Source organism: Chryseobacterium gregarium DSM 19109 (genome assembly GCF_000430845.1).
Classification (GTDB): domain Bacteria; phylum Bacteroidota; class Bacteroidia; order Flavobacteriales; family Weeksellaceae; genus Chryseobacterium; species Chryseobacterium gregarium.
Genome location: NZ_AUMU01000007.1, coordinates 57672 through 115342, shown reverse-complemented (window position 1 = coordinate 115342; position 57671 = coordinate 57672). Strand labels below are relative to the sequence as shown.

51 protein-coding genes, 3 tRNA genes and 1 pseudogene (1 of these 55 only partly in view) are annotated in these 57671 nt (G+C 38.5%); 35 read left to right on the top strand and 20 right to left on the bottom strand.

Features of this window, described 5'->3' with window-relative positions; all coding sequences use genetic code 11:
• The 3 genes from H561_RS0108870 to H561_RS0108860 form a co-directional block, all read left to right on the top strand.
• Positions 1–1034, top strand: the 3' portion of a protein-coding gene (locus H561_RS0108870; protein ID WP_027386675.1) for a serine hydrolase. 433 nt of this gene lie to the left of the window's left edge; the window shows 1034 of its 1467 coding nt (coding positions 434–1467); the start codon falls outside the window, past its left edge; the stop codon is at positions 1032–1034.
• A gap of 86 nt (positions 1035–1120) precedes the next feature.
• Entirely contained in the window at positions 1121–1531 is a 411-nt protein-coding gene (locus H561_RS0108865; RefSeq protein ID WP_027386674.1) for an Rrf2 family transcriptional regulator, read from the top strand.
• Positions 1532–1587: 56 nt separating this feature from the next.
• Positions 1588–2238 carry an NAD(P)-dependent oxidoreductase gene (locus H561_RS0108860; protein ID WP_027386673.1) on the top strand — a complete coding sequence of 217 codons (651 nt, stop codon included), beginning with the start codon at positions 1588–1590 and terminating at the stop codon, positions 2236–2238.
• Positions 2239–2326: 88 nt separating this feature from the next.
• Here the strand turns inward: H561_RS0108860 and H561_RS0108855 are convergent, their stop codons facing one another.
• Positions 2327–3334, bottom strand: a complete 1008-nt coding sequence (locus H561_RS0108855) for a M23 family metallopeptidase (protein ID WP_027386672.1) — start codon at positions 3332–3334, stop codon at positions 2327–2329.
• Positions 3335–3561: 227 nt separating this feature from the next.
• Between H561_RS0108855 and H561_RS0108850 the strand changes: the two genes are divergently transcribed.
• The 8 genes from H561_RS0108850 to H561_RS0108810 all read left to right on the top strand — a co-directional run bounded on the left by H561_RS0108850 (position 3562) and on the right by H561_RS0108810 (position 12279).
• A complete protein-coding gene (locus tag H561_RS0108850) occupies positions 3562–4599 on the top strand; it encodes an NAD(P)H-dependent glycerol-3-phosphate dehydrogenase (RefSeq protein ID WP_027386671.1) in 1038 nt (345 codons plus the stop codon).
• Between the two features lie 307 nt (positions 4600–4906).
• Positions 4907–6412: a malate dehydrogenase (quinone) gene (gene mqo, locus H561_RS0108840; RefSeq protein ID WP_027386670.1), complete on the top strand. Its 1506-nt coding sequence runs from the start codon at positions 4907–4909 to the stop codon at positions 6410–6412.
• An 86-nt stretch (positions 6413–6498) separates the two neighbouring features.
• Entirely contained in the window at positions 6499–6900 is a 402-nt protein-coding gene (locus H561_RS0108835) for a hypothetical protein (RefSeq protein ID WP_027386669.1), read from the top strand.
• 90 nt (positions 6901–6990) lie between these two features.
• Positions 6991–7419 (top strand): hypothetical protein, encoded by a 429-nt coding sequence (locus H561_RS0108830; RefSeq protein WP_027386668.1) that lies wholly within the window; start codon positions 6991–6993, stop codon positions 7417–7419.
• A gap of 70 nt (positions 7420–7489) precedes the next feature.
• A complete protein-coding gene (locus tag H561_RS0108825; protein ID WP_027386667.1) occupies positions 7490–8101 on the top strand; it encodes a DUF1684 domain-containing protein in 612 nt (203 codons plus the stop codon).
• Positions 8102–8104: 3 nt separating this feature from the next.
• On the top strand, positions 8105–8578 hold the full coding sequence (locus tag H561_RS0108820) for a GNAT family N-acetyltransferase (RefSeq protein WP_027386666.1): 474 nt from the start codon (positions 8105–8107) through the stop codon (positions 8576–8578).
• Between the two features lie 74 nt (positions 8579–8652).
• Positions 8653–9462: a glucose 1-dehydrogenase gene (locus H561_RS0108815; protein WP_027386665.1), complete on the top strand. Its 810-nt coding sequence runs from the start codon at positions 8653–8655 to the stop codon at positions 9460–9462.
• Between the two features lie 162 nt (positions 9463–9624).
• Positions 9625–12279, top strand: coding sequence for an MGH1-like glycoside hydrolase domain-containing protein (locus H561_RS0108810; protein WP_027386664.1), 2655 nt, complete (start codon positions 9625–9627; stop codon positions 12277–12279).
• 124 nt (positions 12280–12403) lie between these two features.
• Here H561_RS0108810 and recO read toward each other — a convergent pair whose 3' ends face one another.
• From recO to H561_RS0108790, 4 genes are read right to left on the bottom strand one after another with little or no spacing between them, the layout of a single operon-like run.
• Positions 12404–13090, bottom strand: a complete 687-nt coding sequence (gene recO, locus H561_RS0108805) for a DNA repair protein RecO (protein WP_027386663.1) — start codon at positions 13088–13090, stop codon at positions 12404–12406.
• The gene (porZ, locus tag H561_RS0108800) at positions 13090–15375 is read right to left on the bottom strand and encodes a type IX secretion system anionic LPS delivery protein PorZ (RefSeq protein ID WP_027386662.1); all 2286 of its coding nucleotides are present in this window, start codon (positions 15373–15375) and stop codon (positions 13090–13092) included. The genes recO and porZ overlap by 1 nt, the downstream gene beginning before the upstream one ends.
• A gap of 2 nt (positions 15376–15377) precedes the next feature.
• Positions 15378–16328, bottom strand: a complete 951-nt coding sequence (locus H561_RS0108795) for a bifunctional metallophosphatase/5'-nucleotidase (RefSeq protein ID WP_027386661.1) — start codon at positions 16326–16328, stop codon at positions 15378–15380.
• Positions 16328–17086 (bottom strand): 5'-nucleotidase C-terminal domain-containing protein, encoded by a 759-nt coding sequence (locus tag H561_RS0108790; protein WP_034761801.1) that lies wholly within the window; start codon positions 17084–17086, stop codon positions 16328–16330. Before H561_RS0108790 ends, H561_RS0108795 begins: the two co-directional genes overlap by 1 nt.
• A gap of 191 nt (positions 17087–17277) precedes the next feature.
• On the opposite strand from H561_RS0108790, the gene dapA reads away from it, so the two are divergent.
• The 4 genes from dapA (at position 17278) to H561_RS0108770 (ending at position 20191) form a co-directional block, all read left to right on the top strand.
• Complete coding sequence (dapA, locus tag H561_RS0108785; RefSeq protein WP_027386659.1) at positions 17278–18156, top strand: 4-hydroxy-tetrahydrodipicolinate synthase; 879 nt, start codon at positions 17278–17280, stop codon at positions 18154–18156.
• A 240-nt stretch (positions 18157–18396) separates the two neighbouring features.
• A complete protein-coding gene (locus tag H561_RS0108780) occupies positions 18397–18900 on the top strand; it encodes a GNAT family N-acetyltransferase (RefSeq protein WP_027386658.1) in 504 nt (167 codons plus the stop codon).
• 272 nt (positions 18901–19172) lie between these two features.
• Positions 19173–19748, top strand: a complete 576-nt coding sequence (locus tag H561_RS0108775) for a helix-turn-helix domain-containing protein (RefSeq protein ID WP_027386657.1) — start codon at positions 19173–19175, stop codon at positions 19746–19748.
• A gap of 53 nt (positions 19749–19801) precedes the next feature.
• Positions 19802–20191, top strand: coding sequence for a response regulator (locus H561_RS0108770; RefSeq protein ID WP_228372242.1), 390 nt, complete (start codon positions 19802–19804; stop codon positions 20189–20191).
• A gap of 522 nt (positions 20192–20713) precedes the next feature.
• Here H561_RS0108770 and recG read toward each other — a convergent pair.
• The 7 genes and pseudogenes from recG to H561_RS0108740 form a co-directional block, all read right to left on the bottom strand.
• Complete coding sequence (gene recG / locus H561_RS0108765; protein WP_027386655.1) at positions 20714–22798, bottom strand: ATP-dependent DNA helicase RecG; 2085 nt, start codon at positions 22796–22798, stop codon at positions 20714–20716.
• Between the two features lie 69 nt (positions 22799–22867).
• On the bottom strand, positions 22868–23401 hold the full coding sequence (locus H561_RS0108760; RefSeq protein ID WP_027386654.1) for a thioredoxin family protein: 534 nt from the start codon (positions 23399–23401) through the stop codon (positions 22868–22870).
• 40 nt (positions 23402–23441) lie between these two features.
• Positions 23442–24953: a peptide MFS transporter gene (locus H561_RS0108755; RefSeq protein ID WP_027386653.1), complete on the bottom strand. Its 1512-nt coding sequence runs from the start codon at positions 24951–24953 to the stop codon at positions 23442–23444.
• A gap of 16 nt (positions 24954–24969) precedes the next feature.
• A complete protein-coding gene (locus H561_RS22295) occupies positions 24970–25617 on the bottom strand; it encodes a PDDEXK nuclease domain-containing protein (protein WP_051349343.1) in 648 nt (215 codons plus the stop codon).
• A 6-nt stretch (positions 25618–25623) separates the two neighbouring features.
• Positions 25624–25964: pseudogene (locus H561_RS24170) on the bottom strand (DUF1016 N-terminal domain-containing protein).
• 64 nt (positions 25965–26028) lie between these two features.
• The gene (locus tag H561_RS0108745; RefSeq protein ID WP_027386652.1) at positions 26029–27780 is read right to left on the bottom strand and encodes a peptide MFS transporter; all 1752 of its coding nucleotides are present in this window, start codon (positions 27778–27780) and stop codon (positions 26029–26031) included.
• Positions 27781–27912: 132 nt separating this feature from the next.
• Entirely contained in the window at positions 27913–29568 is a 1656-nt protein-coding gene (locus H561_RS0108740; protein ID WP_027386651.1) for a peptide MFS transporter, read from the bottom strand.
• A gap of 81 nt (positions 29569–29649) precedes the next feature.
• On the opposite strand from H561_RS0108740, the gene H561_RS0108735 reads away from it, so the two are divergent.
• Positions 29650–29907, top strand: coding sequence for a hypothetical protein (locus H561_RS0108735; protein WP_027386650.1), 258 nt, complete (start codon positions 29650–29652; stop codon positions 29905–29907).
• A 335-nt stretch (positions 29908–30242) separates the two neighbouring features.
• Here H561_RS0108735 and H561_RS0108730 read toward each other — a convergent pair whose 3' ends face one another.
• A complete protein-coding gene (locus H561_RS0108730) occupies positions 30243–32372 on the bottom strand; it encodes a S9 family peptidase (RefSeq protein ID WP_027386649.1) in 2130 nt (709 codons plus the stop codon).
• Positions 32373–32488: 116 nt separating this feature from the next.
• Here H561_RS0108730 and H561_RS0108725 point away from each other — a divergent pair, with 116 nt between their 5' ends.
• Both H561_RS0108725 and H561_RS0108720 read left to right on the top strand, forming a co-directional pair.
• On the top strand, positions 32489–32962 hold the full coding sequence (locus H561_RS0108725; RefSeq protein ID WP_027386648.1) for a hypothetical protein: 474 nt from the start codon (positions 32489–32491) through the stop codon (positions 32960–32962).
• A 12-nt stretch (positions 32963–32974) separates the two neighbouring features.
• Positions 32975–33166, top strand: a complete 192-nt coding sequence (locus H561_RS0108720) for a DUF6496 domain-containing protein (RefSeq protein ID WP_027386647.1) — start codon at positions 32975–32977, stop codon at positions 33164–33166.
• 73 nt (positions 33167–33239) lie between these two features.
• Here the strand turns inward: H561_RS0108720 and glgP are convergent, their stop codons facing one another.
• On the bottom strand, positions 33240–34904 hold the full coding sequence (gene glgP / locus H561_RS0108715) for an alpha-glucan family phosphorylase (protein ID WP_027386646.1): 1665 nt from the start codon (positions 34902–34904) through the stop codon (positions 33240–33242).
• A gap of 193 nt (positions 34905–35097) precedes the next feature.
• Here glgP and H561_RS0108710 point away from each other — a divergent pair, with 193 nt between their 5' ends.
• Positions 35098–35895 carry a hypothetical protein gene (locus H561_RS0108710; protein ID WP_027386645.1) on the top strand — a complete coding sequence of 266 codons (798 nt, stop codon included), beginning with the start codon at positions 35098–35100 and terminating at the stop codon, positions 35893–35895.
• Positions 35896–36027: 132 nt separating this feature from the next.
• Positions 36028–38121: a T9SS type B sorting domain-containing protein gene (locus H561_RS0108705; RefSeq protein ID WP_027386644.1), complete on the top strand. Its 2094-nt coding sequence runs from the start codon at positions 36028–36030 to the stop codon at positions 38119–38121.
• Positions 38122–38165: 44 nt separating this feature from the next.
• On the opposite strand, the gene H561_RS0108700 is transcribed toward H561_RS0108705, so the two are convergent.
• The gene (locus H561_RS0108700; RefSeq protein WP_027386643.1) at positions 38166–38501 is read right to left on the bottom strand and encodes a nuclear transport factor 2 family protein; all 336 of its coding nucleotides are present in this window, start codon (positions 38499–38501) and stop codon (positions 38166–38168) included.
• Positions 38502–39039: 538 nt separating this feature from the next.
• Here H561_RS0108700 and mtaB point away from each other — a divergent pair.
• Both mtaB and H561_RS0108690 read left to right on the top strand, forming a co-directional pair.
• On the top strand, positions 39040–40386 hold the full coding sequence (mtaB, locus tag H561_RS0108695) for a tRNA (N(6)-L-threonylcarbamoyladenosine(37)-C(2))-methylthiotransferase MtaB (RefSeq protein ID WP_027386642.1): 1347 nt from the start codon (positions 39040–39042) through the stop codon (positions 40384–40386).
• 54 nt (positions 40387–40440) lie between these two features.
• Positions 40441–41958 (top strand): FMN-binding glutamate synthase family protein, encoded by a 1518-nt coding sequence (locus H561_RS0108690; RefSeq protein ID WP_027386641.1) that lies wholly within the window; start codon positions 40441–40443, stop codon positions 41956–41958.
• 45 nt (positions 41959–42003) lie between these two features.
• Here the strand turns inward: H561_RS0108690 and H561_RS0108685 are convergent, their stop codons facing one another.
• Positions 42004–42750, bottom strand: a complete 747-nt coding sequence (locus tag H561_RS0108685; RefSeq protein WP_027386640.1) for a type 2 periplasmic-binding domain-containing protein — start codon at positions 42748–42750, stop codon at positions 42004–42006.
• Between the two features lie 54 nt (positions 42751–42804).
• On the opposite strand from H561_RS0108685, the gene H561_RS0108680 reads away from it, so the two are divergent.
• Positions 42805–43245 (top strand): RNA-binding S4 domain-containing protein, encoded by a 441-nt coding sequence (locus tag H561_RS0108680; protein WP_027386639.1) that lies wholly within the window; start codon positions 42805–42807, stop codon positions 43243–43245.
• 8 nt (positions 43246–43253) lie between these two features.
• Here H561_RS0108680 and H561_RS0108675 read toward each other — a convergent pair whose 3' ends face one another.
• On the bottom strand, positions 43254–43769 hold the full coding sequence (locus tag H561_RS0108675) for a shikimate kinase (protein WP_027386638.1): 516 nt from the start codon (positions 43767–43769) through the stop codon (positions 43254–43256).
• A gap of 115 nt (positions 43770–43884) precedes the next feature.
• Here H561_RS0108675 and H561_RS0108670 point away from each other — a divergent pair.
• From H561_RS0108670 to H561_RS0108660, 3 genes are all read left to right on the top strand, one after another.
• Positions 43885–43957 (top strand) — tRNA-Lys (locus H561_RS0108670).
• 37 nt (positions 43958–43994) lie between these two features.
• Positions 43995–44077, top strand: a tRNA-Leu gene (locus H561_RS0108665).
• Positions 44078–44128: 51 nt separating this feature from the next.
• Positions 44129–44201, top strand: a tRNA-Lys gene (locus tag H561_RS0108660).
• Positions 44202–44476: 275 nt separating this feature from the next.
• Here the strand turns inward: H561_RS0108660 and panC are convergent.
• Positions 44477–45325, bottom strand: coding sequence for a pantoate--beta-alanine ligase (panC, locus tag H561_RS0108655; protein ID WP_027386637.1), 849 nt, complete (start codon positions 45323–45325; stop codon positions 44477–44479).
• A gap of 181 nt (positions 45326–45506) precedes the next feature.
• Between panC and H561_RS0108650 the strand changes: the two genes are divergently transcribed.
• The 9 genes from H561_RS0108650 to H561_RS0108605 all read left to right on the top strand — a co-directional run bounded on the left by H561_RS0108650 (position 45507) and on the right by H561_RS0108605 (position 56280).
• Positions 45507–46277, top strand: coding sequence for a glycogen/starch synthase (locus H561_RS0108650; protein ID WP_027386636.1), 771 nt, complete (start codon positions 45507–45509; stop codon positions 46275–46277).
• A gap of 16 nt (positions 46278–46293) precedes the next feature.
• Positions 46294–47862: a DUF4270 family protein gene (locus H561_RS0108645; protein ID WP_027386635.1), complete on the top strand. Its 1569-nt coding sequence runs from the start codon at positions 46294–46296 to the stop codon at positions 47860–47862.
• Positions 47863–47890: 28 nt separating this feature from the next.
• Positions 47891–49744 carry a glutamine--fructose-6-phosphate transaminase (isomerizing) gene (gene glmS, locus H561_RS0108640; protein ID WP_027386634.1) on the top strand — a complete coding sequence of 618 codons (1854 nt, stop codon included), beginning with the start codon at positions 47891–47893 and terminating at the stop codon, positions 49742–49744.
• Between the two features lie 108 nt (positions 49745–49852).
• Positions 49853–51271, top strand: coding sequence for a T9SS ring complex lipoprotein PorK/GldK (porK, locus tag H561_RS0108635; RefSeq protein WP_027386633.1), 1419 nt, complete (start codon positions 49853–49855; stop codon positions 51269–51271).
• 65 nt (positions 51272–51336) lie between these two features.
• A complete protein-coding gene (gene porL / locus H561_RS0108630) occupies positions 51337–52026 on the top strand; it encodes a type IX secretion system motor protein PorL/GldL (RefSeq protein ID WP_027386632.1) in 690 nt (229 codons plus the stop codon).
• Between the two features lie 62 nt (positions 52027–52088).
• Positions 52089–53678, top strand: coding sequence for a type IX secretion system motor protein PorM/GldM (gene porM / locus H561_RS0108625; RefSeq protein WP_027386631.1), 1590 nt, complete (start codon positions 52089–52091; stop codon positions 53676–53678).
• A 9-nt stretch (positions 53679–53687) separates the two neighbouring features.
• Positions 53688–54626: a type IX secretion system ring subunit PorN/GldN gene (gene porN / locus H561_RS0108620; protein WP_027386630.1), complete on the top strand. Its 939-nt coding sequence runs from the start codon at positions 53688–53690 to the stop codon at positions 54624–54626.
• Between the two features lie 55 nt (positions 54627–54681).
• Positions 54682–55716, top strand: a complete 1035-nt coding sequence (locus tag H561_RS0108615) for an NAD(P)/FAD-dependent oxidoreductase (protein ID WP_027386629.1) — start codon at positions 54682–54684, stop codon at positions 55714–55716.
• A 291-nt stretch (positions 55717–56007) separates the two neighbouring features.
• A complete protein-coding gene (locus tag H561_RS0108605; RefSeq protein ID WP_027386628.1) occupies positions 56008–56280 on the top strand; it encodes a SemiSWEET transporter in 273 nt (90 codons plus the stop codon).
• Between the two features lie 56 nt (positions 56281–56336).
• Here the strand turns inward: H561_RS0108605 and H561_RS0108600 are convergent, their stop codons facing one another.
• Complete coding sequence (locus tag H561_RS0108600) at positions 56337–56768, bottom strand: META domain-containing protein (protein ID WP_027386627.1); 432 nt, start codon at positions 56766–56768, stop codon at positions 56337–56339.
• A 32-nt stretch (positions 56769–56800) separates the two neighbouring features.
• A complete protein-coding gene (locus H561_RS0108595; protein WP_027386626.1) occupies positions 56801–57187 on the bottom strand; it encodes a hypothetical protein in 387 nt (128 codons plus the stop codon).
• Between the last annotated feature and the right edge of the window lie 484 nt (positions 57188–57671).

Genomic DNA, 57671 nt, shown 5'->3' with positions numbered 1-57671 from the left:
TAAAAAAAGAGGGAAACTGGATAATGAGTGAGGTTCTTAGTTATGATCATCATGAGCCCGGTAAAGCAAAAATAACGGATAATCTGGAGCAGCTGATGAAAGATAATAAGATCCCGACTTTAGGTTTAGGCGTTATTGAAGATGGAAAGCTGACCCAGATCAAAGTATACGGAACTCTTGACGGCAAAAAAACAGCGCCTTATAACAGCCTTTTTAATGTTGCGTCTTTGACCAAACCAATAACTGCAATGATTGCTTTACACCTGGTAAGCCTGGGAAAATGGAATCTTGATGAGCCGCTTTACCATTACTGGACCGATCCGGATATTGCAAAAGATCCAAGGCATAAAAAATTAATGACACGGTTGGTTTTAAGCCATCAGACCGGTTTCCCAAACTGGAGATGGCAGCGTAAAGATAACAAGTTAAGTTTTGAATCTGATCCGGGAACCCGATACCAATATTCAGGAGAGGGCTTTGAATACCTGCGGAAAGCAATCGAAAATAAATTTCATAAAAGTCTGGAACAGTTGGCCAAAGAACTTATTTTCCGGCCTCTGAATATGAATGACACCAGCTATGTCTGGAGTGAGAAAAAAGATTCGGAGAGAATAGTTACAGGTTATGATAAAAACAGGAAGCCTTACGAAACGGTAAAGAATAAAACAGCAAATGCAGCAGATGATCTTATCACCTCTGTAGAAGATTACGGTAATTTTTTAGCGGCTGTAATGAATAACGACCTGCTGTCACCAGCCGTTTTTGAAGCTGTAAAAACCAGGCAGGTTAAAATCAAACAGGATAAATATTTCGGGCTCGGCTTTGAAATATATGACCTTGGAAACAATGAGATTGCTCTTTCACACGGCGGTTCTGATAAAGGCGTCAACACCATTGCTTTTCTGTTGCCAAAGACGAAACAGGGACTGCTGATTTTCACTAATGTTGAAAATGGATATACCGTTTATGAAGCTGTCATCAATCAATACTTCGGAGAAACCGGGAGAAAGATTGTAGATATAGAAACTAAATAAAATTCGGAAAAATAGTGAAGTTAAATTTTAACTGTAATATTTTTTGTTACAATTTAAATTTATCTTACCTTTGTCAGGTAATCAGAATGAACAATACAAGATTTGCAACAGCAGTACATATCATGACTTTACTGGCAGACAGTTCGCAGGATTGGCTTACGTCCGAGTGGATGGCAGGAAGTATTAATATCAATCCTGCAATGGTCCGTAAAGAGCTGAGTGTTTTGAGGGAAGCCGGTTTAGTAACCAGCCGGCAGGGGAAAGAAGGAGGCAGCCGGCTGTCCAGAAATGCAGAAGCCATTACCATTGAGGAGATTTATGCTGCGGTGAAAAATACGGATGTTTTAGGGAAAAAGAACCTAAATCCCAATCCCCTCTGTCCGGTTGGAAAAGAGATCAATGATCATCTGAATAACCTGTTTACAGAAACAGATCAGCTGGTTACAAAATTTCTCGGGAATAAAACCCTTAGAGAATTTACGGATCATTTCAGTTAAATTTTTTTAGCTATAAATGTAACAAAATGTATTACAATTAATTTAAATAAAAAAGTATGAAAAAAGTAGCAGTAATCGGTGCCACAGGATTTGTTGGAACACAGGTGGTTAAAGAATTGTCAAACCGGGGATATGAAGTGGAAGCTATTGTAAGAGACGCTTCAAAAGTTGAGGAAAATGAAAAAGTGACGGCGAAAAGCGTTGATGTAAATCATGTGGAAGAATTGTCAGAAGCTTTAAAGGGAAATGATGCCATCATCAGTACATTCAATGCAGGCTGGACGAATCCAAACCTGTATGATGATTTCCTGAACGGTTCAGTGAATATTGAAAAAGCAGTAGAACAGTCAGGGGTAAAAAGGTTCATTACCGTTGGCGGGGCAGGAAGCCTGTTTATCGACGGGAAACAATTGGTTGACGGTCCGGATTTCCCTGCCGACATCAAGCCGGGAGCTACTGCCGCAAGAGATTATCTGGATAAAATTAAAGAAAATACGACATTAGACTGGACATTCTTCAGCCCGGCTATCGAAATGCATCCCGGAACAGCGGGCGTAAGAACGGGAAGCTACAGAACAGCCCTTGAAAACCCGGTATTTGATGAGAACGGACGAAGTGTACTGTCTGTTGAAGATGTTGCGGTGGCTTTAGTAGATGAGCTGGAGCAGAATAATCACATCCGTGAGCGTTTTACAGCGGCTTACTAAGACTTTTTATAGAATCGGCTTAAAAAATTACGGCGGCCTCGTTCTGAACGAGGCCGCCGTAATTCTGCAATATAATCATTTAATCTCTTTATAAATTCATAAACAATTTCGGATTCACAGGCGTGTTGTTTTTATGCACTTCATAATGAAGGTGCGGACCGGTGGAACGCCCGGAATTTCCTGATTTGGCAATTACCTGTCCTACTTTTATTTTATCATTCACTTTAGCTACCAGCTGGGATAAATGCCCGTAAAGCGTTGCCAGGCCGTTTCCGTGGGATACAATGACACAATTTCCGTAACCGCCTTTCTGCCCTGAGAAAATGACCGTTCCGGCCGCTGTTGCTACCACATCGGAACCGAAAGGGACCGCAATATCCAATCCTTTATGAAACTGCATCTGGTCAGCTTCTGCAGGGGCATTGTCTTTTTCTGCGGGCTTAGTAGCGGAAGCCACGGCTTTTGTAGGAGCATTCGTTACCGGAGCGGCAGCTACAGGAGCTGCTTTTGGCGTGACCATTACTTTCACCTGTCTTTTATCTCCGTAACTGTCGGTGACTTCAATAATTCTTTCCACAGGTTCAGCCTTTACTTCCGGGACAGCGGCAGGTTTTATTGTATTTCCCGTAACAGATTTCACAGAAGCAAAAACGGTTTTAAATGGAATCGGGTTTTTTCTGATCCCGAAATTCGATGAAATATATCCTTCGGTTGGCATTCCCAGAGGCACCTGCATCAGTTTCTTTTGAAGGTCCATCAGATACTGGCTGTAGCGGTTGGCCTGTTTAGCCAGGTAAATGGAATTTGAGATGCTGTCTTTGCTCAGGATCGTCAGCTTTTCATTAGGGACATCTTTAGATTTCAGGAAAGAATTAAGCTGGGTAACAGTCTGATCTACCAACGTAAGATCCGTTTTCATTTTTAAGTAATCGACACTGTCTTTTTCAGTGTTTATTTTAACAAGGTTCACTTCATAATTTTTGTCGTCCTTTTCAGAATACAACCTGGCAATGAACATGCCCTGTGCAAAAACTACCAGTAAAAGCCCTCCCAGAAGGATGTTTACGTTCCTTTTGCTGCTTAGAAAGTTTTTCATTTTTCTTCTCTTAGTATATTACAAAACGGTTTTAAGCCTGCAAATTTAATTAAAAATATATTTTACGGCATATTTTTAACAACACTTTAAGTATTTCTATAATTAACGGGGAATTAAATATTTAATTGTCTTTAAATATTAATTTTGTCTGAAAACAGATTTTATCATGGGCGGAAAGGCTTGCTTCAGTCTTTGTTTTAATATATTTGCAGTTCACATGTTTTATTATGGCTAAAAAGAAAACGAATACGGAATCTAATACGAAAAAAAGCAAAAATGATGTTGCGGTAGGCGTTGTCGGAAGCGGGAGTTTTGCAACGGCTATTGTAAAAATGCTTGTTGAAAACTGTAAAGTGGTGCATTGGTGCGTAAGAAGCGAATATGTAAAGGGAGCCATTGAGCAGAGAGGGCATAACCCCACCTATCTTACGGCAGTTAATTTCAATCTTAAAAATTTAAAGCTGACCACCGATATCAATGAGCTGGTTTCTGCCTGTGATACGATTGTGCTGGCGACACCTTCAATTTACCTTTCCGATATGCTGGAGAAGATGACCTGTGCGTACAAAGACAAGATTTTCGTTTCTGCCATCAAAGGGATTATCCCTAAAGTAAACGATGTGGTCGCCCATTACCTGAGAGATGAATTCAAGATCGGTTTCAGGAATCAGGCCGTGATTGCCGGGCCGTGCCATGCGGAAGAAGTCGCTATGGAGAGACTCTCATACCTTACGGTAGCAACCGTAGAAGAAGAGACCTCTCAGAAATTAGTGGATATATTCAATTCTGATTTTATTAAGATGCGTTCCAGCAAAGATATCCTGGGAAATGAATACAGCGCAATTCTTAAAAATATTTTTGCCATCGGGGCCGGGATTGCCAGCGGCCTGGGATACGGAGACAACTTTACAGCTGTTTTCGTTTCAAATGCAATTAGGGAAATGGAAACCTTTCTTGAAGCCATTTATGAAGCGCCAAGAGATGTTAATGAAAGTGCCTATCTGGGGGATTTACTGGTAACGGCCTATTCCCTGTTCTCAAGAAACAGGAACCTCGGAAACCTGATCGGAAAAGGCTATACCGTCAAATCGGCAATTCAGTCTATGAACATGGTGGCAGAAGGGTATTATGCGGCAGATTCTATTTATAAAACCTCGAAGGAAAAAGGATTGACCCTTCCGATTATCGATACCATCTACGGAATCCTGTATGAAGGAAAAAATGCGGAAAAGCAATTCAAAAAGCTCACAACAAAGCTTAATTAATTCAGGCAGACGACTTTTCCGGCTTGGTTTCTTATATTCTTAATGCTGTTTTTTCAATAGTATATTCTGTACTGTACTCCGGAGTCAGACAATCGGGTGCACTTTTGCTTATAAAGTTGAAAACGGAATTAAAATGAATCATGGTAATGACTTAGGCATTAGCATGTTTTTGAGGTCCAATTACTTTATCTATGCCGGATAAGGAATGTTTGTTTTCATATAAAATAACACTGTTAAAATTTTTAAACAAGTCTTTACTCTGAGAACTTTTCACGAAATTTGATATCATCAATTCAAATTTTAAATTATGTCACAATCGCTTACAAGCAGAACGCCAAAACCGAAATACGACATTGTTCTTATCGGTGGCGGAATTATGAGTGCCACTTTAGCTACTTTATTACATGAATTCAATCCGGATCTGGATATTGCCATATTTGAAAGACTGGGCAGGTTTGCCAAGGAAAGTACCGCAGCCTGGAATAATGCAGGGACCGGGCATTCCGCATTTTGTGAGCTTAACTATACGCCCGAAAAACCTGACGGAACCATTGATATTTCAAAAGCGGAAAGTATTGCGGAACAGTTTGAGATTTCAAAACAGTTCTGGTCTTATTTAATTACCAAAGGATATATCCAGGAGCCTAAAGACTTTATCAATTCATGTCCGCACATGAGCTTAGTATTCGGTGAAAAAGATGCTGAATATTTAAAAAAGCGTCATGAAAAAATGTCGGGCTCAACGCTGTTCAAAGAAATGCAGTTTTCTACGGACCATGAAAAGCTGAAAGAATGGATTCCTCTGGTGATGAGCAAAAGAAATCCTTCAGAGGTGATGGCGGCTACAAAAATGGACCTGGGGACAGATGTCAATTTCGGGACCCTGACCAGAAAAATGGGCAGGCATCTGCTGGAAGATTCCAATGTTGAGGTATTCCTATACCATGAAGTCAAAGATATCGATCCGAAAGAAGACGGAACCTGGGAAATGAAGGTGAAAGACAGGATCCACAACCATAAACAGGAAGTCGAGGCTGATTTCGTTTTCATCGGTGCAGGAGGGTATGCGCTGCCCTTGCTGGAAAGTTCCGATATCAAAGAAAGTGAAGGCTACGGGGGATTCCCGGTTTCCGGAGAATGGCTGGTTACTCATAACCAGGAGCTGGTGGAAAAGCATCAGGCAAAAGTATATACCCAGGCTACTGTTGATGCGCCGCCAATGTCTGTTCCTCATCTGGACCTTAGGATTATTGATGGCCAGAAAGCCCTGCTTTTCGGACCTTTTGCCGGATTTTCAACAAAATTCCTGAAAGAGGGCAGCTATCTGGATCTTCCTGAAAGCGTCAATACAAAAAACTTAAAATCGCTTTTCGGAGCATGGTGGCATAACATCCCGCTGACAAAATATCTGGTTCAGCAGGTGGCGATGACGAAAGCACAGAGAATACAGCATTTAAGAGAATTTATTAAAGATGCCAAAGCGGAGGACTGGGAATTGAAAGTAGCCGGACAAAGGGTCCAGATCATCAAAAAAGATGAAAAAACAGGCGGCAAGCTGGAGTTTGGTACTGAAGTGGTGGTCAACAAATCGGGAACCATTGCTTCCCTGTTAGGTGCCTCTCCCGGTGCCTCTACAGCAGTTTATGCCATGCTGAATGTCCTTGAAAGATGCTTCCCTGAAAAACTGAACGGAGAATGGAAAGAGAAATTATTGGAAATGGTTCCTTCCTATGGGCAAAAACTTTCCGGAAACCCTGAACTTACTGAAAAAGTAAGGAATTATACGAAGGAAAAATTAAAACTTGAATATTAAACATCAGTAATAAGCAATGGGCAATATGTAATAATCAATTATCTTTACTGATTACTTATTGTCCATTACTTATCATTATCATTGAAATGTCTGATACCCTTGTAAAACCGGTCATCGTAAAAGAACTTCTGGAATCCCTTAAGGCAAAAATAGAAGAGAAACAGCAGGTGATTGTCCATTGCTGTTTCCCGGCATCACCGTTTTTAGGAAACCTGATCAGGATCTGGAATACCACTTATCTTCTGGATAACCAGTCTGAGCACAAGAGCCGGCTGATTCATGCTGAAAATATTACCATTTATCCGAATTGGACCCCCGTACCTTTCATGAGGGACTTTTGGTTCACCCTGGTTTTTTCAGGACTTCCTAAGGGTTGTAAAAGTTTTGATTTACAGGAGGTTATTCCTGAAGAAGGCGGTTTTTTTGTAGAATCAATTAAAAGAAATTCATCCGATGTGTATCGTGTGAAAATCTCCGAATCTTATTAAATACTTCGTTAATTTAACGGTACAGCTGCAAAAGCAGTCTTGATTTAAAATTTTATCAATTCGGGAAAAGCTTAACCTAAAAACCAAAATATGAAAATTAAAATTCTGTCTTTTATAATGATGCTGTTTTTCTTTGGAAATATGTCTGCACAGGAAATGAAAAAGCATCTTTATAAAGGCAACATTGATAAATATCCGGTAACCTTATATCTTGTTGAAGAAATCTCAGGATGCCCGACCACTCATTACAGCGGCATGTATAAATATGACAACGCAAGCCAATGGCTGTATCTCGAAATTTCCGACGATGAAGAAAATAAACTGGTCATGGTGGAAGGGGGAATTACCGGAATCATCAGTGTAAAAAGAAACGGTGAACATTTTACGGGTTACTGGATTTCGCCGGACGGAAGTAAAAAACTAAATGTAAATCTCAAAAAAGTTCCGGCCAACAGCAAAACCATGCAGTCTTACGAAGAACAATATGATCAGGTAAGTTATGAAATGAATGATTGTTAATACAAACTTTCAATGCTGTCGGACATTAAAACTAAACTATTAAAAAATTAAACTTTAATAAGTTCAATCAATGAAAAATTACCTGTTCATCTTTTTACTGTTCCCGCTGATTATTTTTTCACAAAAGGCTTCTAAAGAAGACCTGGAAGTGAAAAAATTTCAGAAAGCACTGAACGAAAAATATCTGGATCCGAAAGAAACGCCTTTGCGTGGAGATCATTTTACGGATTTTAAAGCACATCCTTTCTTTCCTGTTGATTTAAAATACAGGTTTACTGCAAAATTTTTAAGAACGGAAAATGCAGAACCTTTTGATCTTCCCACTTCATCCGGCAAAACAAAACCTTACAGGGAATATGGTAAGGCCACCTTTACTTTAGACGGGAAATCATATACTTTAACCCTATACCAAAGCCTGGATTTAATAAAACAGGCAAAATACAGGGATCATCTTTTCCTTCCTTTCCGGGATATGACCAATGAAAAAGAAACCTATGGCGGCGGAAAATACCTGGACCTTACCATTCCGAAAGGCAATACCATCGTACTGGATTTTAATAAATCCTATCACCCCTATTGCGCGTATAATGCCTATGATTACAACTGTCCGATCGTGCCTGAAGAAAACAGGCTGCCGGTAGAAATTCGTGCCGGGGTTATGTATGAGGATAAATACCATTGATCTATGGTGAGCCTCAGGTTTTACAGTGAAAAAGATTTTCCGGATGTTAATTATATCCTCGATCAGGTTCAGACGGGATATACTTCCACGGCACCGCTTGCATTAAACAGAATCTCCGAAAGACACACCGGATTGGAATTTGCCGTTACGGTTTTCAGTAATAAAAAGCCTGCCGGATTTCTCACCCTGGATTTTGGAGACGATAAATTTGATTTAACGGTAAACCCGGATTCTGTATTGTTGAGGTCTTTATCCGTTAATCCGGAATTCCAGGGCAAAGGAATAGGGAAATCCCTTATGCTGCAGATCGATGATTTTATCCGGGAAAATTTTAAAAACTGCAATGAAATTGTCCTGGCTGTCAACCGGGACAATAGTTCAGCGTATGAATTGTACCGTAAAGCAGGATATCACGATGAAGGCAGGACCCGGATGGGCAGAAAAGGCCTGCAATATCTGATGTATAAGAAACTTTAAGAAATTTTTAATCCCTATTTTCATGTTTGGCGTGATCCTTTCTTCTAAATTTGGGTAATATCAAATTATAAAACATGGAAATCTCTCTTCAAAATCAGGTAGCGGTAGTCACAGGAAGCTCCAGTGGAATCGGCTCCGGAATCGCAAAATCACTGGCTTCAGCCGGCGCAACTGTGGTAGTTAACCATTCCTCTGAAAGGTCAGCCGGTGAGGCCGAAGCCGTTTTAAAAGAAATTACCGAAGCCGGCGGAAAAGGAATCGTCTACCAGTGCGATGTTTCCAAAGAAGATCAGGTGATAAAAATGTTTCAGGATACCGTTTCACAATTCGGGACCGTGGATATCCTGGTCAACAACGCAGGCGTGCAGAAAGATGCCAAATTTACTGAAATGACCCTCGATCAGTGGAACACGGTTATCGGGATCAACTTAACAGGTCAGTTTCTTTGTGCCAGAGAAGCCATCAAAGAATTTCTCCGCCGTGGTATCGATACTTCGCGTTCCGTAGCCTGCGGAAAAATTATTCATATCAGTTCAGTGCACGAAATTATCCCCTGGGCAGGCCATGCCAACTATGCTGCCAGCAAAGGAGCGATCAGGATGCTGATGCAGACACTGGCTCAGGAATATGGAGCGGATAAGATCCGTGTCAATTCCATTTGTCCCGGTGCCATTCAGACGCCGATCAATAAGAGTGCCTGGAGTACTCCCGATGCATTAAACTCATTGATGAACCTCATCCCTTACAACAGAATCGGGCAGCCCGGGGATATCGGGAACCTTGCTGTTTTCCTGGCAAGTGACCTGGCAGATTATATTACCGGAACCAGTGTTTTCGTTGATGGCGGGATGACCACGTTTGAGAGTTTTTCAACAGGAGGATAGATTCGGGCGCACATTTCCGGCTTTCACTACTCGCTTTTTTATGCCCGGCATTTCCGCAGCTTACAAAAAGAGCTCAGACATGCCGTTCAATCCGGGGCGCAGAGAGTAAATAAAAGAAAAGGAGGCATTTGATGCTTACGAAGCAATATTATTTAAAGATTTATGAAAGAAAAAGACCGGTTAGCAGATGTTTCATGGAAAAAATGGGGACCCTATGTAAGCAACAGGGAATGGGGGCTTGTACGTGAAGATTACAGTGAGAACGGTGATGCCTGGAACTATACCAACCATGATACGGCAGAAGCCAAGACCTACCGTTGGGGTGAAGAAGGGATCTGTGGGATCTGTGATGACCTGCAGAAGCTGGTTTTTTCCGTTGGATTCTGGAATAAAAAAGATAAAATGGTCAAAGAAAGGTTTTTCGGTCTTTCCAACGGGCAGGGCAACCACGGTGAAGATGTCAAGGAATATTTCTATTATCTTGATTCTTCCCCAACGCATTCTTATATGAAGATGTTATACAAATATCCTCAGAACGCTTTTCCTTATGAAGATCTGATCAATACCAATGCTGAAAGAACCAAGCAGGATCCTGAATACGAACTTATCGATACCGGAATTTTTGATCAGAATGAATATTTTGATATTTTCATAGAATATGCAAAAGAAAGTCAGAATGATATACTGGTTAAACTCACCATTGTCAATAAATCTGGAAAAGAAGCCCCGCTGACCATTTTGCCCACCGTCTGGTTCAGAAATACCTGGAACTGGGGATATGATTCGTACAGGCCGCAGATGAATTCCGAAAGTCCGGATAGGATTAGCGTCAGCCATAAAGATCTGGAGGTTAAAAATATCTATGCCCGTCAATCGGGAAGGGTTCTTTTTTGTGATAATGAAACGAATAATGAGTACCTGTACCAATGCCCCAATGCAACAACGTACAGCAAAGACGGCATCAATGACTGTATCATTAACGGGAATACCCAGGCAGTCAATCCGTATAATACAGGAACCAAAGCATCATTTTTATTAGAAGAGATATTTCAGCCGGAACAAACAAAAATTTTTGAATTCAGGATTTCGGACCAAGACCTGTTACAGCCTTTCAATGACTTTGAAAATATTTTTGAAGTCAGAAAACAGGAAACGGATGAGTTTTATGAGGAAATTCAGGACGGCATAGAAACGGATGATGAAAAAATGGTTCAGCGCCAGGCTTTTGCAGGGATGCTCTGGAACAAAATGTTTTACCATTATAATGTTGAAAAATGGCTGAAAGGCGATCCGGCACAGATGCCTCCGCCAAAGTCACGTGAGAAAATCCGGAATTCCGGATGGAAGCACCTTAACAATGAGCATATTATTTCAATGCCGGATAAATGGGAATATCCCTGGTATGCTACCTGGGATCTTGCTTTTCATGCGATCAGTTTCGCACTGATTGACCCTGATTTTGCAAAACATCAGCTGAAACTCTTTCTTTTCGAATGGTATATGCATCCGAACGGGCAGCTTCCAGCTTATGAGTGGGATCTGAGTGACGTAAATCCTCCGGTTCATGCCTGGTCAGTCTTCCGGGTTTTCAAAATTGATGAATATCTAAAAGATGAACCGGATATAGAATTCCTGGAAAGTGCATTCCAGAAACTGCTGATAAATTTCACATGGTGGGTCAATAAAAAAGACAGCAACGGGAATAATATTTTTGAAGGCGGCTTTCTCGGACTGGATAATATCGGTGCTTTTGACCGTAACGTGGAACTGCCTAACGGCGAACATCTTGAACAGTCTGACGGGACAAGCTGGATGGCGATGTTTGCCTTAAATATGATGAGAATCGCCCTTGAACTGGCCCTGTATAATAAGGTATATGAAGAGATGGCCATCAAGTTCTTCGAACATTTTCTTTCCATTGCAAACTCTCTGGACAATATGGGTGAAGAATGCTTTAGCTTGTGGGATGGGCAGGACGAGTTTTTCTATGATGCGATTTCTTCAAGAGACGGTAATCATATGTATCTGAAATTAAGGACGATTGTTGGTCTAATCCCGATGTTCGCGGTTGAGGTAATCGATGATGCCATGATTGAGAATCTCCCGAATTTTAAAAAAAGGATGCAGTGGGTACTGGAAAACAAGCCGGAACTCGCCGCTTTGGTTTCCCATTGGGAAGTAAAAGGACAGGATTCCAAGCATCTGCTTTCGCTTCTCAGAGGACACCGGTTGAAAAGGCTGCTGCACAGGATGCTGAATCCTGAAGAATTTTTAAGCGACTTTGGGGTTCGTGCCTTATCGAAGGAATATGAAAAGAATCCTTATACTTTGCAATTAAACGGAACCGATTATACTGTTAAGTATACTCCTGCAGAAAGCGACAGTTCGCTTTTCGGAGGGAACAGTAACTGGCGCGGCCCGGTCTGGTTTCCGATTAATTTTTTAATTATTGAAAGCCTGCAGCGTTTTTTCTTTTATTACAGTCCCGATTTTCTGGTAGAATATCCTACAGGAAGCGGAAAGTATCTGAACTTAGATGAGATTGCCGATGCTTTGAGTAAACGGCTTTCAAATTTATTTTTAAAAGATGAAAACGGAAACCGCCCTTTCAACGGACAATACCCGAGATTTCAGACCGATCCCGATTTTAAAGACTATATCCTGTTTTATGAATATTTTCACGGGGACAACGGCCGTGGAGTAGGGGCTTCCCACCAGACGGGATGGACCGGCCTGATCACTAAAATCCTGATGCCCCGGTTTTCAAAAAAGAAAATTGCAGAATCGGAAACGGAATTACCAAATGATGCGAAATGATCATAAGGTCAAAATATGGCTGAACATCAACCGGAGACTTTTAATTCTTTCTGATTTTTAAGTATGATTTTTAATTAAAGTTTAGACCTGTTTAAATTCAGCATTGAAACCTTAATAATTCGATTTAATCAAATATCTGCTGGATTACTTCCAGCGAGAGCGGTGTCTGGAAATCCGTGATATGATAATGATAATACACCAGAAGGCTGTCTAAAAAATCTTTTCTGTAAGCCGACGGGATTTTGATGCGATAAGGGTCTGTGCTGGAAAGAATCATTTTCCATACTGCAGAAATAGCTTCTCCGAACAACTGGTGCATAGGTTGAGCAGTAAACGTTCCGGTTTCAGGGTCAAGGAAATTCCCGGGATTCAGCAGAGGTGCAACCCCCTGGATTTTTAAAATCTTAATGAGAAAAATGTAATGCGACTGATAATTCCGGTTTTCCAGTTCATCAATAAACTCATTAATACTGAAGAAAATATTGTGATTTTTATTTTCATGCCTTAAATTCTGATTTAAAAAATCTGAAATAAAGAATACGACGGTGCTGCATCTTATATCTGTGTAAATATCATTGCTTTTTACCAGCTCAAATTTTGAGATGGTCTGTATGCCGTTTCCTTTTACCGGAAGCAGAGAAAAACTCAAATGGCCTAATGGCAGGAGCAGGGCTTTTTTCTTATTTTTTTTTGTATAGATTCCTTTTAAAAAGTAAGACTGGAAACCGTCTTCTTCTGTAAAACAATGCAGAACCGCGTCATTTTCACCATATTTTATGTAGGACAGTAAAAAACCGTTTTGTGAATTCATTAATTGACTACCGCAATCTTAGCCGTTGCTTTATCAGATCCGTCTTCATTAGTCATGAGTACAAAATACACTCCTGAAGCCACTCTCGAGCCTCTTTGATTATTAAGATCCCATTCATAGTAACCCCCTCTTGCCACTGCAGAGTGTATTACATTCCCGGCTGTATCAGCAATTCTGATATTGGTCACTTCTGCTAATCCTTTGATGGTTACTTTCCCTTTGAAATTATTGTATACTACAGGGTTCGGGTACACCAGAACATTACCGAAATCTGAAGTAACATCAGCAACATCCCCCTGATAGGTTACAATTCCGTCATAAGAAACGAAGTATACCTTTCCGGTTTTTCTGTCCACTTTGATATCCGTAATCGAATTGGTAGGAAGCGGGGAATTTTCTTTCGTAAAATGTTTAATAGTCTGTTGTCCGTCGGCAGATACATAGTACACGCCGCCGCCGTCTACAGAAACCCATTTATGATCTCCTGCATCTACTTCAATCTGAAGAATCTGGGAATCTCTGAAAAGTTCTTCGCCAAGGCCGTTTTGTTCGATAATGATAGGCTCAACAGTTGCGGTAGCTGGGCTCTTTACGGCTGAAACCGCATTGGGTAAAACCCTTAAACCGACATCTCCGCCGATCCATGCATCTCCTGATTTATCAATGGCTACCGAAATTGTTCCTCCGGAGTTTGAAGCAAAACCATTGGCCTGGGTTAGAATATATTCTTTATCATCAGAAGTATTTACGGTCTTGTTCGCATCATAGGCTATAAAGTTATTTACTCTCGGAGTAGGAATCCAAAGTAATCCTTCATAATAGAGTGCTTTTTGTGCCGCCCCTAAATTCTGGTTTGTATTTTTTATCAGAAAATCATCAGTAGCTCTGTCATAGGCACCGATAGCTGTAAACGGTCCGAATGCTGTTCCGTCATTCGAAAAAGCAATCGTCACAAATAAATTATTTGAATCATCAAATGTAAGACCTACAGCCCGCCTTGCGGTAATATCATTGGTACCAAGATTGTAATTTTTAGTAAATGTAAAATCTTTACTGCCAGAATTGTACTTCATTTTATAAACACCACGTCCGCCTGCAGTAGTATAGTTTGTAAAAAAAACATCATCGGCATTCACCGGATCAGAAACTACATCCAGTACATTAAATCTTGTGGTGTTTCCAATAAAATAGGAAGGATAAATCCATTCCATTCCGTTAAAATAATAGAATCCCGGATTTTTGGGATTTATAACGCCTGTATTGAACCTTCCCTCTCTTCTTCCGGTAGAAACCAGGATCTGATTTTCACCGTACAGACTGATCTTATACGCATAGTTTAAATAAGGGCCATCCGGCTTGAAAGAATTGCTGCTTTCATTTTTTATCCCTGACAGAACCGTTCCTCCGTACACACTGCTTCCGACCGTAGTAGCCGTATTGCAGTCTTCTCCGAAACTGACCGTATTGTTGAAGTTGCCGTTCGTATTGAATGTATACACCCTGTTCAGATCCGTTACAATAATATTATTGGTATTTACCACGATGTCACGGACATTGCTGAAGTTCTGTGAAAGAGCTGCCGGAGTTCCGCCGTTGTAAACATATCCTGTGGTCGCTGAAGAAAAGCTTAACACACCTTCCGAATCAATATGTTTGAAAGAGCCCGCCATGTCAGTCGTCCATGTTGTGAATACCGGGAAAGTAGTATTCATTTCATGGCTTTTCAATCCGGTATTGGTTACCGCATAGACTTTATTCCCGAAAATCGTTGCTTCATTGCTTGCTTCATAGACACCGCCGGATAAAAAGAATGCTGAATCTTTAAATTCTTTTTTCTTCAGATCAAATATTGAAACACCGTAGCCTGCGGAAATAACAGCCAGGTCTCCTGTAATGGAAATATGATTGATGCTTTTACTTCCGCTATATCCCGTTGCAATCGGAATATCAACTACATATTTTACTCCATCCGGAGAAACCACATCCAGAGATCCGTTTTGGTATCCGATTAAAGCAACTTTCGTCTGGGAATTGTAATCAAAAGCTGAAATTTTTACTTCATGCAGGCCGTTGGCCTTTGAAAGCTTGGTAATTTCGCCGGTTGAAATAGTATAATAGAAGATTCCGTTTTCTGCTGCTGCAACGAGTTTTCCATTATCCTCCTTCATGGCCAGAACGTTATTGTAAGAAAACAGGTCTGCCCATTTTTTTGAAGAAATAGTCTGTGCATTTGCCAACGGCAGAGATGCCAGAATACCAAGAGAAATTAAAGAGAGTTTTTTCATGCTTATGCTATTATGCTGCTGTCAATGACCTGATTATTCCAGGAAATGTGTTTTATATTTTTATCTGTATCAAAGAAGAAGTCTATTCTGCCTAGAAGAAGTCCGGCCCAGCCTACCTGGTTGACCAGTACATTTTTGCCCTGTCTGTTTGTGAAATTCTGAGGCTCCGGCAAGAACGTATGCGTATGGCCTCCCAGGATAAGATCAATATTTTCTGTTTGGGAAGCCAGGATTTTATCACAGATTTTATTCGGTTCGTCTGTGTAATCGTAGCCGATATGTGAGAGGCAGATCACAAGATCACATTTCTGATCATTTTTCAGAAAGCTTGAGTAATGTTGGGCAACCTCAACCGGATCTGAATAGACCGTTTCTCCATATTGCTTTTTACCAACCAATCCGTCTAACTGAATCCCCACTCCGAAAAGCCCTACTTTAATTCCGTTTTTATTGAAAATCTTGTATGGAGATGTTTTTCCGTCAAGAACGGTATTCTTAAAGTTGTAATTCGAACAGATAAAAGGGAATTTCGCATTGGGCAATACTTTTAAGAATCCATCCAGGCCATTGTCAAAGTCATGATTCCCCATGGTAGAAGCATCGTACTTCATCATAGACATTAATCTAAACTCCAGCTCGCCTCCGAAAAAATTAAAGTAAGGGGTTCCCTGGAAAATATCTCCTGAATCAAGAAGCAGGACATTGTTTTCCTGATTTCTGATTTGCTGAATCAGGCCTGCTCTCCTTGCGAAGCCTCCCTGATTAGGATTTTTGGTATAACTTGCATCAAAAGGCTCTATCCTGCTGTGCTGGTCATTGGTATGAAGAATAGTCAGCCGGTTTGCAGATTTTACACCAGGAATTTTCAATTCTTCCGCCATCATCAAATTCGGAGCCAGGGCCATGGCCAGAGTTCCGCCGCCTATTGCTTTTAAAAAACTTTTTCTATCCATCACTTCTTACCGGTAAAATTTAAACGAATATCTGTATTAGCTGTTACTTCAGGAGTTTTTTTGAAATATTCAATGAAAAGATCTCTTAATTTGATTCCTGTGGGAATAGCTTCTCCTTTGGCGAAAAACTTCATATTGTCGCCGCCCAAAGCTAAGTAATCAGATGTGGCAATATAGTAATCCTGGGCCGGATTTACCGCGTTGCCGTTAATTAAAGTTTTGGTCAACTGTCCGTTATCGGTTTCGATATACAAATGAGAAACCGGGTTATTCACCTGTGTTTTTGCATAATAATCAAAAAGCCCCTGCAGATCTGAACCTTTCATTTTCACAATAATCACCTCATTTTCAAAAGGCATCACTTCGAAGACACTTTTAAGTAAGATATCTCCTTTGCCGATGGTGGTACGGATCCCTCCGATATTGATCAGTGCGGCATCCACATTTTTATGAAGATTGGTTTTAGCCCATTGATCCGCTCCGTCAAAGGTGTAATCTGCCAAAAGGTTCCCAAGATTGCTGTTGTCCCCCTGCTTGGTAAGATCTGTATCCGTATGGGAAATCTTCTGATTCATCTCTTTATCCAGCTTTTGCTTATAAGGTTCGATCACTTTTACAAACTCCTCATCATTCTTCAGTTCATTATTAATAGAAATATTTTTCCGGGTCTGTACATCTGCTACCTGAAGCGAAGAAGCCGTCTTGCAGGCAGAGAGAACAGCCAGTGAAATTCCTAATAACAAGAATTTATTTTTCATATGTAACAAATTATTTTTTATAAAAGCTATATCATCACCAATTTTTCCTGTGTCTTGATAAGCAATTTCAGTAATAGCGATTTCTTAATATCTTTAGTATATGCAAATATAATTATATGTATAATAAAACATTATTATTTATAATAAATTCTTATCCTAAATTATTAAATTTGACAAAATAATTCTGACAGATGAGCATTTTAAAAGGAGTAGGTGTAGCCTTGGTAACACCCTTTAATGAAGATTTATCCGTAGATTTCGATAGTTTGACAAAACTTGTGGAATACAATATTGAAAACGGAACCAGTTATTTAGTTGTTTTAGGAACTACCGCAGAAGCGGCAACGCTTTCCGATGAAGAAAAGAAACAGATAGTGGATCATATCATTAAGGTGAATAATAAACGTCTGCCTCTTGTATTGGGGATTGGCGGAAATAATACCCTTGACGTTAAAAAACAGATTGAAGAAACAGATCTTACCGCTTTTGAAGCCGTGCTTTCCGTATCTCCCTATTACAATAAACCTAACCAGGAAGGGCTTTACCAGCATTATAAAGCATTGGCTTCTACAGGAAAAAACATTATTATTTACAATGTTCCGTCAAGAACGGGACAGAATGTTGAAGCCGAAACAACGTTGCGCCTGGCAAAAGAATTCCCGAATTTATTCCTGATCAAGGAAGCTTCCCCGAACATTCTTCAGTATTTCGATATTTTAAGAAAGAAGCCTGAAGGCTTTTCACTGGTTTCCGGTGATGATGAATTTACCCTTCCCGTGACTTTAGCCGGAGGCAACGGGGTTATTTCAGTGATTGGCCAGGGATATCCGAAAGAATTCTCCACCATGGTTCAGCTGGCTTTTGAAGGGAAAATAAAAGAGGCTTACGAGATTCACAATAAACTGGTTGAAATTACAAGATTGATATTTGCAGAAGGAAATCCTTGCGGCATCAAAGTGGTTCTGGCAGAAAAAGGAATTATTAAAAACTATTTAAGGCTTCCTTTAGTTCCCGCTTCAGAGGGATTATATGACAGGATTAAAACTGAAATGGCAAATATTGAAAAATAATTAAATCAAAATAATTAAAAAAATAATCATCCAATTGTGAATGCATACATTAGCTTTTGGAATTGATTATTCACTTCAAAATAGATTTTGCAATTACTAAATACATTAAGGTAAAAGACGTGAGTCTTTTACCTTTTTTATTTGGAATTTTTATTATTGTGGAAGCCTTTGCAGGCGTAAAACTATTTTATACTAGAGAAATCTTACCGACCTTTGTATTAAAATTAAACGATTTAAAGAATGCAATTAATAACAGCAACAGAAAAAGACATTCCCTTAATTCAGGATCTGGCAAAGAGATCTTGGGAAAATGCTTATGCAGATATTCTTTCCATAGAGCAAATGGAATTTATGCTGACCACCATGTACTCGGCAGAAGAAATTCTCACTCATTTACAGCATCCTGATTACTATTATTATCTGATCAAAGATGAAAACAATAACTCTTTCGAAGGATTTATCGGATATGAGCATGGATATGAAGAGAAAACAACAAAGCTTCACAGGATTTATCTGGTTCCTGAAAGTAAAGGCAAAGGTTTCGGAAAAAAAGCACTTGATTTTTTGAAAATGAAGGTGTCAGACAAGGGCGATACAAAAATTATCCTGAATGTCAATAAAATAAACAGCGCCAGGAAATTTTATGAATTACAGGGTTTCAAAGTGTATGGTGAAGTGATATTGGATATTGGAAATGGCTTTGTAATGGACGATTATCTAATGGAATTTTTAGTTGAATTGTAACAAATTAAAAATTTATAATATTTATTCAATTCTATACATTGTGATATATTTATTTTATGTATATTTGCAACAGAACCAAATCACTTATCACAATATTCATATGCTTGGTTACAGGCTTTGGCTTTTAATCAGTATATTTTTTTCATCCTTAGTGTTTAAATCCCTGTATTTATGATACAGGGATTTTTGTATGGCAATAACAGGAATCTTTCTATTTCACATTGCATTGAATAAAATTCATATATTTACTTAAATATTAAATACATTAACAAATGAAAATGTATGTCCGATTTGATTTCAATACCCTTTATAAGAAAATATTGAATGAAAAACTTAAAGAGCACGGGCTGAAATACCGCTTGCTGAACTTTGGGGAAGTAGAATTTTATGATTCCTTTACCAGCGAACAACAGACGGCAATTAAAAACAGCCTTGAAGAATACGGAATAGAAATTATAGAAGGACAAAAAACTGCATTAGTACAAAAGATTAAAGATGCGATCGCAGGACTTATTTTTTCTGATGAAATACTTTCGGTAAAAGCTTCAGTTTATATTTCAGAAAGACTGAACCACAGTTACGGTTATCTGTCTAACCTGTTTTCAGAAATTGAATTTACATCCATAGAAAATTTCATCATACTACAAAAGATCGAATATGCAAAGGAATTAATGATCAGCAAACAGCACAGTCTTACCGAAATTGCTGAAAAACTGCAATATTCCAGTGTAGCACATTTGAGTACTCAGTTTAAAAATACCACAGGAATAACCCCTTCTTATTTTCAGAAAATCATTGCAAAAAAAAGGACAAATAGTTTTAATCAGCAATATTCTGATGCGGTATGACCAGGGACTGTCTTAATGTTATTTTAATGGATCATGATGAAAGGAACCATATTTTGTTTAAAAATATCTTTAATGATCATAAGTTCAGAATAAAGGTTCAGGTATTTTTTACTGGAGAGGAACTGATGGGATATCTAAATAATGAAAAAGCTCTGATTCCAGAAGTTCTATTCTTAAATCACGACCATCCTGAAAAAAAAACTTTGGACTTGCTGGATAAAATCAAATCATATTACAGATTCAGTGATATGACTGTTGTCGTTTGTTCCGGAGATTTTTTACCGGAGGAAGAAGATGGGATTTTTGTAAAAGGAGCAAATGTTTTGATGAAAATACCTGAACACTATAAAGATCTTAAAAAATCACTTACCGAAATAATGACTGTGAACTGGCAATATCATACATCAGGATTTAGTAAAGATAATTTTATCATGAAAGTGTGAAAAATTAACGTCAGGATATTTTGACATTAAAATTAAATGTTTATATTTGCTGTATAATATTCACGGAATAGTGAAAACTTAGTGAGGTTTGTATTGCAGATTTTACAGAACGTTTTCATTATATTATGGATTTTAAACTAAATTATGTAATTACAATGTTAGTTAACAAAATGAATTATATCATTTCCAACCATAAGCGCAGCAGATCTTTAAGCAAAACGGTACAATCATGAGAACTCGGAAGGGTTAAAGGAACTACATTTGTTTCATTTCATTTTATTTCATTTGAAATCCTTTAGCAACAACAAGTTAGTTTTTATAAATAAGCAAGTTGGAAACATAATTCATTTTGTTTTTTTACTTTATTTCAGGCTTAACACCAAATAAAATCATATTATCATTTACACCAAATCACAAAATATTAAGCCGAAAAATAAGGATACTTATCAACGAAGTAAGTAATTTCTTCAAATAACAGTTCTATAAGGGGAGGCCGCGGGAGAATTATTTCCCGCGGTTTTTTTATGAGATTTTACTCCATTTATTTTTTCCTTTGTACAGTCTCAGGTAATAACTTTTAATAATCTGATGATCCGGCATGGCTAACAGAGGGTCTTTTTTAAGGATTTTTTCTACTGAACTTTTTGTTGTTTTGATAATTGCTGAATCATTGATCAAATCAAGTTTTTTGAAATCTACGACCCCGCTTTGCTGCGTACCCAGAATGTCGCCCGGTCCGCGAAGCTGCATATCCACTTCTGAAATTTTAAAACCGTCATTGGTTTCTACCATAGTTTTAATCCGGGTTCTGCTGTCGGATGACAGTTTGTCGGAAGTCATCAGGATACAATAGCTCTGTTCGGCGCCCCGGCCCACGCGCCCGCGAAGCTGGTGGAGCTGTGACAAACCGAATCTTTCCGAACTTTCAATAACCATGACCGAAGCATTCGGCACATTCACTCCCACTTCAATGACTGTTGTAGCAACCATGATTTCCGCTTTTCCGGAAGCAAAATAACTCATGGCCGCATCTTTTTCATCAGGCCGCATCTTTCCGTGAAGCATGGTGACATTATAATGCGGGAAATTGTCCATAACATTTTCCAGTCCTGTCATTAAGTTTTTATAATCTAACGTCTCAGATTCTTCAATTAACGGATAGACAAAATAAACCTGCCGGCCTTTCTGGATTTCTTCACGGCAGAAATTATACACGTAGGCCCTGTCTTTTTCCCTCCTGTGGGCCGTAATAATCGGTTTTCTTCCCACCGGCAGCTCATCAATCACCGAAACATCCAGATCAGAATAAAAGCTCATGGCTAGAGTTCTCGGAATAGGAGTGGCCGTCATAATCAGGATATGCGGCGGAATTTTATTCTTGGCCCAAAGCTTTGCCCGCTGGGCAACCCCGAATCTGTGCTGTTCATCGATAATCGCCAACCCGAGATTCTGAAACTTAACTTTATCTTCAAGAACGGCATGGGTCCCCACCAAGATCGAAAGCTCCCCATTTTCTAATTCCTGATGAATGATTTTCCGTTCGGAGGCTTTTACAGAACCGGTAAGAAGCCTGATTTTCACCTGGGTTTCTTTCAGAAGGTCTTTAATTCCGTTGTAATGCTGCTGTGCAAGAATCTCCGTCGGTGCCATGATGCAGCTCTGAAAACCGTTGTCCTTTGCAATAAGCATCGTCAATAAGGCAACCATTGTTTTTCCTGACCCTACATCACCCTGCAGAAGCCTGTTCATCTGGACCGGGCGCTTCATATCCAGCCGGATCTCTTTAAGCACTCTTTTCTGGGCACCGGTAAGGTCAAACGGAAGATGGTTATTGTAGAAATCATTGAAACAGTCACCCACTACCGGGAAAGGGTTTCCTGTCGTATGGCTTTTGTGATGGAGCTTTTTTAAAGCATACCCCAACTGGAAGAAAAAAGATTCTTCAAATTTCAGCCGGTAATTGGCCCGCTCAAAATATTCTGTATCTTTTGGGAAATGAATGTTCAGATAAGTATGCTGCCTTGACAGGAATGAAAAAGCTTTCATCAGGTAATCCGGAAAATTTTCTTCAATAAGGTTTGGAATTTCTTTGCAGATGTTTTTTAAGATCATCTGAAAGAATTTCTGATTCAGTCCTCTTTTGGTGAGCTTTTCCGAGCTTGGATAAATAGGCTTCAGCCGCATATCCGTATCTTTTTTTTCTTCAATTTCTATTTCCGGATGCGCCATAGAAAACTGGCTGTTGAAAATATTAATCTTTCCGTAGATATAAATTTCCTGATTAATCGTAAGCTGTTCTTTCAGCCATTTTGAATACTGAAACCAGACCAAGTCCATGGTACCTGTATCATCATTGAATTTTGCAGACAGGCGTTTTATTTTTCCGGTCTGTATTTCCTGGACACCGGTAATTCTTCCTTTAAGCTGAACATCAGTACTTACCTCGTGAAGCTGAGCGACTTTATGAACTTTACTTTTATCAAGGTAGCGGATAGGGAAGAAGTTCAGCAGGTCTTCAACGGTAGAAACCCCCAGTACATTTCTGATGAGTTTTGCTTTTTCAGGACCTATTCCCTTGACGTATTCTATGGAAGTTTCTAAATTCATTTAAAAGGTCCACGAATTTCGGGAAAAATTAGAAATTAAAAAAGGCCTTCATGGGTGAAAGCCTGTATTTTATTCTTTTATTTTAGATTTAAATTTTTTCTGGTAATCTTCCCACTGTTCCCTTGAACGTATTTTTTTAAAAAGGTCCTTGCAGATGAAATCCAGATAAGGTTCCAGCTCTTTGGCCGACAGCTCTCCCTGAAGAATGGTAATCGGACCTCCTTTTTCATCGAGGAAAACCGTACTCGGAACTGCGCCCACATTCATGTACTGGGTAAATTCGTGTAAAGAATTACGGCCTTTTTTATGTTCTGTATTCGGGTTTGAAAACGTTCTTCCGAAAATTTCAACTTTATTTTTTTCCTCTGCATTGAACTTAACCGCGTAATAATTTTCGTTTAAGATTTCAGCAATAACCGGGTGTCCATACGTTTTCTTATCCATTATCTTACACGGGCCACACCAGTCTGCATAAAAATCAACAAGTATTTTTTTAGGATTTTCTTTCTGGGCTTTTAAAGCTTCTTCAATGGTCATCCATCTGACCTGGGCAGAACTCAGGGTCAATATAAAAAGACAGATTATGCTTATGATTTTCTTCATGATTTGATATTTAAGTAAAAATAAGCATAATTGTGTATGACTATTTTACATCCTGCATTAATTTTTTTACAAACGGAGAGATCAAAATTAATACTACTCCGGCAATTACCGCATATAAACCTAATTGCTTGTATCCATCGGTATAAGTGATAAAAGCATCATAATTAGTAGAACCTTTTTTAGCAGTGGCAAGTCCCGCTCCGATTATACCGGCAACGTACTGTCCGTAAGCGGAGGCTAAAAACCACATTCCCATCATCATTCCCTGAAGGTTTTTGGTTGAAAGTTTGGTCATGATCGATAATCCGATCGGTGAAAGGCACAGCTCTCCCAAGGTGATAACCAGCAAGGCAATGGTAAAGAAATTAAGTGAGGTAATTCCTGCTGCATTCACAAATAAACGGGTCGCAAATAAAACATAATATCCCAATCCTAAAAAGATAAATCCTAGACCAAACTTAATAATGGTGTTGGGTTCAATTTTTCTTTTGTTCATCCAGATCCAGAGCAACCCAATCAATGGAGCCAGAAAGATAATAAAAAAGGCACCTCCGGAATTATTGACACCGTTCGGATCTAATCCCAAAAGATCCTGATTCAAGTTTTTTGCAGCAAAAATACTTAATGAGCCTCCGCTTTGCTCGTAAATCCCCCAGAATAAAATGGAGAACAGAATGAATACAAGGGCCGCCCACAGTTTTTTTCTTTCCGAAGCTGTTACTTTGGTCATTTCATAGAATAGATAGATCAGGGTTAATGGCCCTATGGTCCACATGAAATAATCGGTATATTCCGTTTTCGCAACCATTACCATGATGATGGGAACGAAAATTAAGGATAAGACATACACTCCGTATTCGATCCATTTCGGGATGGGTGCGGATTTTACGTCGTGATCAGGATGCCCGGGCTGAAGCCCGATGGTGCCCAGGCTTTTTTGTGTAAAGACGAAATTGATCAGACTGATAACCATTACAATAGCAGCAAGACCGAAAGCGACATTCCATCTCATGCTTTCAGAGATTATTTTTGTGAAAATTTCTCCTTTCCCGATGGCAATACATAAGTACCCGCCAAGCAGGGCACCAAGATTAATGCCTGCATAGAACAGGGAAAATCCGGCATCAGCCCTTGAATCATTAGGCTTATACAGCTGGCCGACCATTGAAGAAATATTAGGCTTAAAAAAACCGGTTCCCACAACAGTAAATGCAATACCGAGAAAGAAAAATTTATGCGGGTCTGCGGCCAGGATTAAACTTCCCACAATCATTAAAAGGCCACCCCAGAAAAGTGATTTCCTAAATCCCAGAATTTTATCGGCGAATAAACCTCCTACAAAGGTAAAAGCATACACAAAAGCCTGAGTGGCTCCATATTGGAGATTGGCTTCACGTTCATGAAAATTGAGTTGTGAAATCATAAAGAAGACCAGCATTCCTCTCATTCCGTAGAAACAGAAACGCTCCCACATTTCAGAAAAGAAGAGGCTCCAGATCTGTTTAGGGTATTTCCCTTTGAAATTTTGTATTTCTTCCAGCGTTAAGCTCATCATTGCTTATAATTATTTAGTTTGGGTTGTTATTATTTTCCTGATCGAGTTCGAAACGTATCCTGTCCTGATCAATAATGTGTTTTAATTCTTCTTCTTTCGGAAGGTACAATAAATATTTGCTTGCCAAAAGATTGTTTTTGTCGTTTAAAACAGAATATTTTACAATGGTTTCATCTTTCTCCGAGCAAAGTAAAATTCCTATTGTAGGATTGTCGCCTTCGCCCCCTTTCAGATCATCATACATTCTTACATCCATATCGATCTGTCCGATATCCTGATGGGAAAGTTCGCCTGTTTTTAAATCAATAATCACAAAGCACTTTAAAATATAATTGTAAAAAACCAGGTCAATGTAGAAATCAGAAGTGTCTGTAGAGATGTGCTGCTGCCTGGCCATGAAAGCGAAGCCTTTTCCGAACTCCAGCAAAAATTTTTGGATGTGATCTATAATGACGGTTTCAATATCTTTTTCAGAGATCTTTTCATTAGGCTTCAGTCCTAGAAATTCAAAAATATAAGAATCCTTTAAAATATTGTGAATGGTTTCATCAGGAGGTTTTTTATGTTCTAAAACCCGTTCATAAGCAAGGGAATTGATCTGTCTTTTCAGATCCCTGTAGTTCCAGTTGTCTTGAATAGATTCGTTAATGTAATAATTCATTTTGTCTTAATTATTCAATCTTATCAGCAGTCTGTAGTGCGTCCAGCTCAATTGTTGACGCATTGCGTAAACAATTGGGAAAGGCATATAAAACTTGCGCATATTAGAAAGGTTGGTATAATCAAACCCTTTTCCGAATTCCAAAGTCAGCTTCCAAGAGAGGTTTTTAAGGTATGTTTCCCATATTCTGCACGTTCCTTTCCTTTCTGTTCATCTTCCACAATAAGTTTTCCGATCTGCCAATAGGTGAGCAGAAGGGTAGAGTTCGCGATGCGGAATACCTTTTCGCGCGATTGGGTAATAATCTCTTTTACCAACTGAAATAAAGAATCTTCGGAAACTTCCATCGTACGAAAATAAAAAAAACCTCTGACTTGGCAGAGGTTTTTGAGTATATTTTATTGATACAAATTAGTTGACACCATGCATCATTTTCTTTAATCTAGGTGATAAAATTGCTAAAATTACAGCAGCAATACCACACAATACAACAAATACCATAAAGAATTCAAATAAATTATGAATTTCCACTCCTGCAAATGTTGTGTTGGCAACAGGTAACTGTTCCTTTTCAAATAAAGCTACCTGCTCTGGTGTAAGTGTCACTTTTTTATCTAAAACGTCCTGAAGGTTGATCCCTAATTTTTCTGCTTTTACGAATTTATCCCCGGTTGCCGGAATAATTGCTCCTAAAGAACCTGCCAAAGCATAACCTGCAGCATTTGAAATGAAGAAAACGCCATACAATAAAGAAGCGAATCTTTTCGGGGCCAGTTTACCCACCAATGATAATCCGATCGGAGACAAGCAAAGTTCACCCATGGTCTGGATAAGATATAGTAACATTAACCATTTAATGGCTAATAATCCGGTGTTTCCGAGATCTTTTACATTGTATGCAATAATGAAATAGGATAAAGCAATCAATGCAAGACCCATTGCCTGTTTCATCGGAGAAACCGGCTCTTTTCCTTTTGCTCTCAATTTATCCCAAAGGATACTGAAAGGTAAAGCCAGGGCCACAACAAATAATCCGTTGAAAATCTGTACCATTGACGGCGGCATATTCCATCCGAAGATATTTCTGTCGGTCTGATTATCTGCAATGAAGGTTAATGAAGACCCGGCCTGCTCAAATGCAGCCCAAAAGAAAATAATAAAAAATGAAACGATGTAAATTACCCAGATTCTATGTCTTTCCACCTTGTTTTCGGCCGAGCTCATAATTAAAAATGCCAGTGAAATACCCGCAGCATAGATGAAAGGATAAATAATTCCTTTTATCAATTGTCCCATCCCTACAGAACTGAATCCGAATTCTCCTACCAAAATGTATCTGAATACAAAGAAAAGGGCAACAAATAACAGGGCAGCAATTCCCATATTTTTACTTGAAAATTTTGCAGTCTGGGTTTCTCCTTCTTCAAAATCCTCGCTTGTATTATTCTTCGGTAATCCGCCGATTGGCCTTCCTTCCGGTGTTACCACATACTTGTTTTTAAGAATAAAGAATGTTACTGTACCCACAAGCATTGCGATAGAAGCCGCTAAGAATCCCCATTTAAATGCGAAGATATCTCTTACTCCTGCAGAATCTTTAACATCCCCTAAATACGGACAGATAAACTGCCCTAAGAATGCCCCGATATTGATACCCATGTAGAAAATGGTAAATGCAGAATCCAATTTAGATTTTTCCTGTTTCGGATAGAGACTTCCCACCATTGAGGAAATATTCGGTTTAAAGAAACCGTTTCCGAAAATAATAATGAACAGAGCCAGCCACATTAAGGTCTTTGCACTAACAAGGTCAGACGAAAACGTTGAAGCACTGAAGAATAAAAGCAGCTGTCCGATGGCCATCAAACTTCCTCCTACCAAAATTGCATTTCTGTTACCGATGTATTTATCGGCAATGAAGCCTCCTAAAAGAGGCGTAAGATAACATAAAGCTAAGAATCCTCCATAGATGATTGCTGCATCCGCTTCTTTTATCAATAATGAATTTACCATAAAGAGCGTCAAAAGTGCCCTCATCCCATAAAAGTTGAAACGCTCCCACATTTCTGTTCCGAACAGCACCCATAACCCTTTCGGATGTCTGGAACCCTTATTCTCTACAAATTCATCCTGCTTCGGACTTAATGCTTCAATATTATCCATTTTTTATTGTTAATTTTTGTTAAGACTGACAAATATAGTTTTTTTTGTGTTTTCAGCAAGGTTTAATTTTATATTTAAATAAAAAAGCTGCAGAATATTTCTGCAGCCTGATTTTGTCTATTAATGATCGTTTTAATGCCCTTTCTCTTTCATGATTTTATTGAGCCTTTTCAGCATGGATACCCCTAACAGTGTAGCAAATATCAGCAGAGCAAAATTCACCAGAAAATAATTCATCTTGTTATCATAGCTGTACCAGGTACTGGCCAGAATGCCTGAAAGCTTATTTCCTACAGAGTTGGCCAGGAAGAAACCGCCCATCATTAAAGCGGTAATCCTTGCCGGCGAAAGTTTTGAAACAAATGACAGGCCCATCGGGGAAAGACATAATTCCCCGACGGTAATAACCCCGTAACCGGCAATCAGCCACCACGGCGATACTTTTACGGCACCATTGTCTCCGGCCCAGACCGCCAGAACCATCACCAGGCAGGAAAGGGCTGAAATAAATAATCCCAATACGATTTTCGTAGGCGTCAGAGGTTCTTTCCCTTTCCTTCTTAATAAAGCCCAGACTCCTACTACTAAAGGTGTCAGAGCAATCACCCAAAACGGATTAATAGACTGAAACAGCTCGGTATTATACAGATAGACTTTGCTTTCCGGATCCTTTTCCAGTTCAGCTTTTTGTCCGGGAGAAATATTCCTGAAATAAATATCTTTTCCGGTTGTTTTTACAGCTTTTCCATCCTTGTCTTTCTGAGACTGATACTGTTCGTCGTAAACAGGGGCTTCTTTATCTGCATAGCTTTTCCCGTCCACCATATAGATTCCTTCCAAAGGCTTTTCCATAGAAGCGGGAACGCTTCTGTCCGTATAATAATTGGCCCATCGGGTCAGGGCGGTGCCATTCTGTTTGAAGACTGCCCAGAAGAACATACTAATCAAAAATACGGATAATAAAGCACCTATGGACGCTTTTTCAGCAGGTTTAGCCTTAAAGTACAGCGAAGCATAAAAATAAATAACCGGCACACAGGCGAAAATGAAGGCATCTGTACTGTCGCTTCCGAAAATATTTCCGGGAATGATCCAGCCGATGACCCCGGCAATAATGGCAGGGACAAAAACCTTAAGCATGATTTCAGAAAGCTTCGTATCGCCTTCCTGTACAGGCTTCATCTGAGCGGCATGGAGGTAATGTTTCCGGCCGATCGTGAAGATAACGAGGCCTACCAGCATCCCGACTCCTGCCGTGATAAAAGCCTCGCCCCAACCGAATTTATTCCGCATGAAAGCAGCAATAATATTACAGATGAAGGCTCCAATATTGATTCCCATATAAAAAATATTATATCCCGAATCTTTGTTGGCTTTATAAGGTTCTTCTGAATATAAGTTTCCTAAGAGGGTGGAAATGGTCGGTTTAAAGAAACCGTTTCCGATGATAATTAAGGCCAATGAAGAATAAAACAGGGGAAGGTCTTTGAAAATGCCCATTCCGATATATCCGGCAGCCATCAGGATGCCTCCAAGATAAATGGATTTGATGTATCCTAAAACCCGGTCGGCTAAAAATCCTCCGATGAACGGAGTAAGGTAAGTCAGTGCGATATAAGTCCCAAAAATATCATCTGCCGTTTTATCAGGCAGTCCTAAGCCACCTTTCATACCGGTCGGTTCAATAACGTACAATACGAAAATTCCGAGAATCAGGTAATACCCGAAACGCTCCCACATTTCAGTAAAGAATAGAAAAGGCAACCCTTTAGGATGTTTGGTCTTCATAGTTTCGAATTTCAAATTTCACAAATATAAAATTTTAAAAACAATAATTGAATTTTATTAACTTTGGATAAAACTTATGAAATGGAGATTACCATTAAAGAAATTGAAAAAAGTCTGAAATCGCTTCCCAAAGAACTTTTTGGGCAGGTAAATGATTATATTGAGTTTTTGAAATCAAAATATACAGAAGCGAAAACCAAAGATTGGGCAGAGAATTTAACCAATTCTCAAAAAATATCAATTGAAAAAAGGATTGAGAATATTAAAAATGAGAAAACTTATTCTCATGAAGAAGCGAAACAGAAAATCAGGCAGTACCTTTCAGAAAAGTCGAAATAATGGAGATTGTTTGGTCTGAAGAAATTTTACGAAACTATTTGGGTGTCTTGGATTATTTATTCGAACATTGTTCTGTGAAGGAGATCGAAAGTTTTGAAAGTACATTTGATGATTTAATTGCAAGACTAAAATAACATAAAGAAATCTGTCCTAAATCTCTGCTTCTGAATTATAGAAAGTGTTTGATAGATAAAAATAACTCATTAATTTATCAGGAAGTTAATGATGTAATTTTCCTGATAGCTTTCATCAATAATAAAAGTTTACACCAGTATTAAAAGTGAAAATCACCCAAATTTTTGAGTGATTTTTTAGTTTTTACATTAATTTTAGATTTACAGATTTTCCAAGATAAAGTCTGTCATTTTCTGATACAGCTGAGGCCTGGTCTGCCCGCCATAGATTCCGTGGTTTTTATCAGGATAGGCCATAAATTCAAACTGCTTTTTATTCTGAATCAAGGCTTCCGAAAATTCCATGGAATTCTGGAAATGTACATTGTCATCAGCCGTTCCATGAATCAGTAAAAATTTTCCTTTCAGTAAATTGGCGTATTCAGTAGGAGAGTTCTTGTCATACCCGTCAGGGTTTTCCTGTGGGGTTCTTAAAAATCTTTCAGTGTATACCGAGTCATAATACCTCCAGTTGGTCACCGGTGCCACGGCAATTCCCGCTTTGAAAACATCAGCACCTTTGGTCATAGCAAGACTCGTCATATATCCGCCGAAACTCCATCCGAACATCCCGATTCTTGATTTATCGATGTATGACTGATTTCCAAGCCATTTGGCTGCAGAAATCTGGTCTTCAATTTCATATTTTCCTAAATTCATGTAGGTGACTTTCTTGAATTGAGTTCCTTTATAGCCGGTTCCTCGCCCGTCTACACAGGCTACGATATAGCCTTTCTGTACCAGGTGGTTGAACCACAATGCATTTCCGTTATCCCATGAATTCGAAACCTGCTGGGAACCCGGGCCTGAATACTGGTACATAAACAGCGGATATTTTTTATTTTTGTCAAAGTTTTTAGGCTTCATGATCCAGGCATTCATCTGGTCTCCGGCTTCATTCGGAATGGTGATGAATTCTTTGTCAATGAAATTGTCAGCCTTTAATTTCTGAAGCTGGTCATTATTGTTTTGAAGCTCTTTCACCATTTTTCCGTTGCCGTCTTTTAAAATAAAAGTATAAGGTTTTGAAGCGGTGGAAGATGTCTCAATGAAATAATTATAATTTTTGCTGAAGTTTGCCGAGTTGTTTCCGTCCCCGTTTGAAATCAGCTGTGCTTTTCCGTTTTCGATATTGATTTTGGAAATTACTTTATTGATGCTTCCTTTCTCTGTAGTCTGTACATAAATTTCCTTTGATTTCGGATTGAATCCATAATAATCGGTTACTTCCCAATTGCCTTTCGTTACCTGCTTTTTTAGCTTTCCATCCTGGTTGTACCAGTATAAATGACGGTTTCCATCTCTTTCAGAACTCCATAGGAAACTGTTGTCGTTCATGAATTCCAAAATCACATTGTCGGTATCTACCCATTTGTCATCCGTTTCAGTAAACAGTTTTTTTACTTCACCGGTTTTTGTATTCACTTTCAAAACGTCAGAAGCATTTTGTATCCTTTCAGAAGTGATCAAGACAATTTCATCGGCTTTTGCGGTCTGAATAACGTTCGGAATATAATATTTTTTAAAGCTATCCAGGTTTATCTTTGTTTTATTGTTACTATCCAAAAGATAAATGTGCGCGGAAACTACCGAGTTCTTTTCTCCTGCTTTAGGGTATTTGTAGCGCATCTCACCTGGATACAGTGTTTTTCCGTAGATGGGAATGTAGATTTCAGGGACTTCGCTTTCTTCTGATCTCACAAACACAAGGGCATTGGAATTCTTCGTCCATTCATACAATCTTGCATGCCCGAATTCTTCTTCATACACCCAGTCGGCCAAACCGTTGATCACCGCGTTTTTCTTTCCGTCGTTCGTAATCTGGGTGATTTTCCCGGAATCAAGGCTTTGGTAGAATAAGTTATTATCTGAAATAAAAGCCACTTTGGTTCCGTCAGGTGAAAACCTCGGCTCCTGAACGAATTTTCCTTCATTTAAAGAAATAATCTTGCCTGATTTCAGATCTTTAACCTCAAATTTCCCTAAAAAAGAATGCCTGTAAATCGGCTGGCTCTCTTTTAGCAGAAGGATCTTGGATTCATCATCGGAAAACTCATAACTCTCGAATTTCCCGTCAACAATATTTCCCTCTTTCTGTGAGGTTTTATAAGCATACTTTGCAATTCCGCCCTGTTCGATCACCAGATAATTTTCACCGTTTTTCATAGAAGTGATTCCGGCAATGCCTTTTCCGCGGTAGTATCCTGAATATATTTTATCTAATGTGATTTCCTGGGCAGATATACCCTGAAATACAACAGCCACTGCAAGTGTTAATAAGAATTTTTTCATTTCTAATTTTAAAGATTTCAAATATAACAATTTTATTATATGCATAAAAAAGCATTTGAATGAGATATTGGCAAAAAAATTGAATAGTTAAAGAATAATCAAATTCAATAATAATTATGGAAACGAATGCACATGACCAGAAGCTGAACCGGTATGAATTAGAAGATCAAATTCTATACACCGGATTTTCCAGTTACGAGGATGCTCAGAAAACAGCTGAGGAAAAAGGCGGAAAACTGGTAGAAGCAGCTTTCAGGGATGGAAACGATAATCCGGCCATTACAAGTGAAGCGGGCCTTTTGGATAAAAAGCTGCATTACTTTGTAGATGCAGGTGAGGAATATAAATTTATCCATTCTTCAGACCCCGCTTTTAAAGACTATGCGGATGAACTTCAGAAAATAAAGGCCAAATTACGTGAAGATGCTCCCGATGAGCGTTATATTACCAATTTTGAAATAGAAAATGCAGAAGATCCGATTGTGGTAATCAAGAACGGGCATTTTGAATCCGTAACTTCACGTGAGCGTTCAAAATACCTGAAGAACGCTAAAGTATATGAGATCGCTGTATCAGTACCTAAATCTTAAAATATAGCAATAATGAGCAAGACAAAGTATTCAAAAAAAGCTCAGGAGAAGGTAGAAGAGGTCATGAAGGAATTCAAGGAAGGAAAACTGGAGTCTTCTTCCGGCGATAAAGTGACTGACAGGAAACAGGCCGTAGCTATCGGTATTTCCGAAGCACGGGAAGAGGAATTGAAAGTCCCGAAACAGAAAAAGAAAAATGATTAATCATATAAAACCGGCCTGAACTTAGTTCAGGCCGGTTTTATATTCTATTGAAATAAGCTGGCTTGTAATCAGATTAACCTTTATGATGGTAAAGAACTTCATAATATTCATCCGCCATCCTGTCACTGTTGAACTGGTCTTTCACATCATTCATGGAATTGTATTGGATCTGCCTCCACTGATCCGGATGATCATAATAAGCCGGAAGGATTTCGTTTTCGAGAATTTCATACAACGCGTTCAGGTCATAATTATCCTGTTCATAGATGCTCATGTTTTCATAATCGCATTTAGGGACCACAAAAGAATTTTCTCCGTGTTTTGCAAATTCGGGAATCCATCCGTCGTCCGTAGAAAGATTGATAGAACCGTTCATCGCTGCGGTCATCCCTGAAGTTCCTGAAGCTTCTCTCGGAACCCTTGGGTTGTTAAGCCAAAGGTCAGAGCCCTGCTTCAAAGATTTGCTTAATGCCAGCTCATATCCTGTAAGAACTGCCATGCTCTTATAATTTTTACTTTCTTCCACCAGGGAATTGAACGTGGAAATCGCAGAATAATCCATCGGGTAAGGCTTTCCTGCCCAGATGATCTGGACCGGATATTTCGGATGGTTGAGCAGTTTAGAAAATCTTTTTTTATCATGCAGAAGCAGATCAGCACGCTTGTAGCCGGCAAATCTCCTTGCCCAGACAATCGTGAAAATATCGGGATCGAATAAATTTCCGGTCTGGTCCGCTACCGTTTCAAACAGTTTTTCCTTCAGATGCTTTTTACGGGTATCAAAACCAGCTTCATCATTTCCGTCTTTAGCTTCATATAAAGGCTGGTCTGCCCAGTATTTAAATTCCTGAGCGTTTGTGATGGTGGTAATTTCACAGATTCCTTCATACTTGCCCCAGATGGTCTTTGAAACGGTCCCGTGAAGCTTAGAAACCCCATTGGCTATTTTTGCCATTTTCAGTGCGCAGAGTGAATGGTTGAAGCTGTCATCATCAGAACCTTCAATGCGCTTCACTTCTTCCATGCTTAATCCTGAGAAATAAGACATGTCATGACAAAGTTTCAGGCTGTGTTTTTCATTTCCGGCTTCTTCAGGCGTGTGGGTGGTGAAAACCAGTTTTTCTTTTACTTTGCTCAGGTCTCCGTTATATTTTTTCAGTAAATGAAATGCAGCAGGAAGTCCGTGGGCCTCGTTTAAATGATAAATCTCCCTTTCCATGTTCAATTCATCCAGCAATTGGGCTCCGCCTTTTCCTAGAAGGATATACTGGGCCACTTTGGTCGCTTCATTGGCATCGTATAACCGGTGACAAATCGTTTTGGAGACATGATCATTTTCCGGGACATCTGTTGAAAGGAAAAACATAGGAGCCGTATGGAAGATCTCAGGATCAAGGTACCATACTTTTACCCATACCGGAGCACTGTGGATTTCAATCTGAAACTTAATTCCCGTATCTTCAAGGAAACTGTACATTTTTTTTGTCCAGACAGGCTGCAGGGTCTGATCGTGATTCCTTGCCTGATCATAGTATCCGAATTTCCAGAGAATTCCTATCCCGATAAGGTCCTGTTTAAGGTTGTAAGCACTTCTCATATGGGATCCTGCCAAAAACCCGAGGCCGCCCGAGTATATTTTCAGAACCTGTTCAATGGCAAATTCCATTGAGAAATAGGCTGCTTTTTTAGAATATTTTGGATTAATGGTAAAAGGTATTTTAAAGTTATTAAAATCCATACATACTGTTTTATATTTATATAAAGATATTAAATATGAAAACAAACTCTATGTTAATTATTCAATAAATTACTTTTAAAAACCCCTGCCTGCTGTTTTTTTAAGTACCTTTAAATGTAAAATTTTGATAATCAAAAACTTCATGATTTAAAGTGAAGCTCATATGTGTTCCGCAATCATAAAAATGAAGCACATGAAAAAAACATTTTCTGATGAAGATTTAATCAAGAACCTGAGTTTATATTATTTGAACCGGCATCTGAAAAAGAAGCCGATCGAAAAGTACCACCGTACCATAGACGAGTCCCATCTTCACGACCGGGAAAAATACAGAAAGAAAGCAGAGATCCTATTGCTTAATTCTTTCATGCACCATTTTCCTGAAGTTAAGTTTCACGATTTGACGTGTGAGAGCCCTGACTTCATTGCACAATTCAATGGTAAAAAAATCGGAATAGAACTGACCGAAGTTATCAACCACATGGAAATGAAAAAGGCAGAAAGCAGCCTGAATAAAATGTTTCGCCAGGCTGAAATCATATTGGAACAGGAAGACACCACGAAGTATCGTGGTGTTTATTTTTTAGAATTTCATCCGGATATAGAGTGGAGTGCTTTAGAAAATCAGCAGGAAATCATTTTAACAATCTGCAGGAGCATTAAAAAGGGAAAACCTGCCGGCTGCGTGAAGAAGATCAGGAAGTCCTTTCACCGGAGGAATGTTTTCATTGCCAATGAATATAATATGAACCTGTTTGATGAACTGTGTTCGGATAAGATTGTGGAACTGATTAATAAAAAGAATGAGAAATTCCCGTATTATGACACTACTGTTGATGAGTGCTGGCTGGTGATCGTTTCAGATATGAATTCTATTGCGTCACGGTACACTTTCATCCGGGATAAAGAACATCTGCAGCAGGTAGAGAGCCCTTTTCATAAAATTTTTCATCTTGAGAACCTTTGCGGAAATATAACGAGTATAAAGTGATTTGTTGCCGATATACTAAAAATTTATATTTTTTTATGAATTATTTTCCTGGATGATGTGATTATTGATGTGAAATGTTTATATTTGATAAACACGGTGTTATATCAGTTTATTGCAACCAAATTGAAAAATATGAAGAAATATTTATTACTTTTCTTTCTGCTGATTTCAAGGATTCTTTTTTCTCAGGCAGATTGTTCTACGGCCCTTGCCGTATGTGGAAATTCCAGTATAACCTATTCCCCGTCGGGAATTGGAGCCGTCAATGAAAGCCTGGGCGGGTGTCTGATTACCGGGGAACATAATTCGATCTGGTATAAAATTACCATTGCTACAAGCGGGACACTTACCTTTGATCTGGTTCCCGGAGATCCGGATGCCGATTATGACTGGGCTATTTACGGACCCAGCGTTTCCTGTGCAAACCTAGGAGCTGCTATACGCTGTAATGCAGCCACCGTCATCGGAGTAGGGGCATCCACAGGACTGAATATGACCAGCACGGTTATCAGTGCTGCGGGAGGCTCACCTACCCCTTATTGTAAATATCTGGATGTTTTGCCCGGTCAGACTTATTATTTATATATAGACAACTGGGTTGATGTATTTAATCCCACCCTGGCTCCTTTTTCCTTGACCTGGGGCGGAACAGCTACTCTGGCTTCACCGTTTACCAATCCGGCCATTCAGACCCAGCCATTCACTCCGCCGGGAGTCCCAGCCGCAAATCCTGCGGATCCCAGGGAAATAATTATCTGCCAGAATCCTGCAGTTTTTGATTTCAGCACCTTATCTTCCGGAATCCTGAACGGGAATACTAATTTTCAGATCAGTTATCATATTTCTCAGAATGATGCCCTTTCGGGAGCCAACCCAATTATGACGCCGCAAACTGTGAGCACCACTGCCGTTTATTATTACAGTATTCATTATCAGGATCCGGCAAACCCGAATAACCCGCTGAATTTGTGCAGACAAGTGGGCACTTTCAGGTTTAAACAGGGAAATATTACAGGAACGAATGTAACCCTTTTCAGTTGTAACAATAACAACGCCGGTCTGGGCACGTTTGATCTTACTTCCGCCGCTGTATTCGGTGATCCGGCAGCTATTAAAAAATATTATCCTACACTGACTGACCTCAATGCGGGAACTAATGAAATTACCAATACGACCGCTTTTGTGTCTGCAGAAGGAACCGTTTATGTAAAAATAATCTCACAATTCGGATGTACGGCAACAGCAGTCATTTCTCTTAAATTTTATCCGGTGGTGGTGGTAACTGAAGCCAGCTTAAGATCATGTTTCATAGAATCAAACCCTTCAACAGCCTTATTTAACTTAACCACCGCTGCGGTAACCACACAACCGGGCACCAAAAAATATTATGCTTCTTTGGCAGATGCCCAAAACGGGACCAATGAAATTGTGAACCCCACGGCTTATATAGCACCAAGCGGAGTAATTTTTATAAAAGTCATTGACGGAAACGGGTGTTTCGCCATCGCAAAAGTAAATCTGTTGGTGCTGCCTCCCGTATATTCAAATATCCTGCAGGATAAAATAATCTGTATAGAGGATAAAACAACCCTGGATGCTGGCCCCGGCTTTACATCTTATGAATGGAGTACCGGTGCTACTACTCAAACGATTAATAATGTGGGCGTAGGTACCTATTGGGTAAAACTGAAGACCGGTGAATGTATTACCCGGCAAACTGTAAAAGTGTATCCTTCTGAACAGCCGGTAATTTCAGATGTGGATATTGCCAATACTACGGTTACGGTGAATGTTAAAGGCGGAACACCAGCCTATCAATATTCAATGGACGGCATCAACTGGCAGGATTCCAATGTCTTTACCAATGTAACCAGAGGTGATCATCATGTCATGGTAAAAGATGCTTACGACTGCGAACCTATTGATATTACCATTGTAGTACCGAATCTTGTTAATGTGATTACGCCCAACGGGGATGGGATCAATGATGTCATTGATTATTCTGCATTAGGAAGCAAACAGAATCTGGTATTCAATATTTTTGACCGGTATGGAAATAAAATATTTGAGGCCAATAAATTCAATGGCTATAAATGGAATGGAACCATTGCCGGCAAGAAAGTTCCTACCGGTACGTATTGGTATTCCGTAACATGGAATGAAAATGATAAGAAAAATACCTTATTCAAATATTCCGGCTGGGTTATGGTAAAGAACAGGGAATAGAGTATATCAGATTACAACAAAGCCATCTTCCGGAAGATGGCTTTTTAAGTAAAGGCATTGGTATCTTTAAAATAATCGGAGAGGTACAATATCTTCCCTTTCTCCGAAAACTGGATGATAGTACAGATTTCATTATGATAACTTCCTTTTCCTAACCTGCTTCCCAAGGAATTAGTCTGATAGAAATATTTGTCACCTCCCAGATGGAAAATTTCAGAAACATGCCATTCTATTTTTTCATAACGCTTGAAGATAGCTCTGAACAAAGCTAAAATCCTGTTTTTGCCGGAAATTTCCTTCAAAGGCGGGATCCAGATCACACTTTCATCAGTAAACCATTTTTCAAGATGTTCCGTATTTAAAGAATTTAAATCTTTCATAAAATGACTGATTTTACAATTCATATCTTCTGTTTAAAATAATATACGTTAAAAACCCTGGTTTGGTTTTAAATTTCTATTGATGAAAGAATCATTTACAAAACGTTTTGAATACTATAAAACATCAGGCAGCCGGTTATTTGAACAGCTCTCCGATGAGAAATATTCTGGAAATTCGACGAAGAAAATAATTCAACAGCTATTGATGTTAAACATCTAACATGATATATGTTGTACTGATAGACCTATTTTCTATATAAACAGGAAAAATCCCGGCGGAACCGGGGCAGAGAATCGGTCAATACTATTATACCAAGCAAGATGGGTAGGGTTACTGGAAAGTCCATTGCAAACAATAAACCGGAAGAATTTAATTCTGATATGAAAACTCATTAACAATCAGTTCAGATTTAAATTTTTAATGGTTTTACGATCTGGACAGTCCGTAGATAAAGGATGAATTTAAGCAATAGATTCAATCAATTCAGATTTCATATTAAATTATTATCTTTGCAACCACAAAATTCAGAATCAATAAATGTCTCAATTTCACAGAACTGCCGCATTTCATACCCTTGGCTGCAAATTAAATTTTGCGGAAACATCTACCATTGCCCGTCAGTTAACCGATGCAGGATATGATAAGGTGAGCTTTGATGAGAAAGCCGATATTTATGTGATCAATACCTGTTCGGTGACGGAAAATGCAGACCGGGAATGTAAACTTCATGTAAGAAGGGCAATGAAAGCCAACCCTGAAGGACTTGTTGTCATTGTAGGATGCTATGCCCAGCTGAAGCCTGAAGAAATTTCCCGGATTACGGGAGTAGACCTTGTATTAGGTGCTAAAGAGAAATTCAATATTTTAAGTTACCTGGATGATCTGGAGAAATCCGGAAGTGAAGGGATCGTCCATTCCTGTGAAATTGAAGAAGCCGATTTCTTTATCGGAAGTTATTCGATCGGTGACCGAACAAGAGCTTTTTTAAAGGTTCAGGATGGTTGTGATTACAAATGTACATACTGTACAATTCCTTTAGCCAGAGGGATTTCACGTTCAGATACCATTGAAAATGTGGTGAAAAACGCCAAAGAGATTGCTGCCCGAGACATCAGGGAAATTGTTCTGACAGGTGTGAATATAGGTGATTACGGAAAAGGCGAATTCGGGAACAAAAGACATGAGCATACCTTTTTAGATTTGATTAAAGAATTAGATGAGGTGGAGGGTATTGAAAGGATCCGTATTTCTTCCATCGAACCCAATCTTTTAAAAAATGAAAGCATCGAATTGGTTTCTAAAAGCAGAAGTTTTGTTCCGCATTTTCATATTCCTTTACAGTCAGGAAGCGACGATTTACTGAAAAAAATGAAACGCCGCTATCTGACCGTTCTTTATAAAGACCGGGTGAATAAAATCCGTGAAGTGATGCCTCATGCGGCGATCGGGGTTGATGTTATCGTTGGTTTTCCCGGCGAGACTGAAGAATTATTTATGGAAACCTATCATTTCCTGAATGAGCTTCCGATTTCTTATCTTCATGTTTTCACATATTCCGAAAGAGAAAATACCGAAGCTGCCGGAATGGATGGTGGTGTACCGATTCCTGAACGGAAGCGACGCAATAAAATGCTGAGGATCCTTTCTGAAAAGAAAAAGATGGCCTTCTACCAAACGCAGCTTGGACAAACGCTTCCCGTTCTTTGGGAGCATGAAAATAAAGACGGAAAAATGTACGGCTTCACCGAGAATTATGTGAGGGTACAAAAAGATTTTGATCCGGCTTCCGTTAATCAGATTGAATTTTTGAATTTAGAAAAAATTCTGTCAGATGGCACGGTTTCTGTGCAATCGTCTTACGAAAGTTTTTTAGCAAAGGCATAGCCTGTTTGCTTTATTTCCACTACATTTAATTCTAACTATTAAATCTACATTCTTATGAGAGATAAGTTTTTATCTTGGGGATTGGTATTGGTAATTGTTACCTGGATCGTGGCATTGCTGATCAGAGCGCATTACTGGATTCCCATTTTTCTAACGGCAGTATATGCTTTAGGGGTTTATAATACCTACCAGACAAAACATGCGATTCTGCGAAACTTCCCTGTACTAGGGTATTTCAGATATTTTTTTGAAGATATTTCCCCGGAGATGCAACAGTATTTTATTGAAAGAGAGACGGATGGAAAACCTTTTCCGAGAAACCAGCGTTCAGCAGTATACAGAAGGGCTAAAAACCTGAGCGATACCGTACCTTTCGGGACACAACTGGAAATCAATCACAGGAAATATGAAGGCATTAAGCATTCCATCTATGCCAAGTCTCCGGCAGAAGAACTTCCCAGGGTATGGGTAGGTGGAGAGCAGTGTACGCAACCTTATCATGCTTCGTTATTAAATATTTCGGCTATGAGTTTCGGATCTTTAAGCGACAGGGCTCAGATTTCGTTAAACAGAGGGGCCAAAAAGGGAAATTTTTATCACAATACGGGTGAAGGTGGAATTTCCCCATACCATCTGGAGGGCGGCGACCTGTGCTGGCAGATCGGGACCGGATATTTCGGATGCAGGGATGATGAAGGAAAATTCAGCCCAGAATTGTTTGCAAAATATTCAAATCTGCCTAATGTAAAAATGGTTGAGATTAAATTGTCCCAAGGCGCAAAACCAGGTCATGGCGGTGTCCTGCCGGGAGTAAAAAATACACCGGAAATTGCAAAGATCCGCCACGTACAACCGGGTTTGACAATTATTTCCCCGCCATCGCATTCATCATTTTCTGATGCTGCAGGATTATTGAGGTTTGTACAGCAGCTAAGAGAACTTTCCGGAGGAAAACCCGTTGGATTTAAACTTTGCATCGGCGATACGAAAGAATTTGAAGATATCTGCGTTCAGATGAATGTACTGAAGATTTATCCTGATTTTATCACCATTGACGGTGCTGAAGGAGGAACGGGAGCCGCACCGCCTGAGTTTTCCGACGGAGTAGGAATGCCTCTGGAACCTGCTTTGATTTTCGTTAATAAAACACTTAAGAATTATAATGTAAGAAATAAGCTGAGAGTTATCGCCAGCGGAAAAGTGCTTACAAGCTTGGATATTTTAAGAGCTGTTGCTATGGGAGCAGATATGTGTAATAATGCAAGAGGATTTATGTTCTCTTTAGGCTGTATCCAGGCTTTAAGATGCAATACCAATAATTGTCCGACAGGTGTTGCTACTCAGGATAAAATGCTGGTTAAAGGTCTTGATGTAACCGACAAAGCTGAAAGGGTATACCATTTCCATAAAAATACGCTTCATACCTGTAATGAGTTGATTGCAGCAGCGGGAAGAAGTTCTTATGAAGAAGTAGATGCCACAATGTTTATGAGGGGTGATGAATTTGATCATCTGTCAGATCATTATTTCCCGGACATTTTAGGAAATGTAAAGCATAAAACTACATTTTAAAAGTATAAAAAAGCGCTCCTGATTTTTCAGAAGCGCTTTTGATTTTTATTGGTCACCTGTAGGCCTTGCATTAGCCTTGTAGATCTCGAAATTAAATACGAACGAAATATTTTTTAAAGAGAAATTGTTGTAGTTGTAATGAGCATCTCTTGCAAAGGCTGCTCTGGAAGGTACGATAATAACACCTTGCAGATTGTATGGATCTCCATCTGCTTTATTGGCAAAGCCTTTGAAATATTTAAGTCCTTCCTGAAGTCCTTCAATTTCATAATAGCTTCGGTTTTTATCAGAGGCAATTTCATTTTTCTTTACATAATAAAACAAAGGATCGGTTAAAGGGGAACCACCGCCATTAATAGTGTTAACCAGGCTTCCTGTTGCTGAAAATGCTACTTTTCCGTCTGTATCGGTAGCAAGATAGTAGTTTGCTCTGATCATTGTTCTGATCTGGGTAGCTGTATTTGATTCAGGATTGGTATCTAGTGTCACACCTGTTGTAGGCTGCACACCGTTTCTTATGATGTAAATTACGCCTGAAGGAAGTTTTACCGGATTAAGTTCGGAAAGCTTTTTCTGATTGTCATCAGCCGTATCTGTAGAACTGAACGCTTTTATATTTCCCTGAACATCCAGATAATTATCATCCATATACTTCTGGATGGCCTGGTCATCATATGAATTTCTTACCCCTATGTCATCCGGTTCAACGAAAGTTGCCACTTCATCATCATCCTTTTTACAGGCAGAAAAACACAGAGATCCCGCAAGGATATATAAAAATATTTTTTTCATTTCAAAAACTTTAATTACTTTACAAATAATATAACGGCAAAAGTATAAAAAATTATGAGAATAGATAAATTTTTATGGAGTATTCGTTTTTATAAGACAAGAACCATTGCTACAGAAGAAATTAAAAAGAACAGGGTAGCCATCGGTGATTCTGTGGTGAAGTCTTCTAAAGAGGTGAAAGAAGGAGATGTCATCAAGATCCGTAAGAATCAGATTGATTACAAAATTAAAGTCATTCAGATTCCTAAAAGCAGAATGGGAGCTAAGCTGGTACCGCTTCATATCAAGGATGTTACGGATAAAGAGCAGTATGAACTGCTGAAAATGCGCAAAATGTCTCAGGATTATTACCGGACCAGGGGAGAAGGAAGGCCTACCAAGAAAGACAGGAGGGAAATGGATGATTATGTAGGAAATGATATCGCATCAGATTTTACAGATTGGGACGATTTCTTTGGGGAAACCAATGATGACACCGATAAAAAGGAAGATTAAGAAAAGCTCTAGAGATAGAGCTTTTCTATGATTTCGTCCACAATATCATCAGGCTGCCGTTGATCCGTACTCACACTGAATTGCGCCTTGCCGTAAAAAGAATTCCTTTCAAACAGGTGTTTGGCAATAAATTCAGGAAGGTTTTCATCAGAAATATGGGCAATCAACGGCCGCTTGTCTTTCTGTTTGGAAAGCCTTTCGGATAAAGTGCCTACGGAAGCCTTCAGAAATATGCTTTTTGAGTTATTGTTGATAATTTCCATATTGTTATAATAAACAGGGGTTCCGCCTCCCAGGCTTAAAACCGTATTTTTTTCCTTTGCCAGAATCTCTTCCAAAGTTTCCCGTTCCAGCTTCCTGAAGTACAGTTCTCCCTTTTTTTCAAATATTTCGGGAATGGTTAATTTGTTTCTCTGAAAAATCTCTTTATCGAGGTCAATAAATTTAAAATTGAGTTTTTCGCTTAATATTTTGGAAATGTGAGTTTTGCCACTCCCCATGTATCCGACCAGTGAAATTATCATGAATTTTTTTTGAACAAATTTGCAAAAAAGTTTTGAGAAATAAAAAAAAGCTATATCTTTGCACCACTTAAAACAAGGGACATTACTCAAATGAAAACTTGATAATAAAGTGACCGACTCGGTAGCTCAGCTGGTAGAGCAATACACTTTTAATGTATGGGTCCTGGGTTCGAATCCCAGCCGGGTCACTAGCAAAATAAATTACTGGATTTTTGTAATTTTATTGCCTGCGTGGTGAAATTGGTAGACACGCCATCTTGAGGGGGTGGTTTCCTAAGGATGTGCTGGTTCGAGTCCAGTCGCAGGCACTGCAAAGAAAATTAATGATTAAAGTGAAATCTTCACTTTTAATTGTGGCCGACTCGGTAGCTCAGCTGGTAGAGCAATACACTTTTAATGTATGGGTCCTGGGTTCGAATCCCAGCCGGGTCACAAGTTTACTGAAAAGTAAATTTTTTTCATATTAATATTTTGTGATTTGGTGTTTCAAAGGCTTCCTACAGGAAGCCTTTGATTTTTTTATATGTCTGTAATTTGGCAGTTTTTTATTACTTTCATTGCAATGTAAGCACAATAAAGATGTTGCAAAAAGTGGTTTAATAAATCAATAGGAAAAATTCAATTTGATTTTCAGGATGCCCAAAAAGCGCTACTTAAAAGTAACGCCTATGATAAACTCTCAATTCTTATAGAATTTTATTCTTCAATTAATCCAGATGCATATTATCAATTAATCTTACTCCGTCTACTACCACTACAATAAATGCCCTGAAGTTCCTGTCTTTATAAAAGAAATCCGTTTCTTTTAAAGTTTTCTCGTCAGCAATTAAGAAATATTCAAGCTGCATGCCTCTCTGGTGATCAAAAATATCCTGAACCCTTTCCTTAATTTCAGGGACTGTTACGATCCTGAACCACTCATTTACTTTTTTTAAGGTTTCAAAGATTACTTTAGAAGTTTCTCTCCGGTCCTCCAGGAGCCGTTGGTTTCTGGAGCTTAATGCCAGTCCGTTCTCTGCCCTGAAAATAGAAACGCCCTTAATTTTAACCGGAATTTTATTTTTTTCAACCATCTTTTTAATAATCGCCAGCTGCTGAAAGTCTTTTTCACCAAAATAGGCACTGTCCGGTTTTACCTGCCTGAACAGCTCTTCCACTACAGTTCCAACCCCGTCAAAATGTCCCGGTCTTGATTTTCCCTCCATCTCGTTTTCCAGACCGTCAAATTCATAATGCCGGCTTTCTGTTTTTTCAGGATAAATATCAGTGACTTCAGGGATGTATACGGCATCTACCAAGCCTGATTTTTCAAGAATCAAAATATCCCTGTTGATATCTCTCGGATATTTTTCAAGGTCCTCGGCGTTGTTAAATTGAGTCGGATTAACAAAAATGGATGAAACCACAAGGTCATTCTCCTGTCTGGCTTCTGTATAGAGAGATAAATGGCCGTTGTGCAGGGCACCCATCGTGGGGGCAAAACCTATCTTTTTACCCATTTCTTTCTGTCTTTCAATGAAATCCTGAAGAACTTTTTTACTTTTTAGAACTTCCATAGTTTATTTTAATCTTAATTCAAAAATACTAAAAATATCATATAATTATAATAGAATATAAATCGTATTGCTAATCTCAGTAAGGGAATTATCGTAAAAAAATGTTAATTAAATTAATGTTGGATGTTTTTTCGTAATTTTGCACATTAAAGCATTTTTACAAAAAATTAGATAAAAGTTTATGCCGAATCAAAAAATACTGTACATTACTACGGAGATGTATCCATACCAGGAAGATACCAATATGGCGTCTGTGGTAAACAAAATGGCACTTAAGATGCACAATGAAGGCAATGATGTAAGAGTTTTTATGCCAAGATTTGGACAGATCAGTGAAAGAAAGTTCCAGCTGCATGAGGTAATCCGCCTTTCAGGAATGAATATTATTATTAATGATCTGGATCAGCCCCTTATCATCAAAGTGGCATCCCTCCCGGGAGAAAGGCTTCAGGTATACTTTATCGACAATGACGAATACTTCAAAAGAAAACAATATTATTTTGATGATGAGGGTAAAGCTTTTGATGATAATGATGAAAGGGCTATTTTCTTTGCCAGAGGGGTCATAGAGACCATTAAAAAACTGAACTGGGTTCCGGACGTTATTCATTTGAACGGCTGGATGGCTTCTTTCGTTCCGATTTACCTAAAAACATATTACGAATCTGATGCGTATTTCAAAGACGCTAAAATTGTACTTTCATTATATAATGAAAAAGATGCGGCATTGGATCAGAATATCGCGGCAAAACTTAAATTTGATAATATTTCAGGCTTAAAAGCATTGGATAATCCGAGTGTGAAAACTTTTGTGGCAGACAGCATGAATTATGTGGATATGGTAGTGAAGGGAGATGAGTTTCTGGATGAAGATTTAGACAAAGCCTTCAACGAAACCGCTACTCCAAAATCGGAATATCTTGATGTAAATTCAATCAATCAACTTTATTAAAACACCTATATTTTTAATGATTCATACTATTAAAAAAGCGGTCACCATATTTTCACTGGTGATTTTTGGAAGCGCGTTCCTTTATAATTGTGAGCCGGATGCTGATACGCTTGGGGAACAACTGTTTTTAGACGGAGCAGCGCAGGGTAAGGAAACGCCTTTCGATGTTATTGCTTTTAATATCAATAATAATGACAGTATCAGGAGTGATGCTTCGAAATTAGGATTAGCCACTTTAGGAGCGTTTTCAGAAGGACAGTTCGGGATGCAGAAAGCATCCTATTTGACCCAATTAAGATTATCTACCTATAATCCGGACTTCGGAGCAAATGCCGTTGTAGATTCTGTAGTGTTGGTGATGAAGCCGACTTATGCTTCTGATACTGTTAAAACCACTACTTTAGACGATAATTACACCTATAAAACAACTGCTGACGAAACGGTAAATGCTAAAAAGGTAGTGAATACTTATCCTGTTTTAAAGTTCGGGAAAGCTAAAAGAACATTTACTATTCATGTAAATGAAGTTAAGGAATTTTTAAAAGGCCCTTCAGATACAGTAAAATCTAACCAAATTTTTGATTATGATAATACAAAGGTTTTGGGCTCAAAAGAATTTAAAGGAGATGTCAGTTCGGTAGCGATTACCAAAGACGGTGACGGGAGCGCGTTATTTACAGCTTCCACTCCGGGAATCAGAATTCAGTTAGACAAAACTTTTTTCCAGGAAAAGATTATTGCTAAAAAAGGTCAGCCTGAACTTCAGGATGCATCCAATTTCATCAGACATATCAAAGGACTCAGAATTTCTGTAGAGGAAAGTGACGGTTATCTGTTCCAGTTCGCTCCGAATACAATGGAGTTGATCATGTATTATAAAAACGGAACGGGAACAACAAAAACTCCGGCAACCTATTCATTTGATTTAAGTTCTTCTAATACACACATTGGCCAATATCAATATAATAGGGCTGACGCAGCTGTAAAAAATGCTGGCTATAACAGGGTGTCTGGCGATACAAAACTCTATTTACAGGGGATGGGTGGTCCTTCTGTTGGAATCAGTCTTAAACAGCAAACAATTGATTCACTGAAACAGATGTATGCAAATGATAAAGCTGCGATCATCAGTGCCAAAATAAGAATTTATACGGATGCTTCATGGAATAACAGCAATTATGCGAAACCAACAGCATTTACTTTGCTACGCAAATATGTAGATACTACTACTCCCACTAAGATAAAAACTAATTTTACAAATGACTTATTAAAGCTGGCAGGAGTTACAGGATATACAATTTATAAAGCTTATGATCTGGATAAAAATCCTGCATATTATGAGTTTTCTGTAACACAGTCTATAAAAGAACTTGTCGAACCGGAAAGTAAAGCGGCGACAGATGTGACTGAAACAAAATACTTTAAAATAGATTTAGGTTCTTTTCAGAGCAATTCTGCAGGAACAGGTTTAGCCGGATATAAATTTACCACTACATCTTATAATACAAGCAGAGCTGTATTTGTAGGAACAAATTTAGGTGATGCAAAAAGAGTAAAGCTAAGAGTTACCTACGGTACAAAATAAAAATTTTAAAAAAAATACACGACAGATTATGTGTGGAATAGTTGGATATACAGGCTTTCAGGATGCTTACGATATAGTAATTAACGGTCTGAGAAGATTGGAATACAGAGGGTATGACAGTGCCGGAATTGTTCTGGAGGGGAATAATAATAAATTGGAGGTTGAGAAGACCAAAGGGAAAGTAGATGACTTGGTTAGTATTTCCGGAAATTTAAAAGGAACAGCCCATATCGGTATGGGACATACCCGTTGGGCAACCCATGGAGTTCCAAGCGACAGGAATTCGCATCCGCATTTATCTAATAACGGTAAACTGGCCATTATTCATAACGGAATCATTGAAAATTATGATACCATTAAAAAAATGCTCACTGAGAAAGGATTTACCTTCAAATCTGAAACGGATACGGAAGTATTGGTCAATCTGATCCAGTACTTTATGGATCTGAATCCTGAAACGGATTTTCCGACTGCCGTAAGATATACCCTTAATGAAGTTTATGGAGCTTATGCAATTACAGTGATGCATGAAGACTATCCTGGAGTACTGGTAGTAGGGAGGCTCGGTTCTCCTTTAGCGATCGGAATCGGGGACAAGGAATATTTCATTGCTTCAGACGCTTCTCCTTTTGTGGAATTTACCAAAGAGGCGATTTATCTTGAGGAAGGTCATATGGCGACCATTTCTTTGGAAAAAGGAGTAGATATCAGAACCATCAGTGAAAATTCTAAAATTGAACCTGAGATTCAGAAGCTTAAAGTAAGTCTTGAGCAGATTGAAAAAGGCGGGTACGAACATTTTATGTTAAAAGAAATTTTCGAACAGCCGAAATCTATACACGATACCATGAGAGGGAGATTACTCGTTGAAGAAGGGGTAATCAAAATGGCCGGAATCTGGGATTATATTGAAAAGTTTAAAAATGCGAACAGGATCATTATCATTGCCTGTGGAACTTCATGGCATGCAGGGCTTATCGGAGAATACCTGATCGAGGAGTACGCCAGAATTCCGGTTGAAGTGGAATATGCTTCAGAGTTCAGATACAGAAATCCAATTATAACGGATAAGGATATAGTAATTGCAATTTCCCAATCCGGAGAAACCGCAGACACTATGGCAGCACTTAAGCTGGCCAAAGAAAAAGGGGCGTTTATTTATGGAATCTGTAATGTAGTGGATTCTTCGATTGCAAGAATTACAGATGCCGGTTCCTATACCCATGCTGGTCCTGAGATCGGGGTAGCTTCTACAAAAGCATTTACGGCACAGCTTACCATTCTTACATTAATTGCCTTTAAATTAGGGAAACATAACGGCAATCTTGGAAATGCCGACTTTATGAGCCTGATCGCCGAATTGGATGCTATTCCTAAGAAGATTGAAGACGTTTTAGCTTCCACTCATGAACTGGTTCAGGAGATTGCCAAAGACTTTATCAATACCACCAATTTCCTGTATTTGGGAAGAGGATATAACTATCCTGCAGCTTTGGAAGGCGCTTTAAAACTGAAAGAGATTTCTTATATCCATGCTGAAGGCTATCCTGCTGCAGAAATGAAGCATGGACCTATTGCATTAATTGATGAAAACATGCCGATTGTTATCATTGCTCCGAAGAAAGGGCATTATGATAAGATTGTAAGTAATGTTCAGGAAATTAAGGCACGAAAAGGGAAGGTAATTGCTGTAGTTAACAGAGGAGATACCCAGGTAAGCGAGATGGCAGATTATGTCATTGAGATTCCGGAAACATCAGAATGTTTTTCTCCGATCATTGCTTCAGTACCGCTACAGCTTCTGGCATATTATATCGCCGTATACAGAGGCGCAAACGTAGACCAGCCGAGGAACCTTGCAAAATCTGTAACGGTAGAATAAAAATTGTAGACAAATAAAATAAATTTAGATTTCTTCCGTTATTTCAAAAAAAATCTTAAAAGTTTCTTAAAAAAATTATATATTTACGGCTTAATTATAAAAATTAACATGAAAAGGATATTTCTTTTATTATTGTCTGCGTCGGTAGCATCGGTATCTTGTTCAGGTGGGGGAGCCTCTTCGGTAGGTAAACCGGGAACAAAAGGAGAATTGATACCTAGAGAAAAAACAAAATCATTTGTTGCAGAAAGGCCATACGGAATGGTGGCTATTCCTGCAGGATCGTTTGTTGCAGGTCTAACTGATCAGGATTTCACCAATAGTCCAGAGAAGGCTCAGGCAAAAACGGTTACTGTTTCCTCTTTCTTCATGGATGAAGCAGAAACTACTAATGCAGAATACAGGGTATTTATCAATTATGTAAGAGATTCTATTGCCAGAACTTTACTTGCTGAGGCTGCCGGAGAAGGCGGAGAAGGAAAAGGAAGAGGGACAAGCATCGGAGATTACGCATACCTTGCCCAAAAAGAAGAAAACCTAACACCTTATCAGGAATATCTTGAAGCACAGGGAGGCGGAGATGAAACAACATTCGATCCTACCAAGAAAATCGACTGGAAAGTTCCATTGCATTGGAATACCTCTAAATATCCTGATGTAGAATACGCAGAAGTTTTAGAATCAATGTATCTGCCGGCTTCTTCAAGAGTTAGCAATGAAAGACTCCTTGACGTTAGCAAACTTAAATATACGTACAGATGGGGAGATATGGATGCGGCTCTGGCTGATAAAGAAAGAGGAGTAAACTATCTTAGAAGCGAAAGCATTGCCATTTACCCTGATACAACGGTTTGGGCAAAAGATTTTCACTTTGCTTACAACGAACCATTGTTTGAACAGTATTTCTGGCACAAAGCATACAAAGACTATCCTGTAGTAGGGGTAACCTGGGACCAGGCAAGAGCCTACTGTAACTTCAGATCAAAATTGAAATCTGACTATAACGAAAGCTTAAAAAGAAGAAAACAAAGACCATTGCAATTTAGACTTCCAACGGAAATCGAATGGGAATATGCAGCAAGAGGCGGAATGGAAAATGCTACTTATCCTTGGGGTGGTCCTTATTTAATGGATGACAGGGGTTGTTATTTAGCAAACTTCAAGCCAAAAAGAGGTAACTATATGGAAGACGATAAAAAAGGGACTTATACCTATACGGCTCCTGTAAAGAAATTTAAGAAAAACGGATTTGGATTATTTGATATGGCTGGAAACGTTTCCGAGTGGACGTTATCTGCATACAACAATTCTTCATACGGGTTCTCATCGACTTTAAATCCTTCTACCAAAGACATTGCTGATGACAAAAGATCGGTAAGAGGTGGTTCTTGGAAAGATGTAGGATACATGTTAATGACCGGTGCTAGAGATTGGGAAAGAAAAGATTCGGCAAGAAGCTATATCGGATTCAGAACAGTACAGGACATTCCTGAAGCGGCTGTTAAACCAAGAAGAGTTAACAGGTAATTCAATCATTGTACCCTTATTTTCAATAACAATTTTTAATTTAACACTAAAAAAAACTAACTTATATGTTTAAGACTAAAGATGCTTGGATGAACTTCTTTTATTCATTCGGTGCTGCAATTGTAATTCTTGGAGCTTGGCTTAAAATCACTCACATTACCTTAGGGCCTATTAACGGTAACATCGCTCTTACAGTGGGACTTATCACAGAAGCAATCATCTTCATCATTTTTGCTTTCGACCCGCCAAAATCAGAAGAGTCTTATGCTTGGGAAAATGTATATCCTGAATTGTTGGATAAACATGCAAACCCAAATCCGGTACACTCAAATACGTCTAAAAATGTTTCAGCTCAGTTTGCTGAACTTGAAAATTCACTTTCATCTAAATTAGACAAGATGCTGGCAGATGCTAAACTTGATGTTCAGTTATTTGACAGATTAAGAAGCGGAATCGATAAATTCTCAAACTCGGTTGATCAGATTAATCAGACCGTTGACGTATCAGCTTCTACTCATAAATATAATGAGCAATTAAACAAAGCTGCTCAGCATATGGAAAGCATGAACGCTTTATATGCAATGCAATTGGAAAACGGACAGAGACAGTCTGAATTCGCTAAAAAGTATGTGCAGGATATGCAGAAATCTGCTGAACATTCAGAAAAATTCAACCAAGAATTACAAGGTTTAACGTCAAACTTAAACAATTTAAACAGAGTTTATGGTGGTATGCTAACTGCTATGAAATCTTAATTCCTAAACCATTTCTACAATTTAACAACTTAATTAAAAATTAAACAAACAAAGAAAAGAGAATGGCACAAGGAAAACAGACCCCTCGTCAGAAGATGATCAACCTGATGTATTTGGTGTTCATCGCGATGATGGCCCTAAATATTGATGCAGAAATCATCAGATCATATTATGATTCTACTAAAGCTCTTAATGAGACCAGAACTTTAACGGAAAAAAAGAACGAAAAGATTTTCGAAAAAACTCTTGAGGCTAAAGCTCAGCAGGTACCGGATACTTATGCTCAGCCATGGGCACAGTACCAGGTTTTAAGAGATAAGATTAACTTATTGGTAGGATCAGCTCAGACAATTAAAGACCAGCTTAAAAAGAAATCAGAATTTCATGAGAAAGATGCAGCAGGAAAAGATATTGATGTAAGCGAGAACTTTGCGGCATTAAATAACAATGAAGCAACTACTGAGTATTTTTTTAAGGAAGGTGATGAAAATACACCTTCAAAAGGAGCTTTGGATTTAAAAGCCAAAATTGATGATGTAAGAAATTATATCAATACAACTTTCGGTAACAATCCCCAGCTAAAAGATTTAGTGGAAAGAGCTAACAAATCTTTAATTGCAGAATATCCTAAAGGAAAATCTCCTAATGAGAAAACATGGTTCCAGAATAAATTCTACCATCAGCCATTAATTGCTGCGATTTCTAATCTGGAAATTATTCAGAATGATGCAAGAAACGTACAGTCTGATGCATTGGCGCTGATGCTACAGGAAAAAGTGGATGCCAGTATTAAATTTACAAGTTACGAAGCTATTGTTTCTGCACCTGTAGATGTAGTTTCCGGTAAGCCGGCCGAAGCTGTTATTATGTTAGGAAATTATTCTAACAGCAACAAGATTTCAATGTCCGGCGTAAGCAGACAGGAAAACGGTAAAGGATATGCTTCACTTAATACAAGCGGAATCGGAGAGCGTACTTTAAGCGGAAATATTACATTGACTGATGCTAGCGGTAAAGCACAAAGCTTCCCGTTCACGCATACGTATAATGTAATTGCAGGTCCTCAGGAAGTAAAACTTCAGAAAGGCTTATTGCTTTCTGCTGATAAAATGAATGTAATGTACAGAAACCTTGATAACCCTGTTTCAGGTTCAATCTTAGGTGCTGATAATGCTAAGCTTTCATTATCTGCTCCGGGAGCAGCTGTGAAAAATACAGGTCCTGGTAAATGGAATGTAAAACCGGGGGCAGGAAATGTTCTGAAAATCACATTATCCGGAACAGACCCGTATGGTAAGTCTATTTCTCAGGTATTTGAATACAGAATTAAAAATGTACCGCCGCCACAAGGTCAGATCAGAGGTAAAAATATGCTGACCATGCCTTCAGGTTCGGTTGCAAATCAGCAGCTTCAGGCAGTAATTCCTGACTTTGACTTCCCGGTATCATTCAATGTAACTTCTTTCATGGTAAGAGTACCTGGTAGGGCATCGATGCAAATTCAGGGTAATTCATTACAAGCAGCAGAAGGAATGTTCAGAAACTTGAGACCTGGTGATGGTGTATATATCTTTGATATTAAAGCAACAGCTACCGGATTAGGAGGTTCAATTGTACCGAATATTTCACCTGTATTAATTAATGTTCAATAATAAAGAATTATGAAAAAATATATTAGCAGTTTTTTAGTATTGGTTTCGGGATTGATGTTTTCCCAGACTATCCTGAATGCATCTTCTCCGGAAGAATTCAGAAAAATGAGAGCTGAGAACAAAATGAAAGTGGGAGATACCGTTATCGATAAAAAAGTAAAACCTTTGGAATACGGGTTTGTCGATGATAAGGACATCCTGAAAAGCATGTTTGTTTGGGAAGTGATTGATATGAATGACAAGATCAATCAGCCTTTCTACTATAACAATCCTGACGGATTATTATCTACAGAAACAAAATCATTATATAAACTTTTGCTTGATGGAGCTCTGAATGGCGAGATCAAGGAAGTGTATGACGATGAAAACTTCGTTATAAGACTTACTCCTGAACAAATTAAGTCTAGATTAGTTGATGTCAGAGTTGATGACGAAGCTATTAATATTTTAAATAGCGGACGTCAGTTAACTGAACAGGAGAAAAAAGAGCTTACTGACGTATACGAAACGACAACAGAAAAAGTAAAAGTTCTGAAAGTATTCGGGATGTGGTTTATCGATAAGAGAGACGGACAATTGAAGTACAGGCCTTTGGGAATTGCTGCGATGGGTCCGGATCCGAAATTGATTGGTAGAACTACTCCGGACGGGCAGCCTTTACCGGGTTCTGATGAATTGATTGATCTTTTCTGGGTATATTATCCTAATGCAAGGGATATTTTAGCCAACAACTATGTTTATAACAGAAAAAATACCTCTGCAGATTTATCTTTTGATGATTTGATCAACGCAAGAAGATTCTCTTCGGTGATCTTCAAATCTTCTACAGGGTTAGGTGATGGCATTATTAAAGACTATATCCCTAGAGATTCTGAGGAACAGATTGAAGAAAGCGACAGAATTAAGGCGCAGATCCTTCAAATGGAAAATGATATGTGGAATTACTAAATTTCACTTGATAGTTATAGAAAACCTGAGTATTTTTACTCAGGTTTTTTTTATTATGGAGAATGTAGAATATATCATCGTCGGAGACGGCTACGCCGCACTTTTTTTTGCCCACCAGCTGATCAGGAATAATAAATCATTTGTTATATTTTCGGAAGGGAAAAAAAGTGCATCCCAGGTTTCGGCCGGTATTGTCAATCCTGTAGTTCTTAAAAAGTTTACGACTTTCTGGAAAGCACAGGAACAGATCGATTTTTTGAGACAGTCACTCAGAGAGATTCAAGAATATACCGGCGAAAATTATCTGATTGATGCGCCCATCCACAGAATATTTCATGATGAGAATGAACAGCAGCTTTGGTATAAAAAATCAGAAAAAGATGAACTTATTCATTTTTTAGATAAAAATTTCAATCATTTAGAGGCTGTAAAAAACGACTTTCATACCGGAAAGGTAAATCAGTCTGCCAGATTAAAGGTTAGAGCATTTTTCAAGGGTTTATTTGGTTTTTTAGAAAATAAGAACCAGATTATTAGAGATAAATTTGATTATGCTGAAGTGGATACTCAGACTTCGGTTTATAAAAATTTGAAATTTAAGAATATCCTGTTTTGTGAAGGCATTGGCGTGAAAGAAAACCCGTTCTTTTCCCATATTCCCTTACAGCCGAATAAAGGCCATCATATTAAAGTCAGGCTTTCCAAACCGATTCCTGAAAATATAACGATCAAAAAGAAACATTTCCTGTTTCCCGTAGAACACGGGTTGTACTTTTATGGCGGCACCTACGATAGGGAACAGCTTCATGATTATATTGATGATTCAGCAGTAGAACAGTTAAAAAAAGGGCTTGCCGAGTTTTACCCCTATGATTTTGAAATTGCTGACGTGAACTTCGGGTTCAGGCCAACGGTGAAAGACCGCAGACCGATTGTCGGGAGGCATTCTGAATACCAGAACCTGTATGTCTTCAATGGCCTGGGAGCCAGAGGAATTCTGAACGGCTGTTATTTCTCTAAAAGCCTGTATGATTTTATAGAAGAAAATATTCCTCTGCATGAGGAAATTTCGCTGGACCGGTTTTTATAAATCTTTAACTGAAGCACTTCAGATTTTAGTCCTATGCAATTTACTGAAAATGACTAATTCATTTTTGCACCCATCAATTAATTTAACTTACCGATGAGAATTTTACCGGTTTTTATTTTAATAAAGATGAATGAAATAAATATATTTCGGTAAATATTCAAGGCCATCATCCGTTTGCTGAAACCGGAATAGCAGCAGATTGACCAGAATCCGATTTTTTTTATCAGATAGATCAGAATCATAATTTACTCAGTAAAAATTTCTTATCTTGAAATCCAGAATAATAAATGTATGGACGAAAATGTATTGGGAATTATAGCAGGGGTGCTTACTTCGGTTTCAATGATCCCGCAGCTTATAAAAGTTATTAAAAATAAAAATGCCGATGATCTATCATGGGTGATGATCATAGTCCTTATTTCAGGACTTTCTTTATGGGTATGGTATGGATTTATACAGGATGAACTTCCGATTATCCTTTCGAATGCTTTTGCCGTTCTGGTTAATATAACTTTGCTGATCTGCTGTATACTCTATAAGAAGAAATCATATCATAAAAAGTGAGCACTTCTGTAAAATATAGAAGTGCTTTCATTTATAATGATGTGTTTATATCAGGGTTATTTTAAAATAAACTTTGCCAAAGGAGCCATCTTGGCTTTATTGAGAGTCAGTATATTTCCGTTGACGGAGTAATTGTCTGCAGAAAGAAGAGCTTGGGTAAAAGCACGTTCTGTTTCCAGGTCATCACATGCAATCATGGTAGACATGCCCTGATTAAATTTAATGCGCATTGTACTTGGCTTAAGTTCAAAAGTTCCGCCTACACCATTACATCCTCCGTGTCCTTCATAGCGCATATCAGCTGTATTAAGTTTAAAATACGGATTGGCACCGGGATTTTTAAGGCTGATCGGCTGCCCGTTGATCTCTGTCAGTTTCCAGGTTTTTCCTGTAATGTCAGTATTTGCAGAATTGGCAGTCTTGGTCATGCATGAAGCCATAAACAATAAGACTAAAAATGAACAGCAGAAAAGTATTGTCTTTTTCATAAAATATCAGATATATTATTTGTAATTAAGTATTAATAAGAAGCCATTTTACCAGCCGCTGAAGATCTATCCTTTTTGTGGTGGAACATGACCATATTATATCCTTTTCTAAGAAAAGTAATATCACCATTAATATCAGAATACTGATATTCTGCATCTCCTGCAGTATATTCCGGCAATTCATCATTTTTTTTCAGTTCGTAGGATTTTCCGTTCAGATGGACGGTAATGGTATTCCGGGTTTCGTTAACCGCTACTTCAAGCTGGTCTCCGTATGCATCAGTATAAATATCCTTTACGATTTTATCAGGATCGGTATTGTCTACAGCTGCTACATTTTGTAAATCGACTTCTTCTTTTACAGGATGTTTACAGGCTACTGCCATAAGGACCATTAAAATAGGTAATAATTTTTTCATAGAATGTGATTTGAGATTGGTGTGTGATCGAAATATTATAATGGCATAAATTTACGCCTATTATTTAAATAATATGTTAATTTTACATAAATTAATTATAAATTATTAATCATATCGATATTAAAAGATAAATTCGACGATAAATAGCATAGCTAAATGATATAATTTAAAATATATTCTCTGCTTTACTACCACTAAAAAATTTCAATGATTTATAATGAGTAAAAATACTCAGAAAATATATTTTATGATTAATTAACATTCTTAGGCTTCATTCTGATGTTTGCTCTAATAGCAAATTTAGTACCAAAGATTAATGTTAATGAATTTAAGTTATATAAAGTTTTGATTTTGTATGTTTTAACTGTTGTGTAATAGAGTTGTTATCCAGTAATTTTGATGAATTCAGTTAATTTAAAGAAGCGTTAAATATTGTTAACATATTTTACAAATTGGGGAATTGGGTTGAAAGGTATTGCAACTT

Bases quoted from the DNA above. Each gene is read 5' to 3' on its own strand.
- H561_RS0108865 (WP_027386674.1), top strand. From the start codon at position 1,121: ATGAACAATACAAGATTTGCAACAGCAGTACATATCATGACTTTACTG.
- H561_RS0108860 (WP_027386673.1), top strand. From the start codon at position 1,588: ATGAAAAAAGTAGCAGTAATCGGTGCCACAGGATTTGTTGGAACACAG.
- H561_RS0108855 (WP_027386672.1), bottom strand. From the start codon at position 3,334: ATGAAAAACTTTCTAAGCAGCAAAAGGAACGTAAACATCCTTCTGGGA.
- H561_RS0108850 (WP_027386671.1), top strand. From the start codon at position 3,562: ATGGCTAAAAAGAAAACGAATACGGAATCTAATACGAAAAAAAGCAAA.
- mqo (WP_027386670.1), top strand. From the start codon at position 4,907: ATGTCACAATCGCTTACAAGCAGAACGCCAAAACCGAAATACGACATT.
- H561_RS0108835 (WP_027386669.1), top strand. From the start codon at position 6,499: ATGTCTGATACCCTTGTAAAACCGGTCATCGTAAAAGAACTTCTGGAA.
- H561_RS0108830 (WP_027386668.1), top strand. From the start codon at position 6,991: ATGAAAATTAAAATTCTGTCTTTTATAATGATGCTGTTTTTCTTTGGA.
- H561_RS0108825 (WP_027386667.1), top strand. From the start codon at position 7,490: ATGAAAAATTACCTGTTCATCTTTTTACTGTTCCCGCTGATTATTTTT.
- H561_RS0108820 (WP_027386666.1), top strand. From the start codon at position 8,105: ATGGTGAGCCTCAGGTTTTACAGTGAAAAAGATTTTCCGGATGTTAAT.
- H561_RS0108815 (WP_027386665.1), top strand. From the start codon at position 8,653: ATGGAAATCTCTCTTCAAAATCAGGTAGCGGTAGTCACAGGAAGCTCC.
- H561_RS0108810 (WP_027386664.1), top strand. From the start codon at position 9,625: ATGAAAGAAAAAGACCGGTTAGCAGATGTTTCATGGAAAAAATGGGGA.
- recO (WP_027386663.1), bottom strand. From the start codon at position 13,090: ATGAATTCACAAAACGGTTTTTTACTGTCCTACATAAAATATGGTGAA.
- porZ (WP_027386662.1), bottom strand. From the start codon at position 15,375: ATGAAAAAACTCTCTTTAATTTCTCTTGGTATTCTGGCATCTCTGCCG.
- H561_RS0108795 (WP_027386661.1), bottom strand. From the start codon at position 16,328: ATGGATAGAAAAAGTTTTTTAAAAGCAATAGGCGGCGGAACTCTGGCC.
- H561_RS0108790 (WP_034761801.1), bottom strand. From the start codon at position 17,086: ATGAAAAATAAATTCTTGTTATTAGGAATTTCACTGGCTGTTCTCTCT.
- dapA (WP_027386659.1), top strand. From the start codon at position 17,278: ATGAGCATTTTAAAAGGAGTAGGTGTAGCCTTGGTAACACCCTTTAAT.
- H561_RS0108780 (WP_027386658.1), top strand. From the start codon at position 18,397: ATGCAATTAATAACAGCAACAGAAAAAGACATTCCCTTAATTCAGGAT.
- H561_RS0108775 (WP_027386657.1), top strand. From the start codon at position 19,173: ATGAAAATGTATGTCCGATTTGATTTCAATACCCTTTATAAGAAAATA.
- recG (WP_027386655.1), bottom strand. From the start codon at position 22,798: ATGAATTTAGAAACTTCCATAGAATACGTCAAGGGAATAGGTCCTGAA.
- H561_RS0108760 (WP_027386654.1), bottom strand. From the start codon at position 23,401: ATGAAGAAAATCATAAGCATAATCTGTCTTTTTATATTGACCCTGAGT.
- H561_RS0108755 (WP_027386653.1), bottom strand. From the start codon at position 24,953: ATGAGCTTAACGCTGGAAGAAATACAAAATTTCAAAGGGAAATACCCT.
- H561_RS22295 (WP_051349343.1), bottom strand. From the start codon at position 25,617: ATGAATTATTACATTAACGAATCTATTCAAGACAACTGGAACTACAGG.
- H561_RS0108745 (WP_027386652.1), bottom strand. From the start codon at position 27,780: ATGGATAATATTGAAGCATTAAGTCCGAAGCAGGATGAATTTGTAGAG.
- H561_RS0108740 (WP_027386651.1), bottom strand. From the start codon at position 29,568: ATGAAGACCAAACATCCTAAAGGGTTGCCTTTTCTATTCTTTACTGAA.
- H561_RS0108735 (WP_027386650.1), top strand. From the start codon at position 29,650: ATGGAGATTACCATTAAAGAAATTGAAAAAAGTCTGAAATCGCTTCCC.
- H561_RS0108730 (WP_027386649.1), bottom strand. From the start codon at position 32,372: ATGAAAAAATTCTTATTAACACTTGCAGTGGCTGTTGTATTTCAGGGT.
- H561_RS0108725 (WP_027386648.1), top strand. From the start codon at position 32,489: ATGGAAACGAATGCACATGACCAGAAGCTGAACCGGTATGAATTAGAA.
- H561_RS0108720 (WP_027386647.1), top strand. From the start codon at position 32,975: ATGAGCAAGACAAAGTATTCAAAAAAAGCTCAGGAGAAGGTAGAAGAG.
- glgP (WP_027386646.1), bottom strand. From the start codon at position 34,904: ATGGATTTTAATAACTTTAAAATACCTTTTACCATTAATCCAAAATAT.
- H561_RS0108710 (WP_027386645.1), top strand. From the start codon at position 35,098: ATGAAAAAAACATTTTCTGATGAAGATTTAATCAAGAACCTGAGTTTA.
- H561_RS0108705 (WP_027386644.1), top strand. From the start codon at position 36,028: ATGAAGAAATATTTATTACTTTTCTTTCTGCTGATTTCAAGGATTCTT.
- H561_RS0108700 (WP_027386643.1), bottom strand. From the start codon at position 38,501: ATGAAAGATTTAAATTCTTTAAATACGGAACATCTTGAAAAATGGTTT.
- mtaB (WP_027386642.1), top strand. From the start codon at position 39,040: ATGTCTCAATTTCACAGAACTGCCGCATTTCATACCCTTGGCTGCAAA.
- H561_RS0108690 (WP_027386641.1), top strand. From the start codon at position 40,441: ATGAGAGATAAGTTTTTATCTTGGGGATTGGTATTGGTAATTGTTACC.
- H561_RS0108685 (WP_027386640.1), bottom strand. From the start codon at position 42,750: ATGAAAAAAATATTTTTATATATCCTTGCGGGATCTCTGTGTTTTTCT.
- H561_RS0108680 (WP_027386639.1), top strand. From the start codon at position 42,805: ATGAGAATAGATAAATTTTTATGGAGTATTCGTTTTTATAAGACAAGA.
- H561_RS0108675 (WP_027386638.1), bottom strand. From the start codon at position 43,769: ATGATAATTTCACTGGTCGGATACATGGGGAGTGGCAAAACTCACATT.
- panC (WP_027386637.1), bottom strand. From the start codon at position 45,325: ATGGAAGTTCTAAAAAGTAAAAAAGTTCTTCAGGATTTCATTGAAAGA.
- H561_RS0108650 (WP_027386636.1), top strand. From the start codon at position 45,507: ATGCCGAATCAAAAAATACTGTACATTACTACGGAGATGTATCCATAC.
- H561_RS0108645 (WP_027386635.1), top strand. From the start codon at position 46,294: ATGATTCATACTATTAAAAAAGCGGTCACCATATTTTCACTGGTGATT.
- glmS (WP_027386634.1), top strand. From the start codon at position 47,891: ATGTGTGGAATAGTTGGATATACAGGCTTTCAGGATGCTTACGATATA.
- porK (WP_027386633.1), top strand. From the start codon at position 49,853: ATGAAAAGGATATTTCTTTTATTATTGTCTGCGTCGGTAGCATCGGTA.
- porL (WP_027386632.1), top strand. From the start codon at position 51,337: ATGTTTAAGACTAAAGATGCTTGGATGAACTTCTTTTATTCATTCGGT.
- porM (WP_027386631.1), top strand. From the start codon at position 52,089: ATGGCACAAGGAAAACAGACCCCTCGTCAGAAGATGATCAACCTGATG.
- porN (WP_027386630.1), top strand. From the start codon at position 53,688: ATGAAAAAATATATTAGCAGTTTTTTAGTATTGGTTTCGGGATTGATG.
- H561_RS0108615 (WP_027386629.1), top strand. From the start codon at position 54,682: ATGGAGAATGTAGAATATATCATCGTCGGAGACGGCTACGCCGCACTT.
- H561_RS0108605 (WP_027386628.1), top strand. From the start codon at position 56,008: ATGGACGAAAATGTATTGGGAATTATAGCAGGGGTGCTTACTTCGGTT.
- H561_RS0108600 (WP_027386627.1), bottom strand. From the start codon at position 56,768: ATGAAAAAGACAATACTTTTCTGCTGTTCATTTTTAGTCTTATTGTTT.
- H561_RS0108595 (WP_027386626.1), bottom strand. From the start codon at position 57,187: ATGAAAAAATTATTACCTATTTTAATGGTCCTTATGGCAGTAGCCTGT.